Raw genomic sequence first — 54,085 nt, 5'->3', positions numbered from 1 at the left:
CGCGGCGGCGGAGTTCCTCCGCTCGGCCTGGACCGAGCTGCGCGAGGTCTCGTTCGAGATCGGGATCATGCCTCCGGCGGCAACCGACGGCATCCCCCGCTGGACGGTGTTGCGCGCGGAGAAGCGCATCATCCTCTACCGGATCCCCATCGAGCGGCTCGGCCACCCGCACCACGACGACGACCTGCACCGCCGCATGATGATCGAGGGCGCCGTCTTCCGCGCGGCGGCCGAGTACCTCGACCGCGACCCGTGGGACCTCGGTCCCGAACGCTTCCGCTATTTCTGAGCCGGAGGACGTCTGAGCCGGAGCGCTGCTCTCAGGGCAGCACCGTCACCGCGGACTCCGCGGTGTTCGCCGGCCACAGCGGGTACCCGGCCACGGCTCCGGTCGACGCGTAGGTGACCGCCGCCCGCACCGGGGCGCTCGGATCGAGCGTGTACGCACCTGCGGCGACCGCCGTCGAGACGCTGCCTCCGTCCGGCACGGCGACGGTGAACGGCGCACCGCCGTCCGCGGGAGTGAGCGTGACCGTGGCCTCCCCCGCCCCCTGGTCGGCGGTCAGCACGAGAGCGGCGCCGGCGCCCGATGCCACCGCGACGGCGCTGGAGACGGCGATCTTCGGTGCGGGGCTGTACCAGGCGAAGTCCGCGCCCTGGCCGAAGCCTGTCGTCGACCAGGCGCCGGCGACGACGGGCTGATCGGCGGTGACGTCGACCGTGTAGGCGCCGAGGACGACACCGGAGAGGTCGAGAGAGGTCGGCTTTCCCGCCTCGAGGGGAACCTGTCGAGGCTCTCCCGGGGCGGCGGTGCCGACCGGGGTGAGGGTCACCGTCGCGGTGGCGGCGGCACCGGGGGCCAGCAGACGCAGGACCGTTCCCGCGTCGCTCCCGCCCGAGGTCAGAACCTGCACGCCCGGGATCACGACGTGGGTGTCGGCCTGCGCCGACGGGGCGACCTGATCGACGCCGCCCGGCAGGAGCAGACGAGTCAGACTCGCCTGAAGCGATGCGTGCACGGGAGCGCCGGTGGAGGTGACGCGCACGACCGGGCTCTCCTCGCCGAGCAGTAGACCCGCGAGCGGCACCACGCGCTGCTCACCGGCGGGCACGACGAGGTTGCTCCCGCCCGGGGGCGTCGACACGCCCTGCGCCCCGTAGACCGACAGCTGAACGGTGGCGGGCACGTCGCCGGGGTTGCCGAGAACGACGAGATCGTTCGCGCCGGTGGTCGTCGCGCCGGCCACGAGCCAGGACTCCGCCAGCGGAGGACGACACGCGGATGCCGCGAAGCCGATCAGATCGTCCGAGGTCGCCGTCGCCGATCCCGCCGCGGCGAGGGGAACCGCCGCGCCGTCGCGCGGCTGAGCGCGCAGCGCCGTGGCGTTGCCGGAGCCGTCGCCGGTCGACCCGGTCAGCGTGGTCTCGCCCGCGGCGCTGTCGGCCGGACCGCTCACGAGCTGCTGCGCGGCGGCGGCGCTGAGCGCTCCGGCCTGCTCGGCGCTGCGGCCGAGGGCCAGGAGAGGTCCGTCGCAGGCCAGCACGGTGTCGGAAGCCGCCGGGGTCGCCTCGATGCGGACCGGGGTCGCGGTGAGGGTCGGCCAGGGTGCCGCGATGCCCGCCACCGTGCCCACCACGACGGCGGTGGCGACGACGGACCCGGCGACCACGCGGGCGCTGGTCGTCGCCCAGCGGACGAGTCGGCGGTCGCTGCTCATCGGCTTCCTCCCGGGTTCGGGCCCACGATGCGGGGCGTGCGACGCGCGACGCGGCGCGAGGCGGTGGTGGGCACGGCCAGCAGGAGCGCGACGAGGAGGACGCCCAGGGAGCCCAGCGCCACGAGGTTGCGCAGGTGCACCTGGGTCTCGGTGAGCGGCGGTCGCGGCTGGACGTCGGCGGTCACCCGCCACAGATCGCCGCGGGACGTGGTGCCGACGCCGTCGAGGGCGTCACGCTGGTCGAGCGAGGTCGCCGCGGCCAGACGAGCCCCGCGGATGACATCGTTCTCGCCCGCCGGGGCGGACTGCAGAAGCACGAACCCGATCCCCCGCTCCGCCAGACGCGCCACGACGTCGTCCGACGAGGGGGTGGTGAGATCCGCGGCGAGAGCGGCGAGCTCGCGATCGGCCGGCCGTGCCTGGGTCCGGGTGGCCTGGACGGTGCTCTGACCGCCCACCGTGGCGCTTCCGCCCCACACGACGTCGACACGCAGACCGTCGGCGCGGGGGTCGAGCACGATGGTGCCGATCGCGGTCGAGCCCCGCCCCTCCGCCGCGACGAAGGCGGGGAGGGTCGAGGTCGGCCCGTTGGTGAGGACCGAGCGCGGGTGGGACTGGTCTAGGGAGGCCGTGAGCGCCGGCCCCACGGCCACGACGAGAGCGATGAGGGTCACCAGGGCGCCGATCGGCCGGAGCACGTGCACGCGTTCGACGATCCCGGCATCCAGAGCCACCATCGCGCTGCCCACGACACCGAGCCAGGCGAGGCTGAGGCCCGCGCCCGGCCACAGCGGAACGGGCGTGCCGTGGTCGAACGACACGGAGACCCCCACCGCGGCGAAGGCCGTCGCGAGGCCGACGGCCGCGACGATGAGGAGAGCGGACGCCGTCACCCACCGCGGCGTGAGGACCGCGAGCACCGCGAGCACGGCGAGGGGGGCGATCAGCACCCCCACCCACCACACCGGGCCGTTCAGCACCGAGGCCCAGCCGCCGGGGTCCGAGCTCGGGAATCCGGCGGCGAGGAGCGCGCGGCCGAGCGGGTTGGCCGCCACCTCGTCACCGGCGTACGGCACGCCAGGGTCGGCGAGCAGTCCCCAGGGGTTTCCCGTGCGAACCTGCGTCCACACCAGCGGTGCGAACACGACGATCGATGGCACCACGAGCCACACCACGCGCGCGACTCCGCGCCCGGCCACGAGGGCGACCACGACGAGGGCCGCGGACCACAGCACGACAGCGGCCGGCGCGAGAGAGGGGGCGCAGGCGAGGACCAGCACGAGGAGAATGGATGCCGCTCCCGCCGGCGCCCAGGCCCGGTGCGCGACGCTCGCCGCGTAGAACAGCCACGGCAGCAACAGGTGGGCGAGCAGGGCGGCGGGACGACCCTCGACGAGCGCGGCGAGGAAGGTGGGAGCGAGCGCCCAGGCCACGGCCGCGGTGATGCGCAACAACGACGACTCGGTGACACGGGTCGCGGCGAACCACCCGCCGAGGACGGCGAGCGGCAGGGCCAGCACCCACAGCACGACGAGCGCCCGCGAGGGATCGCCCGGCGACAGGGTGCCGATGATCGCGATGATCGCCGAGAACGGATCGGCGGGTCCGATGGAATCCAGTCCCAGCGGGCGCGCGCCCCACGCCGCGTCCTGCCACAGCTGGGTGACCGTCGCACGCAGGGGGGCGAGAGCCCCTCCCCCCAGGACGGGCCAGGCCAACAGGGGGAAGAACAGTGCCGCCGAGACGGCGAGGGCACCGAGCACGGCCCACGCGCCTCCGCCGACGAAGAAGTGCAGTTCGGAGCGGACGGGGGCGTCGACGACGGCTCCGTCCCCCTCCCACCGCAGCCTCATCTCGGCTCGCGAGACGCGCAGCGGGGCGATGCGCGACCACCCGACCGCGCGAACGGCCCGGATGCGGCGTCGGGCGCGCGCCACCGCGGCGATGCGGGCCATGACCAGGATCGTCGCCCCCCACTCGGGGAGGACGCGGTACGGCACCTTGCCGACGAGGTGGACGATGGTGCGCCACAGGGCGAGCGGCAAGAGCGACAGCCAGTGCAGCGGGACGGCCGCCGCCGGGGCGTACGCCAGACGCCGGTGCAACTGCGCGGTGCGCTCGGCGAAGGCGCGACGCCGCGCGCGACGGCGTCCTCGGGCCATCGCCGCCACGCCGTCGCCGGCGACGGCGATGCGGGCCGCGGGAACGAGCGAGACCCGATCGCCCGCGAGACGCGCGCGCACCCCGAGGTCGACGCCTTCGTCCGCCCCGCCGAGGGCGGGATCGAGACCGCCGAGCGCGACCCACGATTCACGCCGGATCAGCAGGCCCCGCACGTCCGCGCCGAGCACGTCGGCGTCACCGTCGTGCTGCCCCTGATCGAACTCCCCGGCCGCCAGCTCGACGGTGCGGCCGTAACGGTTGAGGCTGATGCCGAGCGAGACGATCTCCTCGGGCTCGTCCCAGCGGACGAGCTTCGGCGCCGCCACCGCGAGCGAGGGAGAGAGCTCGAGCGCCCCGGCGAGGCGCACGAGGGCGTCGGGCTCGGGGGCGGTGTCCTGGGCGAGCAGCCAGACCGCGTCCCCCGTGAGCCGGGGGGTGGCCAGCGCCGTCGCGGCGGCGAACGGCGTTCCGGCGGAGGCCGTGATGACGCCCTCGGCCCCCGAGGACGCGGCCAGTTGCGTGAGCGCCGGGTCGGCTCCGCACAGGACGATGGTGAGCGCATCGACGGGTCGGCTCTGCGCGGCGATCGCCGCGAGCGTGCGCGTCAGATGGTGCGCGGCGGGAGTCCGTCCCTCGGGGCGGACGACGAGGATGGCGTGAACACGGGCGGGCATGGCGCAGTCAGCCTAAGCGCGCTCCTGCTCGTTCGCGGACGCCGCGCCGGGAGGAGGGCGATCGCTCGGATTCCGCCGGCGGGTCGCCGAACGCGTCAGGCGCGACGCTTGAGCTTGCGGCGCTCGCGCTCGCTGAGACCGCCCCAGATACCGAAGCGCTCGTCGTTCTGGAGGGCGTACTCGAGGCACTCCGACTTGACGTCGCATGAGGTGCAGATCCGCTTCGCGTCGCGCGTGGATCCGCCCTTCTCGGGGAAGAACGCCTCGGGGTCGGTCTGTGCGCACAGCGCGTCGGTCTGCCACGCGAGCGTGTTCTCTTCGACAGCGTCGATGTCACGACGGACACCGGGAACACCGAGGTCGACCGGGTCGACGAACCAGTTGTCCGGAACACCGGACCGGTACTGCGACGTCATGTCGTCCTCCGCCTCACTCGAGCCCCCGCACGCGATTTCGCGTACGAGTAATTACACCCGTGTCATTCGGATTGGTCAAGTCGCAGATCGTAAACCCTCAAGGCAGACGTGAACCTTCACCGGGGCTATCGGCGTGTCGCGACTCCCTCCCCGGGCATGGCGACGAAGACCTCGCCGCCGCTCACCACGAGGGGGCTCTCCTCGGCCGTGGCGAGGGCCGCCTGACCGGGCGCGAGACGCAGGCTCGTCCCCGATGCGCCCGTGACGGCGGCCTCCCCCGCGACACCCACGGCGATCGAGACCCCGCGCAGCTCGACACGCGACGCCTCCGCCGACGTCGCGACGTGGGCCAGGGCGAAATCGGCGATGCCCGGCGCAAACAGCTCGACCCCGTCCCCGTCCGCGCGCGGGGCGAGTCGCGGCGCGGCCGCGGGGTGGAAGTCCACGAGTCCGAGCAGTTCGGGTACGTCGATGTGCTTGGGGGTGAGGCCTCCGCGCAGCACGTTGTCGCTCGCGGCCATGATCTCCACGCCGAGACCCGCCACGTAGGCGTGCAGGACCCCGGCGGGCACGAAGATCGCCTCGCCGCGGCGCAGCTCGACGAGGTTCATGAGCAGGGCGACGACGATGCCCGCATCGCCCGGGTACTCCTCGCGCAGGTGGCGCACGAGAGCCGCCTCCGCGGCGAACTCCGGGGAGGACGCGGATGCCGCGCCCTCGACGATCTGCTCGATCTCCGCCGCGGTCGCCTCCGCCAGCGCCCAGCCGATCGCGTCGCGCAGGGCCGCGTCCGGCTCGGCGGCGGCCAGGCGATCCCGCAGTGCGGTGACGCCCGCCGCATCGCCCAGGCCGGCGACGAGCCGTCGCGTCTGGTCGAGGTCCCGCAGCCCTGCCAGAGCGGTGAAGGTCTCGCTCAGGGCGACGATCACCTCGGGCTTGTGGTTGTCGTCCTTGTAGTTGCGCGAAGCCGCATCGCGAGGGACACCCGCGGCCTCCTCGTCCGCGAAGCCCCGGACGGCCTGCTCTTTCGAGGGGTGGACCTGGATCGACAGCGGGGAGCCGGCGGCGAGCAGCTTCAAGAGGTAGGGCAGGCGCTCGGGTGCGCCGTCCACCGCGGGCAGCCACTCGTCGAGGGTGCGCTGCGACCCGTCGAGGACCCGAGCGGGCGACCCGGGGTGATCGCCGAACCACACCTCCGCCTCGGGTGCGCCCGTGGGGACACGCCCCTCGAGCTCGGCGAGAAGGGTCGGGCTTCCCCAGGCGTAGTCGCGGGGCGTGTTCGAGAGGGCAACCAGCACGGGCGAAAGCCTAGCGTTCCGGCCCGTCGCCGCGCGGACCCGGACGGTAGCCTGAGTGCACCATGGCCCTGCACACGAATCACCCGGTCTCGGCGCCGCCGTCGGCTCCCGTGCGCGAGACCACCGGCCACCTGCTCCTGCGCGCGTGGTGCGTGTTCGTGATCGTCCTCGCCCTGGGGGGCGTCGGCCTGGTCAACGCGGTCGGTCCGACGCTCAGCGCCGTGATCGTCGTCGCGACCGCGGTGGTCTCGGCGGTCGTCTGGATCGTCGTGCGCCCGCCCGTGGCCTGGCGCCGCCTGCCGTGGCTCGCCTTCGGATACGTGGGGTGGGCGTTCCTCTCCCTCCTCTGGAGCGCCTGGCCCGCGGCATCCGTCCTCACCCTTCTTCTCCTGGGTGTCACGACCTTCCAAGGGCTGTTCATCGGTGCGGTCCTCACGTGGCGCGACGTCGTGCGTGCCGTGGCCTCGGCGGCGAAGTGGATCGTCGGCCTCTCGCTGCTGTTCGAGCTCGCGGTGTCCGCCTTCGTCCGCGGGCCGCTCCTGCCCGGCTTCGTCGTCCCGACCTCGCGCATGGACCCGATCGTGTACTGGTCGCGCGACAACCTCTTCGACGGGGGACGCATCCAGGGCATCTTCGGAAACGCCAACCTGCTGGCATCCGTCATGCTCGTGGCGATCATCGTCTTCGCGATCCGGTTCGCCGCGGGCGCTCCCCGACGCCTCTGGCTGCTCGGGTGGATCGTCGTCGCGGCGTTCCTCTTCGTCCGCGCCGGATCGGCCACCGCCGTGATCTCCGCGGCGTTCGTCGCGCTGGTGCTCGGGACGGTCCTGGTGATGTGCACCGCGAGCCGACCGGGCGAGCGGACCCGATGGTATGCGCTGTACGCCGTCGTCGGCCTCGGTGGCGCGGCCACGCTGTGGTTCGGGCGCGACGCGATCTTCGGCCTGCTCGGTCGTGGTGCCGACCTCACCGGACGCGAGGGGATCTGGGCGGATGTCCTCGCCCGGGCGGCGGAGCGGCCGTGGACCGGCTGGGGCTTCTCGACGCCGTGGATCTCATCCGAGCCGCTCATCGACGGGTGGATCATCGACCACGGCCAGACCGTCGTGCAGTCGCACAGCGTCTGGATCGACGTGTTCTTCCAGCTCGGCGGCATCGGGGTCCTGCTCTTCGCCCTCGTGTACCTCGCGTACATCTGGCGATCCTGGTTCTTCGCGGTCGACCGGCCGCGATGGGATCTGCGCGCCGACCGGCCCTACTCCCCGCTGACCCTCCTGCCCACCCTCATCGGTGCGCTGCTCGTGGTCCAGGGCCTCACCGAGTCCGGTCCGCTGCTGCTGTGGGGCTGGATGTTCGTCGTCCTGTTCGGGGCGAAGATCAAACAGGCCCCGCTGGTCGGGGTCGGTCCCGCCGAACAGAGCATCGCGATCGAGCGCGGCGAACCGCAGAGCACCGGATCGTGAACTCCGCGCTGCTCGCTTCGGCGGGCTTCGCACGCGCCTTCACCCTCCTCGTCTTCGCGACGGTGTTCGCAGCGTCCGCCATCCGCGGCGTCGCCGGCGACGTGACCCTCGCCGCGATCGTCCTCGGACTCTGCGTCCTCGGCGTGGGTGTCCTCGCCGCTCGGCGGCGCGAGATCGAGCTCGTGCGCCTCGCCCCCACCACCCTCGTGCTCTTCGTCGCCTGGGCGGGTGCGAGCGTGCTCTGGAGCGCCGACCCCGCGTCGAGCCTCGGCGGCTGGGCGGAGCTGCTGGCGGTGTCCTTCCTCGCCGTGGTCATCGGACACGTGCGCGATGCCTTGCAGACCGTGCGGGCCCTGGGCGATGTGCTCCGGTGGGTGCTCGGCGCGTCGCTCGCGCTCGAGATCCTCAGCGGCATCCTGCTCGACCTCCCCATCCCGTTCCTCGGCATCCAGGGCGACATCGCCGCGCTCGGTCCGGTCCAGGGGCTGTTCGGCACGCGCAACGTGCTGGGTTTCGTCACGGTCATCGCCCTCATCACCTTCCTCGTCGAATACCGGACGCAGTCGGTGCGCGCGGGCACGGCGATCGCCTCCGTCGTCCTCGCCGGCTCCCTCGCCGCTCTCAGCGGGTCGCCCACCGTGATCGCGGTCGTGGTCACCACCGGCGCCGCGGCCGTCGCCCTCGCGCTCGTTCGTCGACTGCCCGCACCGCGCCGTTCCCTCGCCCAGCTGATCCTCGGCGTCGGGGGGATCGCGGCGGTCGCGACGGGATACGGCACGAGAGACGCTCTGGTCGCGATGGTCGACGCCCGCGCCGACTTCTCCCTCCGTATCGACCTCTGGTCGCAACTGCTGACGTACGTGACCTACCGCCCGGTCGAGGGCTTCGGCTGGTACGGCCCGTGGGCACCGGATTCGTTCCCCTTCGCGACCCTCAACTTCACCCTCGGCGAGACGCACACCTCGGCGCTGGACGCCTACCTCGATGTCCTCCTGCAGGTCGGCTGGGCGGGGCTCATCCTCTTCCTCACCCTCGGGGCGCTGGCCCTCGCGCGCGGCTGGCTCGTCGCCAGCGAGCGACGCTCCGTCGTGCACGCGTGGGCGCCGCTCACCCTGGTCGCCCTCCTCACCTTCTCGCTGTTCGAGAGCTTCCCCCTCTCGGGCGCCGGCCTGCTCCTGCTGGTCGTCTGCGCCGTGCGGGCAGGACAGTCCCGTTCCTGGCGCGAGAGCCTCGGACTCCGGATGCCGCCGGCAGCCCCGGCCGACACCGGAACGGGCGTTCAGGGCCCGCCCACCGCTGCCGGGTAGACTCCGGGCTGGCCGCCCGACGGCCTGCGCCTTCGACGAAAGACCCTTCGTGACGTACACCCTGCAGAACGCCGTGCTCCCGCTCGACCGCGATCCCGACCTTCTCCCGCTCTACGTCGACCCCGAGACGTGGTCGACGATCGACGAAGAACCGGTCCGCGTGACCAGCGTCGCCCAACTGAGCAACATCCTGGACCGCCATCGCGCGCGCATCGTCGCGGGCCGCCGTGTGTCGTTCGGCACCTACTTCAACGCCTTTCCCGCCTCGTACTGGCAGCACTGGACCGCGGTCCGCCGTGTGCGCCTGACGGTTCGCACCTCGGGCGATCTGACGATCCTCGTGTACCGCTCGAACGGTGCCGGCACGAAGCAGCGCATCGAGACGCGCGAGGTGCGCGGCGAATCGTCCGAGACCTCCTTCGACCTCGCCCTCGACCAGTACAGCGACGGCGGCTGGATCTGGTTCGATGTCGCCGCCGACCGCTCGGACGCGATGTTCGAGGGCGCCGCCTGGACGACCGAGGACGAGCCGGTCCGCCCGGGCAAGGCCAGCATCGGCATCACCACGTACAACAAGCCCGACTACTGCGTGAACACTCTCCAGGCGCTCGCCGATTCGCCCGACGTGCTCGACGTCGTGGACCGCGTCTTCCTCATCGACCAGGGCACCGATCTCGTCGCCGACCAGGCGACCTACCCCGAGGTGGCATCGCGCCTGGGCGAGACCCTCGAGGTCATCCGTCAGCCGAACCTCGGCGGATCGGGCGGTTTCGCCCGGGCCATGACCGAGACCCTGCAGCGTCCCGAGAGCGATTTCGTGCAGCTCCTCGACGACGACGTCCGCATCGAACCGGAATCGATCCGCCGTTCCGTCGTCTTCGGGCGCTACGCCTCGGTCCCCACGATCGTGGGCGCGCACATGTTCGATCTTCTCGACCGTCCGAAGCTCCACGCCTGGGCCGAAGTCGTCGACGACGCCCCGTTCATGTGGCGGGCGCTCTACCAGGAGCGCCTCCCCCACGACTTCAGCGTCGCGAATCTCCGCCAGAGCCCGATGCTGCACATGCGTCTCGACGCGGACTACAACGGCTGGTGGATGTGCCTCATCCCCACCAGCATCCTGCGCGAGATCGGGCTGTCGCTCCCCGCCTTCATCAAATGGGACGACGCGGAGTTCTGTCTGCGTGCACGGGATGCCGGTTACCCGACCGTCTCCATGCCCGGGGTCGCCCTGTGGCACGTCTCGTGGGTCGGCAAGGACGACTCGATCGACTGGCAGGCCTACTTCCACGCCCGCAACCGCATCGTCGCGGCGCTCCTGCACTCCCGCTCACCGCAGGGCGGCACACTCATCCGGCACAGTCGACGTCTCGACCTGAAGCACCTCATGATGATGCAGTACTACCCCGTGGAACTCCGCCACCGGGCCCTGCGCGACGTGCTCTCGGGCCCCGCGCACATGCGTCGGACCCTGTCGACCGCGATGCCCGAGGCACGCGCCATCGCCCGGAAGCACCCCGAGACGATCGTGCACAAGGACTCCGGTGTGCCGTTGCGTTCCCGCCGTGGGCGCCAGGTGTTCCGTCGCCTGAAGCAGCATCAGTTCGACAGCCCCTCCGGCCTGAGTCTGCGGATCTTCACGCTGCGCACCCTGCTGTCGCACTGGTTCCACACCCCGCGACCCGAGAACGTCGCGCAGCCCGAAGTCGAGTTCGGCAAGGCCGACGCCCACTGGTGGCGCGTACCGGCCTTCGACAGCGCCCTCGTCAGCGCCGCCGACGGGTCGGGTCAGAACATCTACACGCGCGATCGCGCGCAGTACCGCCGCATGCTGCGCGAGAGCCTGCGCCTGCACCGTCGCCTGCAGCGCGAGTGGCCCCGCCTGTCCGACCAGTACCGCCGCGCTCTTCCCGACCTCGTCTCCGAGGCCCGGTGGCGCGCCACCTTCGAGGAGCAGTCGTGACCGCGTTCGATCCGGCCACCGCGACCATCGTCGTCGTCACGTACAACCGCACGCATCTGCTGACGCGTCTGCTCGAAAGCATCGAGCGGATGGACCCGGCGCCCGGGCACCTCGTCGTCATCGACAACGCGTCCACCGACGACACGACCGAGGTCGTCGAATCGTTCCGCGATCGCCTCCCCACCGAGCTGGTCTACCGCCGCCTCGAGACGAACACGGGCGGCTCCGGAGGTTTCAGTGAGGGGATGCGCGTCGCGTACGAGCTCGGATCCGAGTGGATCTGGCTCATGGACGACGACGTCGAGGTGGTCTCCGACGGCCTCGCGCGCATGGGGCACTGGACGCCCCGTTTCCGCAGCATCCAGGGCCGCCGGTACGACTACGACGGCAGCGAGTTCTACTGGCAGTACCGGGTCGCCGAGTCGATGGCGATCCCCATCCCCTTCGCTCCCGCCGGCTTCGACGATTCCGGGTTCAAGCCGATGAACTCGGGCTGCTTCGAGGGCATGTTCATCCACCGCGACATCGTCTCGAAGATCGGTCTGCCCGACCCGCGCTTCTTCATCTACTGGGACGACCAGCTCTACGGGTGGCTCGCCTCCCGCCAGACGCCCTCCGTCATCGTGAACGAGTTCGTGCTGCGTCGTACGCGCGAGATCAAGCAGTGGGACATGGGCATCCGCCACATGAACGCCTCCAGCGACGCGTATCGGTACTACATCATGCGCAACCGCGCGTACCTGCAGAAGTACTATCGCGAGCTCGGGGTCTACCGGACGCTGCCCTTCTCGGCCGGCACGGCGTTGACGTTCGTCAAGGAGCTCATCCGCCTCGTCGTCGTCGAGCGCAAACTGCGCGGCACGAGCCACCTCTTCCGCGGCCTCCGCGACGGTCGACGCATCCTGCGCGACGCGTCGTGGACGCCGATGCCGCCCCTGGAGCGCGCTCAGCCCGTCGGCTGACGCCGCGTGCGCGGCGGCGCGGGCTCACCGCGTCGCGTAGTCCTCGTTGTAGCGCTCGAGCACCTCGGCGATCGGCGCGTCCATCTCGAGCCGTCCGCCGTCGAGGTACAGCCCGCGCGTGCAGAACCGGCGGAGGTCCTTCTCGTTGTGGCTGACGAAGAAAAGCGTGCGCCCCTCGGCGAGCAGTTCGTCGATGCGGCGATAGCACTTCTCCCGGAACGCGCGATCTCCGACGGCGAGGACCTCGTCGACGAGGAGGATCGGCTCATCGAGCTGCGACACGACCGAGAACGCCAGGCGCACCTTCATGCCGTTCGACAGATGCTTGTACGGGGTGTCGACGAAGTCGCCGATCTCGGCGAAGGCGATCATGTCGTCGAAGCGGCGCGCGACCTCGGCGCGCGGCATCCCGTGCAGCCCCGCCGTCAGCCGGACGTTCTCGCGCACCGTCAGGTCGCCGACGAAGCCGCCCGTGATCTCGATGAGCGGGGCCACCCCTCCCTCGACGGCGACATCGCCCTCGTCGGGGAGCAGAACCCCCGCGACGAGCTTGAGCAGCGTCGACTTCCCCTGGCCGTTGCGGCCGACGACGCCGATCGCCTCTCCCGGGCGGACGCGAAACGACACGTCGCGCAGTGCCCAGAACTCGTCCGGACGCGAGCGGCGCGAGCGGCCGCCGAAGAGGTCCTTCAGGCTGCGGGACCCACGGCGGTTGCGGCGGAACCGCACGCCGAGCCCGTGCACCTCGATCGCGGGGCCGGTCATCACAGCTCCTTCAGCACGGGGCGCTCGAGTCGCGGGAACAGCAGCAGACCGAGACCCAGGATGCCGAGACTCACCGCCGCGCCCACGACCACGGTGAGGGTGTCCCACTGGTCGGGGAAGAAACCGACGCGATACAGGGTGAAGATGCCCGCGAGCGGATTGAACGCCGCGATGTCGGCGAAGACGCCCGGGAGGTTGCCGACGCCGTAGATGATCGGCGAGGCGTAGAACAGCGCGCGCAGCACGAGCCGCGTCGTCCGCTCCAGGTCGCCGAACATCACGCACAGCGGGGCGACGATCAGACCGAGCCCGACGAGGAGGACCGTCTGCAGGATCACCGCGAGGGGGAAGGCGAGGAGCGCCCACGACACCTGGGCACCGCCGAACACCGCGAACAGCACGAGCACGGGAAGGGAGAGGAGGAACTCGACGCCCTTGCTCACCACGATGCGATCGACCCAGATCCAGCGCGGGATCGACGTCGAGCGCACGAGGCGGGCGTCCTTCTTGAAGGCCTTGGTGAAGTCCGTCACCGCGGAGTTGAACCACACCCACGGCAGCAGGGCCGTGATGAGGAAGACGATGTACGGGTCCTCCCCCACCGATCGGTGGAAGACCTGGGTGAAGACGAACCAGTAGATACCGCTCATCACGAGCGGATCGAGCACCGACCACAGGTACCCCAGGGCGCTGGTGGAGTAGCGCACGCGCAGGTCTCGCGACGACAGCAACCACAGCGAGTGGAGGGAGCGCCTCACCGAACCGGGGGCGCCGACGGTCGCGGGAGTCACCAGGGGATCCTCTGCACGGCGATCATCCCAGGCTGGGCGGGAGCTGTTCGACGAGCGAGGGGGCGAGAGTCCGGGCGTAGGTGCGCGAGAGATGGTTGTCGTCGCGGTAGAGCGCCACGTTGCCGACCACGCCGACGCAGACGTCGTCGGGGCAGATCCACGGCGTCAGGTCGACCAGCTGCACCCCCGCGCGGTCCAGGACCGCCGCGGGATTGTCGTCGGCGAGCGATCCTGCGCGCGGAACGGCGCAGTCCACGGGGTCGGACGAATCCGCCACGCAGCTGTACATGTCGAAGGGGAACCGGGGGTTGTCCCGCACGCCGATGACCTCGATCCCGGCGTCGCCCATGCGATCGAGGAAGCGGTCGATGCCCGGGCGGATCGCCTCGTCGAGCTCGCCCCAGTCGGAGCGGGTCACCACGGTCAGGACGGCATCCGGTCGGATCCGTTCCACATGCTCGATCGCGGCCTCTCGCCACTGGTCACACTGGTCGTCCATCCCCGGCTCGTCCAGCCCCATCGAGCACCCGCCCTTGGCGAGCATGACCAGACCCCACCCGTTCTCTTCGGCGACGGGCAGGAGGGCGGCCGTCATCTGCTGCGAGTGCGAGTCACCCACCACCACGACCGTGCGCGTGGCCCGCGCGGTGTGCGGGGTCTCCCAGCACGAGACGTTCAGGATGCCGTTCTCGGGGACGCGATCACCGGAGCAAGGCCGGTCGAGTTGCATCCACTCCTCTTCGAGTGCGGTCGGCAGCGGAAGAAGCGCGGCGTCGGCGGGAGGCTCCGGGAGAGTGGGGTCGCGCAGGACCGCCGCCCCGGGGTTGGTGACGGCGGCGCGGGCGGCGATGCTGCGGGCCTGTACCTCGTTCGAGACCTGCCACGCGCTCAGCGGGAGCACGACCACTGCTGTCGCCGCGACGAGGACGGCGACGGGAACCAGCCGCGAGGGGTCGCTCTTCCGCCACGCGCGCACAGGCGTGTCGACGACCGCCGTGAGGGCGCGCGCGAGAGCCAAGGACAGCACGATGATGAGCGTCCCGCCGACGAAGCCGGCGCCGTCACTGCCGGTCACGACGAGGAACGTGATCAGCAGCGGCCAGTGCACCAGATAGAGCGCGTAAGCGTCGCGACCGAGCAGTTGGAGGGGCCGGGATGCCAAGAACCGAGCGGGTCCGCGAACCTCCGCGCCGCTGCCGGAGACGACCACGGCCGCCGCACACAGCACCGGCCAGAGCGCGAGATATCCCGGGAACCCTCCCTGCACGTCCAGGACAAGACCGAGGATGAGCAGCCCACCGAGCCCGGCCCATCCGAGGAGGGCGCGGAGTCGAGGGCGGAGGCGAAGATGCGGAAGGGCGATGACCAGGAGCGAACCCGCCGCGAACTCCCACAGCCGCGCGCCCGTGTCGAAGTACGCGCTCTGCTGCGCCGCGTCCGTGCGCACGATCGAGTACCACAGGGACAGGACGAACACCGCCCCGAACACCACACCGGCGACGCGATCGGGAGAAAGGCGGAAGCGTCGGACGACGGCCTGGCAGATCGCCAGCAGCACGACCCACAGCACGAAAGCCTGCCCCTGGACGGACATCGACCAGAAGTGCTGAAGAGGGCTCGGGGTCTCGACACGCGCGTAGTAATTGACGGAGTCCGCGGCCAGCACCCAGTTCTGCACGTACAGCAGAGACGCCCAGGTCTGCTCCCACGTCGCGCGCCAGGTGGACGGCGGGAAGAAGGTCCAGGCGAGCGCGAGGACACCCACCAGGGTGACGGCGGCTGCGGGGAGCAGCCGCCGGAAGATGCCGATGAGGTGCAGGACGGGCCGCACCGGGGAGGGCCCGTCCATGCGCCGCAGGAATCCCCGGGTGAGGAAGAACGCCGACAGCATGAGGAAGACGTCGACGCCGCCGGAGACCCGACCGATCCACACGTGGTACGTGACGACCAGCAAGATGGCCACGGCGCGCAAACCGTCGATGTCGGAGCGATACGCCCAGCGCCCCTCGTCCGCCCGTCCGGCGACAGCCGGACGGCCCACAGGGGCCTGGGTCACACGCACGGAGACCTCACGCGAGCTGGTTGTTCCACATCGACAGAGCGGAACCGATCGCCATGTGCATGTCGAGGTACTGGTAGGTGCCGAGGCGGCCGCCGAAGTGCACGTCGCGCTCGCCCTTGGCGAGGTCGCGGTACGCCAGCAGACCCGTGCGGTCGTCGGCGGTGTTCACCGGGTAGTACGGCTCGTCCGCGCGGGTCGCGAAGCGGGAGTACTCGCGCACCACCACGGTCTTGTCGCTCGGGTAGCGGTCGGCGCGCTCCGGGTGGAAGTGCTTGAACTCGTGGATGCGCGTGTACGGCACGTCGGCGTCGGCGTAGTTCATCACGCTCGTGCCCTGGAAGTCGCCGATCGGCAGCACTTCCTGCTCGAAGTCGAGCGTGCGCCACGACAGCTCACCCTCGGCGTAATCGAAGTACCGGTCCACCGCTCCGGTGTAGACGACGGGCACCTGACCGACGGTGGCCTTCTTGTTCAGCGGCTGCGACTCGTCGAAGTAGTCGGTCGACAGCTTCACCTCGATGTTCGGGTGATCCGCCATGCGCTCCAGCCACGCGGTGTACCCGTCGACGGGGAGCCCCTCCCACGTGTCATTGAAGTACCGGTTGTCGTACGTGTACCGCACAGGCAGGCGGGAGATGACCTCGGCGGGCAGATCCTTCGGGTCGGTCTGCCACTGCTTCGCGGTGTAATCGCGGATGAAGGCCTCGTACAGGGGCCGGCCGATCAGGGCGATGCCCTTCTCCTCGAGGTTCGCGGCATCCTTCGCATCGAACTCCCCCGCCAGCTCCTGCACCAACGCCTTCGCCTGGTCGGGCGTATACGCCGCCTGGAAGAACTGGTTGATCGTGCCGAGGTTGATCGGCAACGGGAACACCACGCCCTTATGGGTCGTGTACACGCGGTGGACGTACGAGGTGAAATCCGTGAAGCGGTTGACGTACTCCCACACCGTCGGATTCGACGTGTGGAACAGGTGCGCGCCGTACCGGTGCACCTCGATGCCCGTCTCGGGCTCATCCTCGGAATAGGCGTTGCCACCGATGTGAGGGCGGCGATCGATCACCGTCACGCGACGCCCGGCCGCAGCCGCCCGCTCCGCGATCGTGAGACCGAAGAAGCCCGAACCGACTACCAGAAGATCCATGTACGCGAACAACTCTCGTTTCGGGGAAGAACGCCGACCATCCTACCGGCGGGCCTCTGGACGCTCGCACGGAACGGCTCAGCGGGCGCGCAGAGACCGTCCGATACGATGGCGTGTCGAAAACGGAACTGACGGAGACGGATCGTATGGGTGACTGGATCAGCGCCGTTCCGTCGTTCCTGGTCGCCGTTCTGGTCCTGATCCTCCCCGGTGCCGCGGTGATCGCGGCCGGGTGGGGCGTCCGCAGCCCGCAGCGCCTTCTGCTGGCACCGGCGATCTCGGTGACGCTGGCGGCTGCTGCCTCCACGATCGCCCACTTCGTCGGGCTGCGATGGAACCTGCTGCCGCTGGCCCTGCTGACCCTCGTGGTGGTCGGTATCGGCCTCCTGCTCCGGCGCGGGACGGGAGCCGATCCGGCACCGACCGGACCCCGCACGGTGCTGACCGCAGGACTCGCCCTCGTCGCGACCGCGGCGATCACGACCGTGATGTTCGCGCGCGCGTTCGGCTCGCCCGACAACATCGCGCAGCGCTTCGACAACATCGTCCACCTCAACGCCATCGCTCTCGCCGTGCACAACGGCGACGCCTCGGGGTTCCAGATCGGGGCGACCTCCGACATCGGGTTCTACCCGAACGGGTGGCACGCGATCACCACCCTCGTCGTCGAGCTGACCGGCGCATCCATCCCGGTCGCCGTCAACGGCGCGAACCTCGCGTTCGTCTCCGTGCTGTGGCCGGCGTCGATCATGGCGCTGGTGGGGGCGCTGTTCGCCCAGCGACGCACCGCGTACATCACCGCCGCGGCGCTCTCGGCCGGCTTCGGCGCCTTCCCCGCGCTCTTCTTCAACTGGGGCGTGCTCTACCCGAACCTCGTCGGGTACGCGATGGTGCCCGCAGCTCTCTCCACCGTCGTCACGGCCCTCGACGATCGCGGCAGGCCCGCCCTCACCCGTGCCCTGTTGCTGGTGGCGCTCCTCGCGGGAGGCGTCTTCCTCGGCCACCCGAATGCGTTCCTGGCGCTGCTCGCCTTCGCGGCGGCGTCCGTCATCGGCATCCTGTCCGTCCGGGCCTTCGAGGCCCGCACCCGCGCATCGGTGATCGGTGTCGGCGTCGCCGTCGTCGGCTTCGGCCTCGTGATGGCGGTCGTGTGGTCGATCTTCCGCACGGGTGCCGAGCACTCGGGCTGGGCGCCCTGGCAGAACCTGGCCCAGTCCGCCGGCGAGGGCCTGCTCGCCTCACCTCGAGGCTTCACCCCGACGATCGTCGCCGTCGTCCTCCTCGCGGCGGGCGCGGTGGCCGTCGCCCGACGCCCGCGGTGGATCCCCGTCCTCGCGGTGTTCGGCGTCGCGGTGGTGCTGTTCATGGTGGTGTCGGGTCTGCGCATCGACTCCCCCGTGCGGCAGGCGCTGACGAACCCCTGGTACAACGACGCGAACCGTCTGGCCGCACTGCTCCCCCTCGCGGCGATCCCCGTGGCCACGCTCGGCGCGCTCGCGATCGTCGATGTCGCCCGCGGGTGGGCGACCCGGTGGTCGTTCCCCCGGTGGGCTCGCCGAACCGCCTCCGCGGTCGCGATCCTCGTCGTGTTCTCGGTCGTGCTCGGCCCCAACGTCCGCATCGCCCTCTCCCAGGTGCACGAGGCCTACGCCTACACCGACGACGCGCTCATCCTCTCCGGCGACGAACACGCCCTGCTCGAGCGCCTCGACGACGAGACGCCGGACGACGCGCTCATCATCGGCAGTCCGCGGACGGGGACGTCTCTCGCGCTCGCCCTCGCCGATCGTGAGGTGACGCAGAGGCACGTCTTCGGTTCCCCGTCCCCCGAGCTCCTCTTCCTCAACACCCACCTGCGCGACATCGACACAGATCCCGCGGTGTGCTCGACGGTCGATCGTCTCGGGATCGACTACGTGCTCGACTTCGGCCGTCGCGACGTGATCGACGACCCGAACGGAGCGACCGCGTACGACGGCATCCAGGATCTCGTCCCCTCCGCGCATCTCGTCCTCGTCGACTCCCAGGGACCCGAGGCTCGACTGTTCCGAATCGAGGGGTGCTGACGATGGCGCGTGAGACGACGGTCGCGGTCGCCTACGACTGCCTGTTCCCGTATTCGACCGGCGGGGGCGAGCGGCAGTACCGCGCGCAGGCCGACGAGCTCGGACGGCGCGGACTCGAGGTCGACTACCTCACGGCCGTGCAGTGGGACGGTCCGACGCCGATCGAGGAGCACTTCCGCATCCGTCCGATCACCGGCCGGCTGAGCCTGTACTCCCCCGGGGGCGTGCGCCGCATCCCGGCGGCCCTGCGCTACGCCGCCGCGCTGTTCCGCGCGCTCGTTCGTCGCCGTCGCCGTTACACCGCTCTCATCGTGAGCGGCCTGCCGATCTTCAACGTCTTCGCCGCACGCTTGGCCCTGCTCGGATCGGGCACGAGGGTGGTCGTGGACTATCTCGAGGTGTGGCACCGGCGCCAGTGGGTGGAGTACTCGGGCCTGGTCACCGGAACGATCGCGTGGCTCCTGCAGCGCGTGGCGATCGCGCTCACCCCGCTCGCCACCTGCCATTCCCAGCTCACCGCGACGCGTCTGCGCACCGAGGGCCTTCGTCGCCCGCCCTTGGTCAGCCCGGGGCTCATCGACGACGCCGCCGAGGTCGAGACGCCCGGTCCGGCGGCCGAACCGCCCTACGTCCTCTACGTCGGCCGTCATATCCCCGACAAGCAGGTCGAGGTCATCCCCGCCGCCGTCGCCGCCGCTCGCGAGAGCCTCCCGGACCTCCGACTGGTGATCCTCGGCACCGGGCCCAGCTCCGAGGCGGTGCGCGCAGAGGTCGAGCGCGTGGGCGGCTCCGACTGGACGGAGTTCCCCGGATTCGTCTCGGATGCCGAGCTCGACACGCTCCTGCACGGGGCCCTCGCGCTCGTGCACCCCTCGCGCCGTGAGGGCTTCGGCCTCGTGGTCGTCGAAGCCAACGCCCACGGCACTCCGGTCGTCCTCGTCGCGCACGAGGGCAACGCCGCCACCGAACTCATCGACGAGGGCGTCAACGGCGTCGTCGCTCCCACCACCCGCCCCGACGACCTCGCCCGGGCCATCCGCACCGTCGCCGACGGCGGTGACGACCTGCGCCGCACCGCGCGCGCCTGGTACGACACCGCCGTCCGCACCCGTACCATCCGCCGCACCGTGGAGGGCATCGCGTCGGCACTGGCGCTGCCGACCCGCTCTTCGGTGAAGACGAAAGAAGACACCCCGTGACCACTCCCGCCCGTACCGATCCCGCCCCCACCGATGAGGTCGAGCTGACGATCCTCATGCCCTGCCTCAACGAGGCGGAGACGCTGGAGGTCTGCATCCGCAAGGCGCAGGGCTTCCTGTCGCGCACCGGGATCCGCGGTGAGGTCCTGATCTCCGACAACGGCAGCACCGACGGATCGCAGGCGATCGCCGAGGGCCTCGGCGCGCGCGTCTCGCACGCCCCCCGACGCGGTTACGGGGCCGCGCTCATCAACGGCATCGAGACCGCGCGAGGCCGGTTCGTCATCATGGCCGACGCCGACGACAGCTACGACTTCGAGAACCTCGAGCCCTTTGTCGAGCGCCTGCGCGCCGGCGCCGACCTCGTGATGGGCAACCGCTTCCGCGGCGGCATCGCCCCCGGTGCCATGCCGCCGCTGCACAAGTACCTCGGAAACCCCGTGCTGTCGTTCATCGGCGAGCTGTTCTTCCGCCCCGGCATCCGCGACTTCCACTGCGGCCTGCGCGGGTTCAACCGGGCCCGTATCCGCGAACTGGACCTGCAGACCACGGGCATGGAGTTCGCCTCCGAGATGGTCGTGCGCGCCTCCCTCGCCCGATACCGCATAGAAGAGGTGCCGACCACCCTCAAGAAGGACGGTCGCTCGCGGCCTCCGCACCTGCGCAGCTGGCACGACGGCTGGCGGCACCTCCGCTTCCTGCTGCTCTTCGCTCCGCGCTGGCTGTTCGTCTACCCGGGTCTCGTCGCGTTCTTCCTGGGCGCGATCGCCGTCGGCGTCCTGTCGTTCGGGGGGATCGAGATCGCCGGGGTCGGCTTCGACGTCACCACGATGGTCTACGCCAGCGCGCTGTGCGTGATCGGATTCCAATCCCTGCTGTTCTTCTGGTTGACGAAGCTGTACGCCACGCAAGAGGGGTTCCTCCCCACGAGCGAGCGATATCGACGCATCGTCGCGAAGTGGTCGGCTGAGCGCGGCCTGCTGATCGGCCTCGCCCTCTTCGTGCTGGGCATCGTCATCGGCATCGTCCAAGTGGCGCTGTGGGGCAGCCTCGACTTCGGCCAACAGAACGCGGCGCAGGCGGTGCGCATCGCGGTTCCGAGCGCGCTGACGATCATCCTCGGCTTCCAGACCGTGATGATGAGCTTCTTCTCCGGCGTGCTCACCACCCCGCGACGCGAGCAGCGGCCCGAAGCCGTCATCGAGAGCTGATGGCCGCGCGCCGCATCCTCGTCGACCTGCTGGGCTTCACCGGCTCGCGCGGCGGGACCGAGACCTACGTGCGGGAGCTCCTTCCCCGCCTGGAGGAGCGGATTCCGCACGCGCGCTTCGCCGCCCTCACCGGCCGCGCGGGACAGACGCGCGTGACGACCTTCTTCCCCGGATCGGTGCAGATCGTGCCCTGGGTCGGCGCCGACCCGGCCACCTGGGCGCTCGGCGCCGTCGCCGCCACCGACGTGCTCGCCCGTCGCCACCGGGCCGACCTGGTGTGGGCGCCGGCGAATTTCGGGCCGATCTTCCGCGGGGTTCCGCGCGTGGTCACCGTCCACGACGCGATCTACGACGAGGTGCCCGGCGGACTCGCCGAGCGCGCGCAGCGCGGTGCCACCTCGCTCCTCATGCGGCGGTCGGCCCGGACGGCCGACCAGGTGCTCACGGTGTCGCACGCGGCCGCGGAGAGCATCCGCGCCCGCCTCGGGGTCGCCTCCGACCGCATCTCGGTGGTGCACAACGGCAGCACCGAGCCGCGCCCGCAGGACGACCCGGCCGCCACGCTCGCCCCGCTCGGCCTCCCGCAGGGGCGACGGGTCGTGTTGAGCGTCGGTAACCGGATGCCGCACAAGAACTTCCCCGGCCTGCTGGAGGCCCTGGCCGCTCTGCCCCGGGCGGAACGGCCCGTCACGGTCATCGCCGGCAGCCGCCTGCCCGACCCGCTCAGCGCCCACGTCGAGCGTCTGGGGCTGGATCGCGACGTCGTCCTCCCCGGCTGGGTGAGCGACGCCCAGCTCGAGGCGCTGTTCCAGGTGGCCGACCTGTATGTCTGCCCGTCCCTCGTCGAGGGATTCGGTCTTCCCGTCGTCGACGCGTTGCGGCGAGCCGTCCCGGTCCTTGCCCATGACGTCCCCGTGCTCCGCGAGGTGGGCGGCGCCGCCGCCCGCTACGCCGATGCGACGGATGCCGCCGCCTTCGGCGCCGCGATCCGTTCCGTCCTCGCCGACCCCCCGGACGCAGCGACCCGCGAAGCCGCGCAGGAGTGGGCCTCGCGCTTCACCTGGGATGATGCGGCCGACGGCGTCGCCGAGGTCCTTGACCGCGCGCTCCGGGAGCGTCGATGACCGACACGGCGGGACCGGCACCGCTGCGCGGACGTCTCCTGGGCTTCATGGTGGTCCCGGCCATCGCCGCCATCTCGCCCCTGCTGGTCCTGCCGCTCATCTCGCGCCTCGCCGGCGACGGCGGGTGGGCCAGCGCGATCGCGGGAGAGGCGATCGGCACCTTCGCGGCGATCGCGATCGGCTACGGATGGACGGCGGTCGGCCCGGCCCTCATCTCTATCGCCCCCGACGACGACCGGCGCGCACGGCTGTACCGCGACTCGATCGTGGTGCGACTCCTGCTCGCCGTGATCGTGCTGCCCGTCCTCGCGGTGGTGTGCTGGTTCGTCGCCTCGCCGGGATCCGAACTGCTGACGGTGCTGATGGGCGTGCAGGGGGCCCTGATCGCCCTGACGTTCACCTGGTACTGCGCGGGCGTCGGGGATCCCCGCACGATCATCGTCTACGACGCGGTCCCGCGCGTGATGGCCACCGCTCTCGCCGCGGGGGCGATCCTGCTGACCGGCGTCGTCGAGCTCTACCCGGTCGCGGGCATTCTCGTGACGCTGGGCGGCACGACGCTCTTCAGCGCGCGCCTGCTGCGCCGGCATCCCGGTCCCTGGCCCCCAGCCCGGGAGATTCCCGGACTGCTGCGCGCGGGACTCCCCGTCGCCGTCAACGATGCCGCTCTGAGCGCGTACTCGAGCGTGCCCGCTCCCCTCGTGAACGTCACGGCGCTCCCCTCCGCGGCCGCCGGCTACGCCTCGGCCGACAAGATGTTCAAGCTCGGCAGCGTCCTTCCCTTCACCCTCGCGAGCGCCTTCCAGAGCTGGGTTAGCGAAGGCGATGCCCTCGATCGTCGTCGACGGCTGCGGGTGGCCCTCGCCACGCACGGGGCCTTCGGCCTTCTCGGCGCCCTCGTGCTCACCGCGCTCGGTCCCTGGGTGAGTCTGGTCATGTTCGGGGAGTCGGCCGCGGCCGGAGTCGATCTGGTCGCCGCGATGGGCCTCGTGTTCCTCTTCCTCTCCCTCCGCACCTCGATGACGCGTCACGTGCTCTTCCCCGCGGGCAAGGCCCGCCTGGTCATGCGCGCTACGCTCGTGGCGACGGCGATCGGCGTCCCCGCCATGGTCGCGATGGCCATCGTGATCGGCCCCCTCGGCGCCGCTCTCGGCTACGCCCTCACCGAGGGCCTGGCCACCCTCCTGCTGTGGCGGCCGTGCGCCGTCGCGATGCGCGACATCGCGTCCCCTCCGGCCCGAGAAGAACAGGACCGCACCGTATGACTCCCTCCCCCCATGACGCGGGCGCGCGCGTCGGCGCCGTCGTGCTCACGTGGCGCGATCGCGTGCAGACCGTCGAGTGCGTGACGGGCCTTCTCGCCTCGCCCGCCATCACCCGCGTCGTGGTCGTCGACAACGAGGCAGATGGGACGATCCGGGATGCCTTCGCGCCCGACGACCGCATCGAGTTCGTCGAGCTGAGCGCCAACACCGGATTCGCGGTCGGCGTGAACGCCGGGATGAAGGTCCTCCTCGCCGACGACGAGATCGACCTCCTCCTTGTCATGAACAACGACGCGACCCTCCCCGTCGACGACATCGACCGGCTACGTGACGCGTTGGCGACGGATGCGTCCCTCGGGGTCGTCGGTCCGCGCATCGTCACGCCCGACGGCCAGCGTTTCTCCGCCGGCGGGATCGTGAATCGCCTGACCTGGGGCATCAGGCAACCGCGGCCGGCGGAGCAGCCCGACTTCCTGACCTGGGCGTGCGTCCTCGTGCGACGCTCGACGCTGGAGACCGCGGGACTTCTCGACGAGCGCTTCTTCATGTACTGGGAGGACGTCGAGTACGGGTTCCGCCTTCGCGCCCGCGGTATCGGCTTCGCCGAGGTGGCGGACGCCGTCCTGACCCACGCGGTCTCGTCGTCGCACTCGCGGGCGGGTTCGCGGATCCTCGCCTACTCCAGCCAGGCGTTCCGTCACTTCCTCACCCTGCACGGCGGAGCCACGACCGTGACGGGCCTCGCCCGCCTCAGCGCCAAGGTCCTGCTCACCGCGGCGCGCGGCGATCGCCGCGGTGCTGCCTACGTCCGGGCCGGCTGGCGCCTCGGCTCGCCCGCTCCCGATCCGGCCTACCCGGCCGTGAACGCCCTGCCTTGACCCGAGAGGACGCCCCATGACCATCGGCTTCGTCGTGACGACGCTGGGACGGCTCGAGCCGCTCCGCGCGCTTCTGACCTCCCTCGAGGATCAACTCCGTCAGGGCGATCATGTCGTCCTCGTGGCCCAGGGCGCCCAGGACGATGTGGCCGCCCTCGCTGCGGAGTTCTCCGCACGCGGGGTCCCGGTGACCGCGACCACCTCCGCTCGGGGTGCCTCCCTCGGGCGCAACACGGGCGTCGCGGCCCTGCCCGCCGGAGACGCCGTGGTCACCTTCCCCAACGACAACACGACGTACCCCGACGGCACCGTGGCCGCGCTGCACGCCGCCGTCGACGACCCCGGCTTCCTCGCGGGCGGCTTCACCTCGTGGGATGAGCGCGGCCCGAAGACCACCCTCCCCTCCGCGGGCACACCGCTGGACAAGTACAACGTGTGGTCGGTGATCGAGATGGGCATCCTGATCCGCCGCTCGCTCTTCGACGCCGTCGGAGGGTTCGACGAGAACATGGGTCCGGGTTCGGCGTCGCCGTGGCAGGTGGCGGAGGGCACCGATCTGCTCCTGCGGGCGATGACGCACGAACCCCGGCTTCTGAAGGAGTTCCGGTGGCTCCCCGCTGATGTCCACGTCGACGGCATCTCGACGGGCTTCGGCCTCAGCACAGCGGAACGCCGACGCAAGCTGCGCGCCTACGGCCGCGGCACCGGGCGCGCCTTCGCCGTCCACGGCTACCCGCTCTGGTGGCGCCTCGCCTTCACCGCCGCGGGCTTGCTCTACGGCATCCGCAACCCCCGGCCGATCACAGTCGGCGACGGGTGGCCGATGTTCCTCGGACGGCTCGAGGGCACCCTCGGGCGCACGTTCGGTCAGGCGCGCATGGTGTCCGCCACCCGCTGAGCGCCCCGGACCCCGCTGTTACGCTGAGGACGTGTCATCCAGAGTTCTCATCACCGGCGGTGCCGGCTTCATCGGGTCCCACCTCTCCGAGCGACTGCTCGCCGAGGGCAACGAGGTCATCTGCGTCGACAACTTCTTCACGGGATCCCGCCGCAACGTCGAGCACCTGTTCGACAACCCGCGGTTCGAGCTCATGCGACACGACGTCACCTTCCCGCTCTACGTGGAAGTCGACCAGATCTACAACCTCGCGTGCCCCGCCTCTCCGGTGCACTACCAGCACGACCCCGTGCAGACCACCAAGACCAGCGTCATGGGCGCGATCAACATGCTGGGCCTCGCGAAGCGCCTGCGGGTGCCGATCCTGCAGGCCTCGACGTCCGAGGTCTACGGCGACCCGGCGGTGCACCCCCAGACCGAGGACTACTGGGGCAACGTCAACCCCATCGGCACGCGCTCCTGCTACGACGAGGGCAAGCGCGCCGCCGAGACCCTGTTCTTCGACTACCGCCGCCAGCACGACCTGTCGATCAAGGTCATCCGCATCTTCAACACCTACGGCCCGCGCATGCACCCGAACGACGGACGCGTGGTCTCGAACTTCATCGTGCAGGCCCTCCGCGGTGAGCCGATCACCATCTACGGAGACGGCTCGCAGACCCGCTCCTTCTGCTTCGTCGACGACCTCGTCGACGGCATGGTCCGTCTCATGAACACCGGCCACGACGTCACCGGCCCCATCAACGTCGGCAACCCGGGCGAGTTCACCATGCTCGAGCTCGCGAACGCCGTCCTCGAGATCACCGGGAGCTCGTCGACGATCGAGCACCGCCCCCTGCCGCAGGACGACCCCAAGCAGCGCCAGCCCCACATCGACCTCGCGCGCCGGGAACTCGGGTGGGAGCCGACGGTCGCCCTGCGCCCCGGCCTCGAGCGCACGATCGAGTACTTCCGCTCGGTACTGGCGGACTGACGCCGTGGCTCACGTCCTCATCACCGGCGGCGCAGGCTTCATCGGAAGCCGCCTGGCGTCGCGGCTCGCTGCTGCCGGTCATCGGGTCCGGGTGCTCGACGCGCTCCTCGCCCAGGTGCACGGCTCGGATCCCGACACGACCTCGCCGTTGCTGCGCGCCGTCGCGGGCGTGGCCGAGGTGCACCGCGGGACGGTGACGTCGGTGGACGACCTGCGTGCGGCCCTCGTCGACGTCGAGATCGTGATCCATCTCGCCGCCGAGACCGGCACCGGCCAGTCGATGTACGAGATCGACCGCTACGTCGAAGCCAACATCGGCGGCACGGCGAAGCTCATGGATCTGCTGACCAACGAGCCTCACTCGGTGCGACGCATGGTCGTCGCCTCCTCGCGATCGATCTACGGCGAGGGCGCGTACCGCACCGGCGCCGGCACCGTCGTCTACCCGCCGCACCGGACCGATGCCGCGATGGCGAGCGGTGACTTCGCCGTCCGCGGCGACGACGGCGAAGAGCTCGAGCTGATCCCCACGTCCGAGGACGCGGTGCTGCACCCCTCGTCGGTGTACGGGATCACCAAGCAGGTGCAGGAATCGTTGATCATGACGGTCGCTCCGACCATCGGCGTCGAAGCCGTGTCCCTGCGCTATCAGAACGTGTACGGGCCGGGGCAATCGCTGACCAACCCGTACACCGGGATCCTTTCGATCTTCTCCACCCTCATCCGCCAGGGGCAGGGCATCGATATCTTCGAGGACGGACAGGAGAGCCGCGACTTCGTCTACATCGACGATGTGGTCGAGGCCACGTTCCTGGCCGCCACGATCCCCGAAGCGGCGGGTGGGGTCTTCAACGTCGGGTCGGGCACCGCGACGACCGTCCTCGACGTGGTCGAGGCGCTGTCCGCCGCCTTCGGCGTCCCTGTGCAGACCTCGATCACGGGCCGCTACCGACTCGGCGACATCCGCCACAACGTCGCGGACACCCGCCGCCTGAGTTCGGTGCTCGGCTTCCACCCCGAGGTCCCCTTCGCCGAGGGGGTGCGGCGCTTCGTCGAGTGGGTCGTCGACGAGCCCGTGGGCGGCGACACCTACCGTCAGTCCCTCGAAGAGATGGCTGCTCGGCGGCTGCTGAAGTAGCCCCGTCGGCTGGCCGCCGCTCGGCTCGCGCGCCTCTTCTCCCGCCGGGTGTCCGGGCCGTCACGTTCGGGGCCGTGCCGCGAACTGTGACACGATGAAGGCGTGAAGGGCATCATTCTCGCCGGTGGTTCGGGCACACGACTGCATCCGATCACGCTCGGCGTCTCGAAGCAGCTGATTCCGGTCTACGACAAGCCGATGGTGTACTACCCGCTGTCGACGCTCATGCTCGCGGGCATCCGCGACGTGCTGATCATCACGACCCCGCACGACGCGCCGTTCTTCGAACGGCTCCTCGGCGACGGGTCGCAGTTCGGCATCAACCTGTCCTTCGCGCAGCAGCCGTCGCCCGACGGCCTCGCCCAGGCGTTCACGATCGGGGCGGATTTCATCGGCGACGACAAGGTCGCCCTCGTCCTCGGCGACAACCTCCTGTACGGCCCCGGACTGGGTACGCAGCTCAAGCGCTTCACCGACGTCGACGGCGCCGCCGTGTTCGCCTACTGGGTCGGGGAGCCGACCGCGTACGGCGTGGTGGAGTTCGACGCCGACGGCCGCGCGGTCTCCCTCGAAGAGAAGCCCACCCACCCGAAGAGCAACTACGCGGTGCCCGGCCTGTACTTCTACGACAACGACGTGGTCGAGATCGCCCGCGGGCTCGAGCCCTCCCCTCGCGGCGAGTACGAGATCACCGACATCAACCGCGCGTACCTCGAGGCCGGCAAGCTCCAGGTCGAGGTCCTCCCGCGCGGGACCGCGTGGCTCGACACCGGCACTTTCGACCAGATGACCGACGCCGCCGACTACGTGCGCACGATCGAGCGTCGCACCGGCTTGCGCATCGGGGTCCCCGAAGAGGTGGGCTGGCGGCAGGGCTTCCTGTCCGACGAGGCGTTGCGCGAACGCGCGAAGACTCTCGTGAAGTCCGGCTACGGCGCATACCTCCTCGAAATCCTGGAAAGAGGCCACTGATGGCACGCCTTCTCGTCACCGGCGGCGCCGGCTTCATCGGTTCCAACTTCGTCCATCACGTCATCGCGCACACGGATCACACCGTGACGGTGCTCGACAAGCTCACCTATGCCGGCAATCGCGCTTCGCTGGCCGGGCTCCCCGAGGACCGCGTGCGGCTGGTCGTGGGCGACATCGCGGATGCCGCGGTCGTCGATCCTCTCGTCGCCGAGGCCGACGCCGTGGTGCACTATGCCGCCGAGTCGCACAACGACAACTCCCTCCACGACCCGCGGCCGTTCCTCGACACGAACATCATCGGCACGTACACGCTGCTCGAGGCCGCGCGCCGCCACGACGTGCGTTTCCACCACATCTCCACCGACGAGGTGTACGGCGACCTCGAGCTCGACGACCCGGCACGCTTCACGGAGAGCACCCCGTACAACCCGTCCTCGCCGTATTCGTCGACCAAGGCCGGGTCCGACCTCCTCGTCCGCGCGTGGGTGCGATCCTTCGGGGTCCGCGCGACGATCAGCAACTGCTCGAACAACTACGGGCCGTACCAGCACGTCGAGAAGTTCATCCCGCGCCAGATCACCAACGTGCTCCGCGGCATCCGTCCCAAGCTTTACGGCACGGGCGAGAACGTCCGGGATTGGATCCACGCCGACGACCACTCGTCGGCCGTCCTCACGATCCTCGACAAGGGCGAGATCGGTCAGACCTACCTGATCGGCGCCGACGGCGAGAAGGACAACAAGACGGTCGTCGAGTTGATCCTGCAGTTGAGCGGCCAGCCCACCGACGCCTACGACCTGGTCACCGACCGACCCGGCCACGACCTGCGATACGCCATCGACTCCACGAAGCTCCGCACCGAGCTCGGGTGGGTGCCGACCTACGGCGACTTCGAGTCGGGCCTCGCCGCGACGATGGACTGGTACCGCGACAACGAGTCCTGGTGGGCACCCACCAAGGACGGCGTAGAAGCCTTCTACGCCAGCAAGGGGCAGTGACGCGGTGACCATCGAGTTCGGTAAAGCCCTCTCGGCCCGGACGACCCCCATCCCGGGGCTGGTCCTCCTCGATCTCCCTGTGCACGGCGACACCCGGGGATGGTTCAAGGAGAACTGGCAGCGCGAGAAGATGCTCGCTGCGGGGATCGATCTGCCGGACTTCGGTCCGGTGCAGAACAACATCTCGTTCAACGATGCGGTCGGCACCACCCGTGGCATCCATGCCGAGCCCTGGGACAAGTACGTCTCGGTCGCGACGGGCCGGATCTTCGGGGCCTGGGTCGACCTGCGCGAGGGCGACACCTTCGGGGCGGTCTTCACCGCCGAACTCGACGCGTCGACGGCGATCTTCGTGCCGCGCGGCGTCGGCAACTCGTACCAGACGCTCGAGCCCGACACCGCGTACACGTACCTCGTCAACGACCACTGGTCGCCGGACGCGACGTACACCTTCCTCAATCTCGCCGATGAGACGGCGTCGATCGCCTGGCCCATCCCGCTCGATTCGGTCGAGATCAGTGCGAAGGACCTCCAGCATCCGCGACTGGCCGAGGTCGTGCCGATGCCTCCTGCAAAGATCCTCGTCACGGGAGCAGACGGCCAGCTCGGGCGTGCGTTGCGCGCAGAATTCGGCGATCACCCGTGGATCGAGTACGCCTCCCGCGCGGATCTCGACCTCTCGTCTGCCGACCTGGGTGCCGCGCGCCGGTGGCGCGACTACCGCACCATCATCAACGCCGCCGCTTACACGAAGGTCGACGCCGCGGAGACGCCGGAGGGTCGTGTCGAGGCGTGGAGCGCCAATGTCACCGCGGTCGCCGCGCTGAGCCGCGTGGCCACCGCCCACGGCATCACCCTCGTCCACATCTCGAGCGACTACGTGTTCGACGGCACGAAGGACGCGCCCTACACCGCATCCGATCCCCTCTCCCCCCTCGGCGTCTACGCGCAGACGAAGGCGGCCGGTGACGCGATCGTGTCCGTGGTGCCGCGGCACTACATCATCCGTACCAGCTGGGTGATCGGCGAGGGGAACAACTTCGTCCGCACGATGGTCGACCTCGCCGAGCGCGGGATCGATCCGCGAGTGGTCAACGACCAGATCGGTCGACTGACGTTCGCCTCCGACGTCGCCGCGAGCATCCGCCACCTCGTGGAGTCCGGCGCCCCGTACGGCGTGCACAACGTCACGAGCGTCGGCGAGCCGGCAGCATGGCACGAGGTCGCCCGCGAGGTGTTCCGCCTGACGGGGCACGATCCGGACCGCGTCACGGGCGTCACGACAGAGGAGTATCACGCCTCGTCGACCGTTCGGATCTCGCCGCGACCGCGCAACAGCGTGCTCGAGACGACCGTGCTCGACATCACGTGGCAGGAACGCCTGCAGCAGTACCTCGCTTCGACCCGGGGGTGATCCTCGGCTGTCGAGCCGCTCCGGTCTCGCCTCCGGCGGCTCTCAGGTAGGCGCACGGTAGGATCGAAGGCGATGTCACGCGCAAATGAAGAGGCTACGCTTCGCCTGCAGCGGCTCGCGGCGACCCCGCTGAAGCCGGTCGGCGCCGTCAGCGGCTCCGGGGCGTGGTGGGGAGCGATCCGAGCGATCTTCTCCCACCGCGAAATGCTGGGCCTCCTCGTCCGCCGCGACCTGAAGGCCCGGTACAAGGATTCGACCCTCGGCTTCTTCTGGTCGCTCATCCGCCCGCTGATCCAGCTGGCGGTGTATTTCGTCGTCATGGGTCAGTTCCTCGGTGCGGCCAAGAGCATCCCCGATTTCGCGGTCTACGTTTTCGCGGGACTGTCCGCGATCGGTCTGTTCACCGAGATCGTCGTCGGCGGAACAGGTTCGGTGCTCACCAACGCCGGGCTGGTCAAGAAGGTCTACCTTCCGCGCGAGGTGTTCCCTCTCTCGAGCGTGGGTTCCGCGCTGTTCAACTTCTGCATCCAGCTCATCGTCCTGATCGGTGCGACGTTCCTCGTCGCGAAGCCGCCGTTCCATCTTCAGCTGGTCTATGCGGTCCCGTCCGTGATGCTGATCGTGATCTACGGCACCGCGTTCGCCCTGCTGTTCAGCGCCGTCAACGTGTACCTGCGCGACGTCCAGTACCTCGTCGAGGTCATCACGATGCTGCTGTTCTGGGCCAGCCCGATCGTCTATTCGTGGCAGATGGCCAAGACGTTGATCCCGTCGCCGACCGTGCTCGAGGTGTACACGAACAATCCGCTCACTCTCGCCGTTCTCGGCTTCCAGCGCGCATTCTGGGTCGCCGGCGACACCGCGGAATGGCCCGCCGACCTTCTCTTGCGCATGGGCATCGCCGGCGTCGTCGGCGTCGTGCTGCTGCTCGTCTGCCACCGCGTCTTCATCCGCCTGCAGGGCAACTTCGCCCAGGAGCTGTGACCCCCATGCCCACTCCCCCCGTCTCACACCCGGAGAACGCTCCTCGACCCGAGGTGGCCCGCATCCGCGGCGTCTCGAAGAAGTTCACGATCCGCAAAGACTCCTCGATCAAAGAGCGCGTCGTCACCCTGGGTCGCGCCGGGCGCCGTCACAAGAAGGAGTTCTGGGCGCTGCGCGACGTCGACCTCGACATCTACGCCGGCGAGACGATCGGCCTGATCGGTCACAACGGCTCCGGTAAGAGCACGCTGCTCAAGGTGATCGGCGGCATCGTCGACCCGACCTCGGGAACCGTCGAAGAGCGCGGCCGCCTCGCGGCGCTGCTCGAGCTGGGCGCGGGCTTCCACCCCGATCTCACGGGCCGAGAGAACGTCTTCCTCAATGCGTCGGTCCTCGGGCTCAGCCGCGAAGAGACCGAGGCGCAGTTCGACGACATCGTCGCTTTCGCCTCGATCGGCGACTTCATCGACACGCAGGTGAAGTTCTACTCCTCGGGCATGTACGTGCGGCTCGCGTTCGCGGTGGCGGTGCACACCGATCCCGACGTCCTCTTGGTGGACGAGGTGCTCGCGGTCGGTGACGAGGCGTTCCAACGCAAGTGCATGGACCGTATCCGCGACTTCCAGAAAGAGGGGCGCACGATCATCCTCGTGACGCACTCGCTCGACCAGGTGGTCGAGCTGTGCGGGCGCGCGGTGCTCCTGCACCAGGGAGAGGTGCTCTTCGACGGTGCGCCGTCCACGGCGGTCGCCCGCTTCCGCGACTTGCTCGAAGAACGACGGGTGGCCGAGCGCGACGCCGCTGACCCGGGTGCACCACGTCCCCAGGGTTCGGTCGACAGCGTGCGCGCCGTCGTCGTCGGACGCGGCCCCGGTGAGCCTCTCCAGCCCGGCGACGACCTCGAGATCCAGCTGACGCTCTCGTCCACGCATCTCGACAAGTGGGGATGCCGCGTCCAGATCGACGATCACATGGGCCACAAGATGTTCGTCACCGGCACCGACTGGCTGAAGACACCGGTCGACCCGATGACCGGGTCGGCGGATGTCTCGTTCGTCCTGAAGGATCCGCCCCTCGCGGGCGGCAAGTACTTCATCAACGCGACGCTGATCGACGCTCATGGAAACGACCTGCACAACATCATGCAGGCGACCTCGTTCAACGTCGAGTTCGACCCCCGTGCCACGGGCTACATGCGCATCGATGTGGAGGGCTCGGCGACCTCAGGGCGCTGAGCGCGGGATTCTCCGTCCCGGCCCGCACGGCTCGACGGGCCCCTCACGGAGCGGCGCGGATGCCGTCGGTGGCCGCACGCGGTGTCGCGGCCGGGCGGGTCATCCATGCCCGCAGGCCGCCGTACGACGGGACGCGCTCGCGCGGGGTGGCGTCAGTCTCGCCGCGCGAACGGCGACCGAGCCATCAGCTCGGTGATCGTCGCCGCGTCCCCCCAGATGCCGGGTGAGTCGTAGGGGCGATCGGGGAAGGCTCCGTACTCCAACGCGATGTCGAGCTCGTTCTCGCTGATGAACCGCTCGACGCGGTTCGCGAGCGACTCCGGCTCGCCGGATGCGACGTTCACGATGCCGGTCAGGCCCTCCGCCGTGGCCGCAACGGCGATCTGACGGCCGAGCTCGGCGACGTCGATGAAGTCGTAGAGGGTTCGCCCCGTCGTGAAGGGGAAGACTGTCTCGCCCCGATCCGCGGCTTCCAGAAGCTTCGCGAAGATCGACCGGTTACGGCGGTCATCCCCGAGGATGTAGTAGGCGCGGAGCCACACGAACTCCGCACGGTTCCCGATGGTGAGGGTCGCAGAGCGCCGCAGGGCGTCTTTCGCGATGCCGTACAGGGTCACGGGGTTCGTGGGCGTCTCCGCCGTGACAGCGCCCTCCCAGTAGCCGATCTCGTGCATCGACCCGAGGGCCGCAATCCGGGACACTCCGGCCTCGACGAGAGCGGCCAGGAAACGATAGTGATCCGACAGCCGTTCGAGGTGCGACGGGGCGTTGTGTACGAAACCGTCCTGCCAGGCCAGATGGATGACCGCGGCGATCCGCTTCACGGGCGCCACCGCGGAGATGTCGAACGACGAGTCGAGCACATCGGCCTCGACGACGCGTGCTTCCGCGGCGAGGTCGCCGTCGCGTCGCTGACGAACGACCGCGACGGCCTCGTAACCCAACTCCGCCACCGCGCGGGTGACGTGCCGGCCCACGTAGCCACCGGCACCGGTGATGACGACGATCTTGTTCACGACGACCTCCTGGGCTTTACCGTACGACGCCGATGACGACGAGAGCCGTCGTCGCGATCAGCAAGAGCACGAGGGGAACGAAGCGGGCCCGCACCAACAGACCCGCGCCGCCCCCGCTCGGTGCCACGGGATCGACTCCTCGGATACGCGCCAGCCATCGTGGCATCCAGTTCTTCAGATCCAACGCGGGCTTCTCGATCAGCATGTAGCTGAGGTAGGCGTAGACGTGCACGACCACGATCACCACGAGCAGATAGCCGAAGGCTCCCACCCGCTCGGGGAGCCCGTACTCGGCGGCGAGGAACATGACGGGCCAACCGGCGATGTAGATGCCGTAAGAGAGGTCGGCATGGCGGTCCCAGCGCGACAGCGCGGTCACCCGGGTGCCGAACCAGATCAGTCCGTAAGCGAACGCGTACTGGCCGAAGAGGAACCACCCTCCGCGCCACCAGCACAGCGCAGCGATGACCAGCATCGCGATACCGAGTCGGTCGTCGAACGGGACCTTCTCGATGTAGAGCTGCACCAAAGTGCCGAAGGCGAAAGGGGCCACGAGTTGCAGGACCTGCGGGTTGGAGAACGTCTGGACGACAGAACCGAGATCGCCGATGTGCAGCGCCTGGAAGGTGCTGAGCAAGAGGAGTCCCCCCGCCACGAGCGCACCGACGATTCGCGCGCGCAGCGCCCCGATGATTCCCAGGGCGAGGATGCCGAGATAGCACGCGAACTCGTACATCAGGGTCCAGGCGGAGCCGTTCCACGTGTTGTAACCGACCTGGACCGCGTGCGTGCTCCCCCCGGTACCCGCGATCGCCCACTGGTTCAAGACCAGGGTGAAGTTGTTCGCAACGTAGTCCCACGGGGAGTTGTCCGGGAACGAGAGGAAACCCTGGAAGGTGCCCTGGGAGTGGTGCCAGGCAAGAGGAGCCAGAAGGAACGCCGTCACGACCAGGATGAGGAACCACGCAGGATAGATGCGCGCGACGCGGTGCCAGAGGTATCGGAACGGGGAGCGCGAACGGACCATGCTCCGTGTGATGAGCATTCCGGAGAGGAAGAAGAAGCCCGTGACCGCAACGCCACCGAGCGAGGTCTCGGCTCCCCATTGCGCGCCGATGTCGACGCCGCCGAAGATACCCGCGACGGGTCCCGCGTGGCTGAAGATGACCATGAAGGCCATCGCCCACCGGAGGAACCCGATGGAGTTGTGACGCGGATCGAACGCCTCTCCCAGACTGCGCACCGCGATCACACGCCGAGGGGATAGCCGAATTCCTCGGCACCCTCCCACGTCGCGGCCGGAATGTTCGTGTAGATGGGCTCCGCGCCGGAGAAGAAGTTGCGGATGGAGGCGAGCACGTCGAGGGAGTCGGTGTCGATCTCGACCGTGAAGCCGTTCCAGTGCGCCATGCACATCTCGTACGCCTGCGATCGAATGGTCACGGTGACGACGCTGGGGTCTTGATCGTCCCAGTCGATCGTCGGATCGATGACCGCGTATCCGCCCCGCACGGCGGCGGCGAGGATCAACGCCGCGACCGCGCGGACCTGGGCCTTCTCGAGCACGCCCGAACGCAGGAACCCGTCGACGCTCCATCGGAACATCGGGGACCGGTGGTTGACGATGTGCTGGTTGCTCCAGTCCGCGATGTCACTCTGCGAGATCACCCCGGCCGCGAGCGTCGACCCACGGCCCGCGTGGTACACGAACGCCCCCTGGGCGAGAAGGTGCTGGTATCCGGCGCTCGTCGCTCGCGCGGACCAGTCCGACTCTTCGCCGTACCCGCGGCCGAAGACCGGATCCATCAGCCCCACCGTGGGAAGGACCGACACGGGGACGATCATGGCGAACGAGATCCCCGCGGGGATCTCCAACGCCTCGGATGCGAACTCGTCGGAGAGCGCCTCGCCGATGAGATCGGCGACCTCGGGCGTCTCGACGTACAGCTCCGTGCCGTTGGGGAGAGAGTACGGATCGACGTTGGTGGACCACGCGGTCACCGAGGCGGCCGCGGGGGACGCCGACACCACGTCGAGAAGCACTCGCACCGAGTTACGCGAATAGATGACGTCGGAGTTGGAGATGATCACGTAGTCGTACCCGAGCCGCTGCGCGGTAGCGAGGCCGAGGTTGACGTTGCGCGGAATACCCTGGTTGCGAGGAGAGCGGTAGAACACGGCACCGAACTCGGTGGCGAGTTCGGCGAGGTACTCGCTGAAACCCGGCTCGGGGCTGCAGTCGTCGAGGACGAGCACGTCGAGCTCGAAACCGTCGCGATCGAGGTGCGCGATCGACTCGAAGGTGCGGCGCGCGAAGTCCCGACCGTTGTAGAAGGTGACGGCGAGCAGGACCCGGGGCGTCGCCGCGGTCACTGCCCCATCATCCTTCGCGCCCGGCGCGCCACGACGTAGAGGGCGTGGTTCTTGCGAAACACGTGCTCCATCTTGCGACGGGGGTCGAGGAGCTGCTTCAGGGACACGATCTCCAGCTGCAGCTTGGTGATCTGTTCCTCGCGTTCGAGCAGACCACGGGTCAACTCGATCACGCGCCGATTGGCGATCTCGGCGTCCTGAAGGGCACGCTCGAGCGACACCGCATCAACGGCCTCGGAGGTCAGCTCCTGGTTCTTCCCCATCGCCAACACCTCTTTCTGATTCTCTGGGCACAACCCCGGAGCGGCACGGGGCCACGGTGAGGGGTGTGCTGACTCGGTGGCCGGGAACACTTGCGGTGGGCCTGCCGGACAACGGCGGTGGAGGGGAGAAGCTCCGTCTTCCACATCGCGTCGTAGATTAGCATCCCCACGTAAGCGCACCCTGGCGCTGACGTCGCCGCCGGACAGACTTCACCCGGCGACCGAGACCGTACCCCGTTCGAAGTTCTGCGTGACCTTGCCGCCGCTCTTCGCCGCCGGGGCGAGAGGAAGACCGTAGCGACCCGTCACGCCTCCCGCGGCATCCCACGTCGCGAAGACGGGCGGCGCGATCGCCAGGGCCCCCGCGGACTGACGCCAGATGATGGTCCCGCGTTCGAAGGGCAGTCGGCAGTACGAGCCGAAGCAGGACTCCGCTCGGGTCGGAAGACCGAGCGTTCCCGCCGGGCCGCCGGCGTTCATCCACACATCGCGGTACGCGCCGTAGACGGGCAGGATGCCCGCCGAAGGCGACCCGGTCAGGGTTCCCCCTTGGAAGGCCTGGTAGCAGGTGACGGGAAGACAGACCATCGCGGCCGTCGGGGCGCCCAGACGGCCGTTCTCGGATCCCGCGGCCTGCCACGGAGCCAGGAACCAGCCGGACACGATCACTGCTCGCGAACCGGGCGTCCACACGACCACGCCGTTCTGGAACACCTGCGAGCAGCTGCGACCGTTGCACGACTCGTCGCTCAGCGGTCGTCCCAGCTGCCCCGTGGCTCCGCCGGCGCGATTCCACAGGCTCTGGTACTCCCCTGCCACGGCGACGAGGGCACCCGAGGGTGCGGTGGTGAGCACGCCGGTCTGGAAGGCCTGGGTGCAGATGCTCGCGGAGCACGACGGGGCCGAGCGCGGTCCGCCCAAGCGGCCGTCTCCCGCGCCTTGCGCCTGCCAGGCTGCGAGATACCGCCCGGTCACGGCGACCGCACCGTACTTCGGGGTCCAGCCGATGACGCCCTTCTCGAAGGTCTGCGCGCAGTTGACGCCGTTGCAGGACTCGGAGCTGGTCGGAAGCCCGAGCGACCCCCCGGCACCGCCCGTCTTCGACCAGAGATCGCGGTAGGCGCCGTACACGGCCACCACACCACCGGACGGAGAACCCGAAAGAGTGCCACCGGAGAACCGCTGGTAGCAGGTGGCAGGGATGCAGGACATGTCGGCGAGAGGTCGACCGAGACGCCCCTTCTCGAATCCGGCGGCCGACCAGGCGTCGAAGAACCACTTCATCGTGATGAAGGTCCCCTTCGACGAGGTGTCGATCCGGGCGGAGCCGAAGCGCTGGCTGCAGGCGCCGGAGGAATCGCAGGCCTGCGGACCCGCAGGGCCGCCGACACCGGCGGGGCCGCCCGCGCGGAGGTACTTGGTCGCGATGGGCTCCGGCACGACCTGAGCACTGGCGCGACCCGATGAGGCGATGAGTCCGCCTCCGAAACGCTGGGTGCATCCGGCCGATACGCACGACGCGTCGCTGAGGGGGAAGCCGAGTGACCCGCCACTGGCTCCGGCCTGGACCCAGGCGCTGAAGAGCGGCTCGACCACCGCCGTCGCGGAACCGCCCGAGAAGAGGGCGCCGTGGGCGAACATCTGCGCGCACTGCGACCCGTTGGAGCACACCTCCGGACCTCGCGCGGCCCCCAGGCCGATTCCCCCGGACGACGACCAGACGTTCTCGACGTGTCTGCCGACCAGGTTGCCGCCGGTCGGATCGGCGGCCATGACACCGCCGTCGAAGGATTGCGTGCAGGTCATGTCGCTCTGGCACACCACGACACCGGTCGGCTTACCGACCGCGCCGTCGATGAAGCCCAGGTTGCGCCACATCGACTCGATGACCGTGGGCACGCCGAAGACTCCCCGGCCCGGGAACCAGAAGATGGTGCCGTTGCGGAACGACTGCTGGCAGTAGGTGCCGAAGCACTGCTCGGTGGACGTGGGCGAGCCGAGCAGACCGCCGGCACCGCCCAGCGAGGCCCAGACGCGCGCATACTCGCCGGAGACGGGAGACGCCGTCGGGCTGCCGAACCAGTCCGTGTAGAGACGCCAGAAGTTGCGGTTTCCGTACGCCGAGCAGAAGTCACCGGTGCCGTAGAGGTTGTCGAGCGCCGCCTGGTTGGGCGTGTACGGCGTGTAGATGTACAGCGCGCGCGTGGCGTCGTTCTTGATGTTCACGCGCTTCGTGCCGCAGACCCTGTCGTTGTCGGGCGGGGTCGCCTGGTAGAGGATGTTGTTCCACCCCAGCTGGTAGCTGTACCAGCGCGGGTTCTTCACGTAGATCTGGAACTGCCGTGCGGCACCGTACACCTGGTAGAAGAATCCGGCGAAATTCGGGTCGCACGCTGCGCCGTCAGGACATCCCTGGCCGAGCGCCGCGCGGTACTGATAGGGCGAGGGGGCGGGATCGGTGATCAGCGCCTGCTCCTTCTGGAGCATGACGAGGATCACCTTCGGGCTGATGCCGCACGCCTGCGACACGGCGGCGATCAGCTGGGCGGCGCTCATCGTGCCCCCGCCGAACGCCCGGCAGTACGAATCCGCGCCGAGCGACGGCGTCGATTGGGCGACGTAGTCCTTCAGGCACGGCATCCCCTCGTCTCCCCGGCACGACGTGACCTTGCCGTTGAGGAAGTTCTGGATGTCGGATGCCGTCAGGGAGCCGGCGTCGAAGAAGTTGTCGTCCGAGATCAGAAAGCCGTCTTGGAAGTCGCTCGCGTTCGCCGCCGTCGCCGCCGGGGCCACGGCGGGCGCAAGCACCGGCAGGATCCCGAGCACCAACGCGAAAGAGGCCAGCGCCGCCAGCACCCAGGAGAACCGCGCGCGGGCGGGGGCGAAGGTCACGGCTGGGAGACCGTGACGGCCTCGGACGCCGCCGACGTCCCGGCGGAGCGATACTCGAGCACCAGCTTCCACTCCCCCGCGGGCGCCGGGATGTCGATGATGCCGCAGTTCACGGCCGCGGGCGTGGCCACCGCATCGATGGATCCGGTCAAGATCGCACCGCTCGCCGACGTCGCGGTCAGCGTGCACACACCGCCTTCTTCGATGGGTCCGGAGACGAGACCGGACGCCGAGATGTTCTGACCGTCTGCCCCGTAGTTGACGATCGTGACCAGCGCCGGCCCCGAACTGGTCGCCACGGGTTCAGGCTGCACCTCGTCCGTCGCCTCGGGCGAGGGGGTCGCGGAGGGCGACGGGGATGCCGAGGCGGTGGGCGCGGGCTCGACGGTCGGGGTCGCGGTGGTGGACGCGCCGGGGCGCGACGCGCACGCGGTCAGCGTCGCGACGAGGGCGACCGCCACGAGGGCGCCCTGCAGGACGCGCGTGCGGTGCCGGGCACGCCCGGAGATCCTCGGCGATCGGCCGGAACGTTCATTCACCCCTCCAGTATCACTGTTAACAGGGAAAATGCCCCCCGGACACGGATTTTTCCTCGGGGAAGGCGCCCGGTCAGCGCGCGGGAGCCATCACCGGGTGCGTGCGCCGCCACTCGTCGGCCTCATCCCCGAAGAGGGTGCGGACGTCCGTCCCGGGTTGCCAGACCATCAAGCCCCGCTGGAACGGCACCTGGCAGAACGAACCGGAGCAGACCTCGGGCCCGGTGAGCAGACCGAGCTGTCCATCTGGACCGCCCCAGCCGATCCACCTCGACACGTACGCCGACGAAAGCGAGAGGATGCCGGACGTCGACGAGGTCAGCGTGCCCTTCCGGAAGACCTGGTAGCACGCGGCGGACTGGCATTTCATGGCGTCCGAGGGCAGGCCCAGGGAACCGGTGGCGCCCCCGCGCGCCATCCACGCGGGATAGAACCACTTCTTCGCCACGGGGTAGACGCCGCTGTTCGGCACCCAGACGATGACTCCCCCGACGAACGACGCCTGGCAGTACGTTCCGAAACAGGACTCGCCTCCGGCCACGAGCCCGAGATCACCGTCGGGTCCGCCCCAGGCGGTCCAGGTCGAGACGTACGCCGAGGAGAGCCGGACGATCTGGCGACCGTCAGACGTCAGGACGCCGCCGGTGAATTGCTGCCAGCACGCCGAGGACTGGCATCGCATCCCCTCGGTGGGCGTTCCGATCGACCCGGTGATCCCACCGAGCTCTTTCCACTTCGCCTGGAACCAGGGGTGCACGGGCACGGCGGTGACCCCCTGCCCCGGCACCCAGGTGATGACCCCTCCGGTGAAGGGCGTCGCGCAAGAGGTCCCGAAGCACGACTCGGGTCCTGCGACCAGACCGAGGGCGCCGTCCGGGCCGCCGTTGGCCAACCACGTGGTCACGTAGGCGGTGGACAGCATCACGATCTGGGTACCGTCCGAGGTCAGCACGCCCCCGGCGAACTCCTGCCAGCACGCGGAGGACTGGCAGACCATGGGGGCGATCGGCTTGCCGAGCGGGCCGGAGGCGCCGCCCAGTTCTTTGTACTTGGCCTGGAACCACGGATGGACTCCGTCGGGGCTGGTCCCGCACGCGGGTGCCTTGTCACCGGTGCGGACGGTCACGGTCGCCGACGTGGGGCGACCGGCACCGTCCATCGACATGTCGTCGACGGACAGCCAGATGTCGCAGGTCGTCCCCTCCGACGATGAGAACCAATCGCCCTTCACGAGCGCATACCCGTCGCCGTCATCCTGCGCGCTCGCCACCGCGTACGACGTCGTGCCGGCGGACTGCTGTTGGGTGATGCGAACCCCGTAGTCCCGGGTGCACACCCACGTGATCTCGCACTCCCGGCCGCGGGCGTAGTACGCGCCGCTCTCGAAGGAGCCACGGCCGTTGCGGAGGTCGAGGTAGTAGTCCCACCCGTTGGAATCACGCACCTTGATCGCGAGAGTGCCGTTCGCTGAGGAGGCGGGACGAAGGGTCACGGAGGTCGAGGCATCCTGCTCGACCGTCACGAGACTGCCCTCCGGGTATCCGCCGAGCGCGTCGCGGTGCGCCGCATTGAACAACGGGGAGTCGTAGTCGCCGTCCACGACGATCCCCATCGGGTCGTAGACGTCGGCGTACTCCGCGAAGCCGCACCCCTCGTTCCCTTCCCAGTGCTTCTGCAGCGGGAGACAGGCGTAGTTGTTCGCGTGCCGGAGGCTCAGGTTGTGGCCGAACTCGTGGAGGAAAGCCTGGCGCTGCCCCCGGCCCAGATCGAGCAGAGCGATGTTGCCCCCGTACGAGAGGCCACCGCCGACGTTCGCGATCCCGACGGAGCCTTGCCAGGCATCCGCGCACTCGGCCGGGAACACCACGAGGAGGTGGCGTCCTCCGCTGTTCTCGTAGCTCGCCGCGTTTCGTCCGGGTGAGATGGCCCGGGCCGCCTCGTTCCAGACGGTCAGGTCGCCGGACGAGCCTGCGAGGTCGAGCTGGCACGTCCCTGCCGTGGTGATCTCGGCGCGCGCTCCGAGAGCGAGAGAGGCCACCCGACTGTTGCTGGCCTGGCGCAGGTGATCCGAGGCGTACGAGATCCACGAGGTGACGGTGTCCACCGACGCGGAGGGACGGGCGTCGTACGCGGGTCGGCCATCGGCGGCGGGCATGCGCACGGTCACCAGCACGACGTCCACGGTGTGGGCCAGCCCGGGCGCCGCCTCCTCGATCGGCGAGACCACGGAGAGCTCGCCGTCGGCGATCTCGACCTTGTCTCCGGCGACGGCTCCGATCTCCTGGACGGCGTCCGCACCGACGGCGGTGGTGTCGCCGGACTCGCCCCGCACGAAGAACGTCGACCCGGTCGAACCCGGCAGGTCGGAGAGCTCCACGAGCTCGCCGATCGCGGAAGCGTCCGTCGCCGTCGGCGCCGCCTTCACCGGCGCGGATTCGTTCGGAAGCGGTTCGAGGGCGACCGCCCCCGTCGCGCTGGTCAGCGACATCACAACGACGGCGAGGGCTGCGATACCCGTGGAAACCCGAGAGGTCATGCGGTCAACGTAGCGGTACACCCCGGTCCGCGTCGCGCGCCACTGCTAGCGTCGTCGGGTGAATTCTCGTCTCTCCCCTCTCGTCGACGAACGGGTCGGTCGCTCCTGGACTCTTTTCCTCGACCGCGACGGTGTCGTGAACACCCGCATCATGGGCGGTTATGTCCGTACCTGGGACGAGTTCCACTTCGAACCGGGTGTCCTGGATGCGTTGCCCGTCCTCGCGCGGTGGGCGCCGCGCATCGTCCTGGTCACGAACCAGCAGGGCATCGGCAAGGGCCTGATGACGGAGGACGAGCTCGCCGAGCTTCACGAACGGATGCGGCACCACATCGTCGCGGCCGGCGGTCGCCTGGACGGCATCCGGTACTGCCCACATCTCGACGCCGACGACTGCCCGTGTCGAAAGCCCCGTCCGGGCATGGCGCAGGACGATCTCGCGCAGCACCCGGAGATCGACGGCGCGCTTTCCGTGATGGTCGGCGACACACCCGGCGATGTGGAGATGGGGCGTCGCCTCGCCGCGGCGAACGGCGGCGGAGCCGTCGTGCGGATCTCGTCCCAGATCGACCCGGCGGCCGACCTCACCTACCCGAGTCTGGCGACCTTCGCCGCAGCTCTCGCTCCCCTCGTGGCAGCGCGCGCGACTCACTCCGCGGAGTAGCCGAACCCGTCCTCGATCGCCTGCATGAGCGAGTGGATGACGACGAGCTCCGACTCCTGAACCCGGTCTGCCCAGCGACTCCCGCCGAGCGCGATCGTGACGTCCGCCATCTGTCCGAGGGCCGACTCAGCCGTTGCCGACGATGCCACGACGATGCCGCCCGCGGCCTTCATCGCCTCCGCGGCGCGCAGGACGTTCGGGGATTTCCCGCTCGTGGAGAGCGCGAGAAGCACGTCGCCGGGGCGGGCGAAGGCCTCCACGAACTTCGAGAACACGAACTCGTAGCCGTAGTCGTTCGCCACGCACGTGAGGTGCGAGGGATCCGAGATCGCCATGGCCCGTAGGGGCGGGCGATTGCCCCGGAAGCGACCGGTCAGCTCTTCGGCGAAGTGCTGGGCGTTCGTCATCGACCCGCCGTTGCCGCAGGCGAGGAGCGTGCCCCCCTGTCGCAGCGACGTGATCATGGCATCCGCGGCCCGATCGAAGGCGGCACCGAAGGCGGCGTCTTCGGCGAGCGCCGCCATGCGCTGCGCGTTCTCGAGCAGGTTCTCCTGAAGAACACCCATTTTGTTCCCTTCCTCCGATCCGTCGCGGTTCAGCCGCGGCGGACCTGCTGACCCTGCGACAGGCGCGTGGTCGAGACGCCGTCGAGCAGATTGACGATGTGGACGCGTCCGCCCCAGGCCTTGGCATCCTCTCCGCCGACGACCTGGTCGGGGCGGTAGTCCGAGCCCTTGACGATGACGTCGGGGCGGATGGCGCGGATCAGCTCGCGCGGAGTGTCCTCGCCGAAGACGGTGACGAAGTCCACGTAGCGCACCGCCTCGAGAACGCTCATGCGGTCCGCTTGGGGCTGAAGGGGGCGCGTCGGGCCCTTCAGCCGCGCGGTGGACTCGTCGGAGTTCACGCCCACGACCAGGACGTCGCCGAGAGAGCGCGCCTCCCGCAGAAGCGCCACGTGTCCCGCGTGCAGCAGGTCGAACACGCCGTTGGCGAAGACGACGGACTTCCCGGCGTCTTTCTCGACGGCGACGAGCTGAGCGAGTTCGTCCCAGTCCTCGATCGTGCCCGGACGGTCCTCGGGCGAGGACTCCACGAGCAGCTCGTTCAGCAGGTCGGCGCTCGAGACGACGGCGGTGCCCGGCCGGCCGCAGGCGATGCCGGCTGCCATGTTGCCGATCTGAACGGCCTGCAACGTGGTGAGGCCGGCGGCGAGCCCCGCGGCGATCCCGGCGATCATCGAGTCCCCCGCACCCGAGACGTCTGCCACGAGACGAGCGCGCGTCGGGATGCGCGTGCGGGCGGTCGCCTCGACGACCTCCACGCCGACTGCGGAGAGGGAGATCGCCAGCGACTCGATGCCGTCGACGAGCAGCCGCTCGGCGATGGTGTCGAGGGTCTCCTCGTCGGGGGCGTCGGCACGCAGACCGGACATCTGCAGGGCCTCGGCGAAGTTGGGCTTCACGATCGTCGCCCCGCGGTACTTGCGGATGTCGGTGGACTTCGGGTCGACGACGACCGGGGTGCCGAGGCTCTTGCCCAGTTCGATCACCCGCGTGACGAGGTCGTCGCCCAGCATGCCCTTCGCGTAGTCGGACACGACGATGGCCGTGCGCGACGGAGATTCACCCACGGCCGCACGGACAGCCTCGAAGGCGGCGTCGATGCCATCGGCATCCAGGGGAGTGAGGTCCTCGCGGTCCACGCGGACGATCTGCTGCATTCCCGCCACGACGCGCAGCTTCTCGATGGTCGGGGCGCTGCCGCGCCGGATGGGCGAGGTGGCGACGCCCGTCCCGGAGAGCAGACGTTCGAGCTCGCGCCCGGCCTCGTCGTCGGCCCATGCGGCCACGAGCGTGGTCTGGATGCCGAGAGCCGCGATGTTCATCGCGGCATTGGCTGCACCGCCCGCGACGCTGCGGTCCTGCCGCACGCGAAGGACCGGGATGGGCGCTTCCGGCGAGATGCGGTCGACGGCACCCGCGACGTAGCGGTCGAGCATGGCGTCGCCGATCACGACCACCCGGGCGCCCTCGAAGCCGAGGACGTGCTGCGGAGTGATCGGGGGCAGTGCGGACATGTGACTTCCAGACGTGGGGCGAGCGAACCGGCGGTCGGCCGGACCGAACGAGCGTAACGGACGGAGCCGGTGGGTTACCGGAGGAGCCCCTCGACGGCCGCGGCGACCTCGTCGGGACGCACCGCGCGGATGCAGTGGGGCTCGCGTGCGACGCACTCGTCGACGCACCCCTCCGCCGGGTGCGAGGGCTGGAGCATCGCGCTGCGGGCCGACCACGGACCGAAGCGCTCCGGAGCGTTGTCGCTCCAGGGCGAACCCGTCGCGGGGTGACAGGTCACGACGGCCGTCGGCACCTCCAGGCTGCTCGAGATGTGCTGCAGGCCCGAGTCGTTGCCCAGGAACACATCGCACCGCGAGATGGCGGCGGCGCTCTCGCTCAGGCTGAGCTTCCCGGCCAGATCGACGGCACGGATGCCGCGGGCCTCCAGCAACGCGACGAGTTCTCGGGCGCGGGCGGTGTCGACGCCCCCGCCCAGGATCTGGACCGCGACGGGACGCTCGGCGGAGAGCGTCTGCATCACGTCGGCGAGATCCTCGACGGGCCACTGACGCTTCGCATCGCGAGCACCGATGCCCAGGCCGACCACGATTCCTTCGGTGTCTCCGAGGCCCGCCTTCGCGGTCGCCGCGCGCAGGTCGGCGTCATCGAAGAGACCCCGACCGACGGGCGGGAGACGGTGATCCTCCCAGGGGAGGCCGAGGTACTCGGCGACGCGTCGCAGCTGCCCGACCGTGAGGCGCGGCGTCGTGCCGCGCGAGATGACGTCGGTGAGCAGCTTGTCCTGCGGGCCGAACCACTCCGGCTCGCGCTCGGGGACCGGAGCGAAGCCGACGACCGAGCGCGCGCGCGACGCGACCGCCAGATACCGGACCGGGGTGTCGTCGAAGTCCCACCGCGGCAGGATCGCGAGGTCGTACCCCCGGAGGCCGAAGCGGCGGAGCCCCTGCCGTGCCGTGAGGATCTGGCGCTTGAGCGCCGACCCCTCCGTCACCGGCGTCCATTCGATGACGCGATCGACGGTCGGCGTCGCGTGGAACATCGTTGCCGGTCCGGGCTTGAGCACGAAGTGGACCGTTGCCTCGGGCCAGTGGGCGCGGATGGCAGCGAACAGAGCCAGGGTTGTGCTGGTGTCGCCGATCTCGTCGCTGCGCAGGACGACGATGCGACGCGGGCGGACCGTCGGGTCCCAGGGGCGCCGACGACGGGCTCCGAACAGGCGAGCGAAGACGGCCGGAGAGAGCGGGTCGCGGTGACGGATCGCGTTGATCTGCCAGACGGCCCGGCGGAGGAGTGAACGCACGGGATCGAGCTTAGAGGGCCGCATCGCGCACTCCCTGTGTGCCGCTCACCGCAGCGGTCGCGCGGGCCGGCGCGCGCGAGCGCTGCGGGCCGCCGCGTCGAGCACCGCGGCGCGAGCGTCGAAGGAGTGCTCGGCGCGGACCCGGGCCGCGATCTGCGCCAAGTGCTCGGCATCGGGGAAGATCTCATCGGGATCCGTCCGGAGGAGCTCGACGAGGTGCGCCTCATCGCGGTAGACGACCACGGCCCCACCGAAGATTTCCTCGATCCCGTCGACCTCTTCGGAGATCACTCGACCCCCCATCGCCACCACGTCGAACGGGCGGATCGCGATGAACCCCTCGCGCCGCATCGACGGGAACTGGTCGTTGAGGACGACGGATGCCGACTCGTACCGTCGCGGCAGGTCGGCGTGGGGCATGCTCGCAGCGGCGATGGCCGCGTGGGGGATGAAGGTCCGCCAATCGGGGCCGTAGACGCGGACAGGGACACCGGCGCGGAGGGGGGCGACGACGCTCGGCCGCGCCACCCCGCGCGCTTTGCCGACGAAGACGATCTCGTCGGTGCGCTCGACGCCCTGCGGGCGGAACACGTCGGTGTCGGTGGCCTCGAGCAACGGCTGCACGTCGATGCCCCAGCGCGCCGTCGTCCTGCGCGACCAGCCCGCCGAGGCGGCGAAGACCCTGTCGAAGGCGGCGAGCTCGTCGCGCGTGATCTGCTCGGGGTGACTGATGATCCAGAGGAGGTTGACCCCGGGCTCGACGGCGTCGATGCGATCCATCCCGCGGACGGCGACGTTGACGTCGTCGAGGTACGTCGTGGAGCGGGACCGCGCGGCGTAGGCATCGATCACGACCGAGTGGCCCCGACGCCGCAGCGCCGCGGCGAGACCACGGGCGAAGTGCACGTCTCCCCAGATGGCGCCCTGCTGTCCCGCCGGCGCGCAGGTCTTGATCGCCCAGCGCTGCGCGTCGGGATGCGGTCGGCGCCACCGGAGGTGAGGCGCGATCATGCCCGTGGCCGAGCCGCGCCATTCGACCACGTCGAACCCCGCGGCCTCGATCAGTGCGGTGGCGGCCTCGCGGTCGCGGGGATCCGTTCCCCCCGACGGCCGAGGCTCGTCGAAGACCAGCAGGGGCTCCTCGAGGACCGGCCGCACGGCCGTCAACACTCGAACGCCCATCCGCGCGCGCAGGGCATCGGCGAACGACGCCGCCGAGCGCACCCCCGTGCGCTCGAGCAGCGCGCGCAGCTCGGCTCGAGGAGCGGCCACGCTGAGACTGCGCAGCAGCGGGACCGAGACGATCTCATCGAGGGGGTCGAGGTCCTCCGACGGGTGCCCGGAGAGGATCGGCCACGCCACCGCGCCGCCGGTTTGCGCTGCGCCGAGACCGTCGATCGTTCCGTCCTGAGCGAGATGGGCGGGCACGGCTGCGACGTCGTCGCCGGCGGCCGCGACGAGCGCGTCGATCTCGTCATCGCCGAACTCCGCGCGCGGGTCGAGGGTGACGACGACCTCGACGTCGAGAGGCGCGATGGCACCCTTCAGCATGTGCGTCCACGCCACGCGACGAGACTCGCCCCGGAGGGTCAGATCGGGCACGATGTGGGCCAGCAGGTGCGCGGAGACCCACTGCGCCGCGTCGACTCCGACGAGCGGGACGACGACGCGATCGACGGTGGCGCGAGCCGCCGCCTGCCGGAGCTTGGCGTCGTAGCGGCGGTCCCGCGCCTGCAGAGGGCGGACCAACCCGACCGCGGCGGGCGACCCGGCGGGCGACGGGTGGTGCCGGTGGCGTCGCCAGGTGCTCGCGGCGCGAAGAGCGCGCCGACGCACCTCGGCGACGGGCATGCGCATCGTCCAGCCGGCGGCCGTCAGCTCGATCTCGGTGTCGCGCCGCGCCCAGGCGTGTTCGAGACCGGGCGCGCCGTGCTCGCGCCCATACTCCTCGGCATCCCACCACGGGTGCACGCGAACCGTCTCACGCTCGCTCACGAGGTACGCGTACAGCGCCGGGACGCGCAGGACCTCGGGCAGCTCTCCCCCGGCGACGATGTCGTCGAAGAGGGGGTTCAGGCTCATCCCCCGGCGGAAGCCCCACGCGACGTAGTGCGCGATCGCGAGAGCGCGGGGTACGCGCGGGAATCCGAGCTGGGTGCCGTAGTACTCGGCATCCACCAGCTCCGAACGGCCGATCGTCCGTGCCCACCAGATGCGATCCGCGGCCCGGACCACCGGTCCGACGACGGGGAGTTCGCGAGAACGGCGGACACTCTCCCGAAGGCGACCGAGGCGCATCCCTCGATTCTACGGGCGAGCCGTCACCGTCTCAGTCGACTCCGCAGCCGCCGCACCCGCGAGAGCAGCGGCTGGTGGGCGTCGATCTCACGCCGGACATCGTCGCGCAGCTCGGCCCGGAGCCGGTCGACGGCGTAGTCGACGTGGGCGGCGAGCTGGGTCTGCAGCGAGGCCAGGTACAACGGGAGCCCGGGCCCTTCGCGCTGCACCCATTCGGCGAGCGCGCGATCGCGCACCACCGCGTCGTCGCGCGCGTGCTCGGCCGCGAGACCGAACATGCTGTTGGCATCGAGGCCCACCGAGTCGGGACGCTGCGTCCAGAACGCGAGCGGCTCCCCCGCGAGAAAACCGATCTCGTGGCCACGCAGCATCCGCAGGTAGAGGTCCCAGTCCTCGACGGCGTCGAGCGTCTCGTCGTACCAGCCGATCTCGTCGTGCAGGCGGCGTCGATAGACGACCGAGATCGGGACGGCGCGGTTCACGCTCATCATCTCGCCGAGCGAGATCCGGCTCATGCCCGCCCAGAACGGCGCACGGCCGACCTCGACCCAGGTTCCCCCGTGGTTCTCCTCGTAGACGATCTCGGTCGCCGCCGACACCGCCGCGTGGGCGGCGTGCGCGTCGAGCCACGCGACCGTGCGCTCGAGGAACGCGGGGTGCCACCGGTCGTCGTCGTCGTGCAGCACCACGTACTCGGTGTCGAGAGCGCGCACCCCCGTGTTGGCCGCGATGCACCGCCCCCCATCCCCGGGGGCGATGTGGACGACGCGCACACGGTCGCCGAACCCGGCCTCCTCGACGAGGGCGTCGACCTCGGCCGCGTCTCCGCCGTCGTTGACCACGACCACCCGCCAGTCGCCGAACCGCTGCGCGGCGATGTCACCCAGCGCCCGACGCAGGAACGCCGGGCGTTGGCGGGTACGGACGACGATCCCGGCGCGTGCAGGCATGCGTCCGAGCATAGGGGCGGACCCGACGGCGTGTGCGCCGCGGGGTCCGCCTAGAGCTCGGCGTGCAGGGCCCAGATGCGATCGGCGCACGGCTCCCAGGCGAAGCCCTTGGCGCGGTCGCCGGCGAGCACCCGCAGGCGGGCGCCGTCCTCGCCCAGAGCCCGCGTCAGCGCCGCGCCGAGATCGTCGGCGGGCGCGAGGGCCACGGCATCCGCCAGGACCTCGCGATGGACGGGCGTGTCGACCGCCACGATCGGGATGCCGACGGCCAGCGCATCGACCGCCCGCCAGGGCCAGTCGGTCCGGGCGCATCCGGTCACGAAGGCTTCCGCGTGCGAGAGGACCGCCGCCCGATCCCACTGGTCCAGCGAACCGCGGGCGTGCACGCGTGCCTCCGGGACACCGGCGGCGACGGCGAGCTCGACCACCGCGGGCTCGTCGCCCTCGGGCACGTCGAGGACGACCACGTCACCGTCCCACTCCGCGGCCGTCACTGCGGCGAAGGCGTCCGCGAGGCCGTCGGAGGGCGCACTGCCGCCCGCGACCGCGAGGAACGTCGCGGGGAGATCGAGGGCGCGAAGACGACCGACCGCGTCCGAGGGCACGCGCATCCCCGCCGCCGGTGCGCCGCCGATCACGCGGACCTTCGACACGAGCTTCGACTTGGCCAGTTCCCCGAGCCGCTCGGCCATCGCGTGCGTGGGCACCACGACCGCGTCGGCGTGCTTCGCGACCCGCGACAGCAGGGCCCGCGAGGCGAGCGCCTCGGCGCGGGGCAGTTCGTCGGGCGCCTCCCACGCGCGCAGGTCCCAGAGGGTGACGACGATCTGGTGCGTCTCGTTGACGCGGTCGTGCCGGACGAGCGGGGCGAGTGCCGTCGGCGAGTGGATCAGTCCCTTGCCGACGCCGGGAGCCACACCGAGCTGCCACGAGGCCGCGAGCTCGCGCCGGCGCATCTGCAGGCGCGTCTCGGCGGACAGCCCGGTGACGCCGGCGTCGTCGGGCAGACCCGGTGACGGGACGATGCTGGCGACGTCGCAGCCGCGCGGAGCGGTGTCGATCAACGCCTGGGCGAGCGAGGCCGAGGCCTCGGCGAGATCACGGGAGGTGGGAGCGACGAGCTGGTCCAGCACGACGCGCAGGGTGACGGTCACGGGGCGGGCGCCTCTGTCTCGGTGGGGGGATGCAGCTTGTCGTGGACGATCTGCTGGACCTGCGCGTAGTCCGGGTCGAACTCGTCGACCCCGCCGTCGGGAGTGAGCTCGATGGTCGAGACGGGCTGGTCCTTCGCCTTCAGCGCGAGGTCGACCAGCGTCGGAGCGATGAGCCCCTGGGGAAGGTCGGTCTCGACGATGTTCGTCCCGGCCGCGGCCACCTCCTGGAAGTGGGTGAGGACGTTCTGCGGGGTGAACTGCGCGAGGATCGCCTCCTGCAGCTGGCGCTGACGCCGCATCCGATCGAAGTCGCTCGTGGTGTACCGCGAGCGGGCGTACCACTGCGCCGTGTCGCCGTTCATGTGCTGCGCGCCCGGCTCGATCCATCCGAAGGCCCAGTCGTCGACGGGCTGGCCGTCGTAGGCGGGTCCGCCCTTGGGCAGACGCTCGTCGACCGTGATGTCGACCCCGCCGAGGGCGTCCACGAGATTCGCGAACCCCTTCATGTCGAGGAGCACGTAGTACGGGATCTGGATGCCGAGGATGCCCTCGGCCGCGTCTTTGGTCGCCTCGATGCCGGGCTCGGAACCGTGGGCCTCGGCATCCGGATACAGGGTCTTGCCGTCCTGGCAGACCTCGACCTCGGTGCGCAGCTGATTGATTCCGCTGCCCCACCCGCAGGTCGGATCGAATTTGCCCTCGTGCCCGTTGGGGTACTTGTCCTGCATGGGTCCCGGCGCGAAGGGGAAGTTCGGCATGTCGCGCGGGATGCCGGTGATGGTCACCGCACCCGAGGCGGCGTTGATCGAGACCACCGAGATGCTGTCGAAACGCATGGAGTCGCGCCCCTCGCCCGAGTCGGCTCCGAGCAGAAGGATGTTGTAGTACCCGTCGGACGGGGGGACGACGGGGGCGGACTGGGCGAAGATCTCCGCGAACGCGTCACGCGTCGTGCCGGCCGTCTGCACCGCCCAGCCGGCGCCCGCAACGAGGGCGCCGGTGAGGCCGATCGAGACGATCGCGATACCGAAGCGCGCGAGCGGGCCCGTCCGCACGAGGCGGACCAGTCGCAGCGTGTCGATCGTCAGCACGATCCAGAGCACCGCGTATCCGATGAGCACGCCCTGGACGAGGGTGAGCGGGAGCCACCGGAACCACGAGAGGAAGTCGGGGATGGACGAGCCGGTGGCCAGGGCGAACAGAGTGCTGGGCGCGAGGAGGGCGCAGAGCGCGATGAGCACGATCATCACCCACAGGGCGACGGTCGCGCCGAGACCGAACCGACCGAGACGTCGGTCGCCCGCCAGCACCTGGGCGGACCCGGGGATGAGCAGGTTCGCGACGATCAGCCACCACCCGCGGCGCGTCATGACCTCGGTCGAGCCGAGGTCCGGATTGCGCAGGGGACGCTGCTCGACCAGCGAGGAGCGCGCGGGCACGCGCGGCGGCGCGAGCGTCATAGAGACTCCTTGAGCCGGCGGTTCTTCTCTTCGACCTGGATCTCCAGATCGCGCGCGTAGGCCTCGACGCGGTCGGCGACCTCGGGGTCGGCCGCACCGAGGAGACGAGCGGCCAGGAGCCCCGCGTTCTTCGCCCCGTTGATCGACACGGTGGCCACGGGGATTCCCGCCGGCATCTGCACGATGCTCAGGAGCGAGTCCAGCCCGTCGAGGGTGGCGAGTTGGACGGGGACGCCGATCACGGGGAGGGCGGTGACGGATGCCAGCATCCCGGGCAGGTGCGCGGCACCCCCGGCCCCGGCGATGATGGCGCGGAGTCCGCGCGCGCGCGCCTCGCGTCCGTATCGCACGAGTTTGTCGGGCGTGCGGTGCGCCGAGACGACCTCGACCTCGTGGGGGATCCCGAACTCGGTGAGCACCTCGGAGGCGGCGTTCATCACCCGCCAGTCGGAGTCGGAGCCCATGACGACGCCGACCACGGGCGTCTCGGAAGAATGCAGCGGCCGGGTCACCGGTCCAGGCTAGGGCGGCTCGCTGGAAGAACTCGCAACGGCACGCTCAGAGGCTCACCTCAATCGAAGAACGCCGCCGCCGCGCGGGCCTCGTACACGACGTCGTCGAGGTCTCCGCCCGTCACGTTGACGTGCCCGACCTTTCGGCCGGGGCGCGGGGCCTTGCCGTAGGTGTGGATCTTCGCGGTCGGGTGGGCCTCCATCGCGGCCGGGAAGCGCTCCTCGAGCGTGCCCTCCTCGGGACCGCCGAGGACGTTGATCATGACCGCCCAGGGCGCGATGGCCGCCGTCGATCCGAGCGGCAGGTCGAGGACCGCTCGCAGGTGCTGTTCGAACTGGCTCGTGACCGCGCCGTCCTGCGTCCAGTGGCCGCTGTTGTGCGGGCGCATCGCGAGCTCGTTGATGAGGATGCGCTCATCGCTGGTCTCGAAGAGCTCGACGGCGAGCATTCCGGTGACGCCGAGACCCTCCGCGACGGCGACGCCGATCTCGGCGGCGACCCGCTGGGCACGGGCGTCGGCGCGGGGCGCGGGGGCGACGACTTCAGCGCAGACCCCGCCACGCTGCACGGTCTCGACGACGGGGTACACCCGGACCTCTCCCGACGGACGGCGCGCGACCTGCTGGGCCAGTTCACGGGTGAAGTCGACGAGCTCTTCGGCGAGGAGGGCACCACCGTTGCCGTCCTCGGCGAGCGCCGTGAACCAGTCGTCGGCCTCGGTGGCTGCGGACACCACGCGCACGCCCTTGCCGTCGTACCCGCCCCGAGGCGTCTTGACCACGGCCCGACCGCCGTGCGCGTCGAGGAAGGACTGGAGCTCGGCCGCGTCGGCGACGGCGGCCCAGTCGGGCTGCGGAAGTCCCAGCTCAGCCATGCGGGTGCGCATGACGAGCTTGTCCTGGGCGACCGCGAGCGGCGCGGGTCCGGGGTGGACGGAGACGCCCGCGTCGACGAGCGCCGCGAGCACG

At 70.1% G+C, this 54,085-nt stretch carries 44 protein-coding genes; 20 read left to right on the top strand and 24 right to left on the bottom strand.

Features of this window, described 5'->3' with window-relative positions:
• Positions 1–289, top strand: a 289-nt coding sequence (locus NS220_RS12060; RefSeq protein ID WP_058624297.1) for a hypothetical protein, incomplete at its 5' end; no start/stop codon positions are given.
• 31 nt (positions 290–320) lie between these two features.
• Here NS220_RS12060 and NS220_RS12055 read toward each other — a convergent pair.
• From NS220_RS12055 to manA, 4 genes are all read right to left on the bottom strand, one after another.
• On the bottom strand, positions 321–1,718 hold the full coding sequence (locus NS220_RS12055; RefSeq protein ID WP_058624296.1) for a DUF5719 family protein: 1,398 nt from the start codon (positions 1,716–1,718) through the stop codon (positions 321–323).
• A complete protein-coding gene (locus NS220_RS12050; protein ID WP_058624295.1) occupies positions 1,715–4,555 on the bottom strand; it encodes a glycosyltransferase in 2,841 nt (946 codons plus the stop codon). Before NS220_RS12050 ends, NS220_RS12055 begins: the two co-directional genes overlap by 4 nt.
• A 95-nt stretch (positions 4,556–4,650) precedes the next feature.
• Positions 4,651–4,971: a WhiB family transcriptional regulator gene (locus NS220_RS12045; RefSeq protein ID WP_013583637.1), complete on the bottom strand. Its 321-nt coding sequence runs from the start codon at positions 4,969–4,971 to the stop codon at positions 4,651–4,653.
• Between the two features lie 125 nt (positions 4,972–5,096).
• Entirely contained in the window at positions 5,097–6,269 is a 1,173-nt protein-coding gene (manA, locus tag NS220_RS12040; RefSeq protein ID WP_058624294.1) for a mannose-6-phosphate isomerase, class I, read from the bottom strand.
• A gap of 62 nt (positions 6,270–6,331) precedes the next feature.
• On the opposite strand from manA, the gene NS220_RS12035 reads away from it, so the two are divergent.
• The 4 genes from NS220_RS12035 to NS220_RS12020 are packed head-to-tail and all read left to right on the top strand — an operon-like array spanning position 6,332 to position 11,964.
• Entirely contained in the window at positions 6,332–7,732 is a 1,401-nt protein-coding gene (locus tag NS220_RS12035; RefSeq protein WP_058624293.1) for an O-antigen ligase family protein, read from the top strand.
• Positions 7,729–9,039 carry an O-antigen ligase family protein gene (locus NS220_RS12030; protein ID WP_058624292.1) on the top strand — a complete coding sequence of 437 codons (1,311 nt, stop codon included), beginning with the start codon at positions 7,729–7,731 and terminating at the stop codon, positions 9,037–9,039. The genes NS220_RS12035 and NS220_RS12030 overlap by 4 nt, the downstream gene beginning before the upstream one ends.
• Positions 9,040–9,088: 49 nt before the next feature.
• Complete coding sequence (locus NS220_RS12025; RefSeq protein WP_058624291.1) at positions 9,089–11,002, top strand: glycosyltransferase; 1,914 nt, start codon at positions 9,089–9,091, stop codon at positions 11,000–11,002.
• Positions 10,999–11,964 carry a glycosyltransferase family 2 protein gene (locus NS220_RS12020; RefSeq protein WP_058624290.1) on the top strand — a complete coding sequence of 322 codons (966 nt, stop codon included), beginning with the start codon at positions 10,999–11,001 and terminating at the stop codon, positions 11,962–11,964. Before NS220_RS12025 ends, NS220_RS12020 begins: the two co-directional genes overlap by 4 nt.
• Before the next feature lie 24 nt (positions 11,965–11,988).
• Here NS220_RS12020 and NS220_RS12015 read toward each other — a convergent pair whose 3' ends face one another.
• The 4 genes from NS220_RS12015 to glf are packed head-to-tail and all read right to left on the bottom strand — an operon-like array spanning position 11,989 to position 16,726.
• Positions 11,989–12,729: an ABC transporter ATP-binding protein gene (locus tag NS220_RS12015; RefSeq protein ID WP_058624289.1), complete on the bottom strand. Its 741-nt coding sequence runs from the start codon at positions 12,727–12,729 to the stop codon at positions 11,989–11,991.
• Positions 12,729–13,520 carry an ABC transporter permease gene (locus NS220_RS12010; RefSeq protein ID WP_058624288.1) on the bottom strand — a complete coding sequence of 264 codons (792 nt, stop codon included), beginning with the start codon at positions 13,518–13,520 and terminating at the stop codon, positions 12,729–12,731. Before NS220_RS12010 ends, NS220_RS12015 begins: the two co-directional genes overlap by 1 nt.
• A 22-nt stretch (positions 13,521–13,542) precedes the next feature.
• Positions 13,543–15,576 (bottom strand): acyltransferase family protein, encoded by a 2,034-nt coding sequence (locus NS220_RS12005; protein ID WP_193755355.1) that lies wholly within the window; start codon positions 15,574–15,576, stop codon positions 13,543–13,545.
• 13 nt (positions 15,577–15,589) lie between these two features.
• Positions 15,590–16,726, bottom strand: a complete 1,137-nt coding sequence (glf, locus tag NS220_RS12000; RefSeq protein WP_058624286.1) for a UDP-galactopyranose mutase — start codon at positions 16,724–16,726, stop codon at positions 15,590–15,592.
• Between the two features lie 146 nt (positions 16,727–16,872).
• Here glf and NS220_RS11995 point away from each other — a divergent pair, with 146 nt between their 5' ends.
• From NS220_RS11995 to NS220_RS11930, 14 genes are all read left to right on the top strand, one after another.
• Positions 16,873–18,792, top strand: coding sequence for a DUF6541 family protein (locus NS220_RS11995; protein WP_058624285.1), 1,920 nt, complete (start codon positions 16,873–16,875; stop codon positions 18,790–18,792).
• Positions 18,793–18,794: 2 nt separating this feature from the next.
• Positions 18,795–19,991 carry a glycosyltransferase family 4 protein gene (locus NS220_RS11990; protein WP_058624284.1) on the top strand — a complete coding sequence of 399 codons (1,197 nt, stop codon included), beginning with the start codon at positions 18,795–18,797 and terminating at the stop codon, positions 19,989–19,991.
• The gene (locus NS220_RS11985; RefSeq protein WP_081323147.1) at positions 19,988–21,202 is read left to right on the top strand and encodes a glycosyltransferase family 2 protein; all 1,215 of its coding nucleotides are present in this window, start codon (positions 19,988–19,990) and stop codon (positions 21,200–21,202) included. Before NS220_RS11990 ends, NS220_RS11985 begins: the two co-directional genes overlap by 4 nt.
• Positions 21,202–22,326 (top strand): glycosyltransferase family 4 protein, encoded by a 1,125-nt coding sequence (locus tag NS220_RS11980; protein ID WP_058624283.1) that lies wholly within the window; start codon positions 21,202–21,204, stop codon positions 22,324–22,326. The genes NS220_RS11985 and NS220_RS11980 overlap by 1 nt, the downstream gene beginning before the upstream one ends.
• Complete coding sequence (locus NS220_RS11975) at positions 22,323–23,591, top strand: lipopolysaccharide biosynthesis protein (RefSeq protein ID WP_058624282.1); 1,269 nt, start codon at positions 22,323–22,325, stop codon at positions 23,589–23,591. Before NS220_RS11980 ends, NS220_RS11975 begins: the two co-directional genes overlap by 4 nt.
• Positions 23,588–24,469: a glycosyltransferase gene (locus NS220_RS11970; protein ID WP_058624281.1), complete on the top strand. Its 882-nt coding sequence runs from the start codon at positions 23,588–23,590 to the stop codon at positions 24,467–24,469. The genes NS220_RS11975 and NS220_RS11970 overlap by 4 nt, the downstream gene beginning before the upstream one ends.
• A 16-nt stretch (positions 24,470–24,485) precedes the next feature.
• Entirely contained in the window at positions 24,486–25,367 is an 882-nt protein-coding gene (locus NS220_RS11965) for a glycosyltransferase family 2 protein (RefSeq protein WP_058624280.1), read from the top strand.
• 31 nt (positions 25,368–25,398) lie between these two features.
• A complete protein-coding gene (locus NS220_RS11960; protein WP_058624279.1) occupies positions 25,399–26,340 on the top strand; it encodes a UDP-glucuronic acid decarboxylase family protein in 942 nt (313 codons plus the stop codon).
• Between the two features lie 4 nt (positions 26,341–26,344).
• Positions 26,345–27,478 carry an NAD-dependent epimerase/dehydratase family protein gene (locus tag NS220_RS11955; RefSeq protein ID WP_058624278.1) on the top strand — a complete coding sequence of 378 codons (1,134 nt, stop codon included), beginning with the start codon at positions 26,345–26,347 and terminating at the stop codon, positions 27,476–27,478.
• 102 nt (positions 27,479–27,580) lie between these two features.
• Entirely contained in the window at positions 27,581–28,450 is an 870-nt protein-coding gene (gene rfbA / locus NS220_RS11950) for a glucose-1-phosphate thymidylyltransferase RfbA (RefSeq protein WP_058624277.1), read from the top strand.
• Positions 28,450–29,448: a dTDP-glucose 4,6-dehydratase gene (gene rfbB / locus NS220_RS11945; protein ID WP_058624276.1), complete on the top strand. Its 999-nt coding sequence runs from the start codon at positions 28,450–28,452 to the stop codon at positions 29,446–29,448. Before rfbA ends, rfbB begins: the two co-directional genes overlap by 1 nt.
• Before the next feature lie 4 nt (positions 29,449–29,452).
• On the top strand, positions 29,453–30,862 hold the full coding sequence (locus NS220_RS11940) for a sugar nucleotide-binding protein (protein ID WP_058624275.1): 1,410 nt from the start codon (positions 29,453–29,455) through the stop codon (positions 30,860–30,862).
• A 72-nt stretch (positions 30,863–30,934) separates the two neighbouring features.
• Positions 30,935–31,846, top strand: coding sequence for an ABC transporter permease (locus NS220_RS11935; protein ID WP_058624274.1), 912 nt, complete (start codon positions 30,935–30,937; stop codon positions 31,844–31,846).
• A gap of 5 nt (positions 31,847–31,851) precedes the next feature.
• The gene (locus NS220_RS11930) at positions 31,852–33,081 is read left to right on the top strand and encodes an ABC transporter ATP-binding protein (RefSeq protein WP_058624273.1); all 1,230 of its coding nucleotides are present in this window, start codon (positions 31,852–31,854) and stop codon (positions 33,079–33,081) included.
• Positions 33,082–33,233: 152 nt separating this feature from the next.
• Here NS220_RS11930 and NS220_RS11925 read toward each other — a convergent pair whose 3' ends face one another.
• The 7 genes from NS220_RS11925 to NS220_RS11895 all read right to left on the bottom strand — a co-directional run bounded on the left by NS220_RS11925 (position 33,234) and on the right by NS220_RS11895 (position 42,697).
• Positions 33,234–34,097, bottom strand: a complete 864-nt coding sequence (locus tag NS220_RS11925) for an NAD-dependent epimerase/dehydratase family protein (protein ID WP_058624272.1) — start codon at positions 34,095–34,097, stop codon at positions 33,234–33,236.
• Between the two features lie 16 nt (positions 34,098–34,113).
• On the bottom strand, positions 34,114–35,349 hold the full coding sequence (locus NS220_RS11920; RefSeq protein WP_058624271.1) for an acyltransferase family protein: 1,236 nt from the start codon (positions 35,347–35,349) through the stop codon (positions 34,114–34,116).
• Positions 35,346–36,470 carry a glycosyltransferase family 2 protein gene (locus tag NS220_RS11915; RefSeq protein ID WP_058624270.1) on the bottom strand — a complete coding sequence of 375 codons (1,125 nt, stop codon included), beginning with the start codon at positions 36,468–36,470 and terminating at the stop codon, positions 35,346–35,348. The genes NS220_RS11920 and NS220_RS11915 overlap by 4 nt, the downstream gene beginning before the upstream one ends.
• Complete coding sequence (locus NS220_RS11910) at positions 36,467–36,733, bottom strand: hypothetical protein (RefSeq protein WP_058624269.1); 267 nt, start codon at positions 36,731–36,733, stop codon at positions 36,467–36,469. The genes NS220_RS11915 and NS220_RS11910 overlap by 4 nt, the downstream gene beginning before the upstream one ends.
• A gap of 210 nt (positions 36,734–36,943) precedes the next feature.
• Positions 36,944–39,625 (bottom strand): hypothetical protein, encoded by a 2,682-nt coding sequence (locus NS220_RS11905; protein WP_058624268.1) that lies wholly within the window; start codon positions 39,623–39,625, stop codon positions 36,944–36,946.
• The gene (locus tag NS220_RS11900) at positions 39,622–40,164 is read right to left on the bottom strand and encodes a hypothetical protein (protein WP_058624267.1); all 543 of its coding nucleotides are present in this window, start codon (positions 40,162–40,164) and stop codon (positions 39,622–39,624) included. Before NS220_RS11900 ends, NS220_RS11905 begins: the two co-directional genes overlap by 4 nt.
• 70 nt (positions 40,165–40,234) lie before the next feature.
• Positions 40,235–42,697, bottom strand: a complete 2,463-nt coding sequence (locus tag NS220_RS11895; RefSeq protein WP_153004268.1) for an LGFP repeat-containing protein — start codon at positions 42,695–42,697, stop codon at positions 40,235–40,237.
• Positions 42,698–42,755: 58 nt separating this feature from the next.
• On the opposite strand from NS220_RS11895, the gene NS220_RS11890 reads away from it, so the two are divergent.
• Positions 42,756–43,361 carry a D-glycero-alpha-D-manno-heptose-1,7-bisphosphate 7-phosphatase gene (locus NS220_RS11890; protein WP_058624265.1) on the top strand — a complete coding sequence of 202 codons (606 nt, stop codon included), beginning with the start codon at positions 42,756–42,758 and terminating at the stop codon, positions 43,359–43,361.
• Here NS220_RS11890 and NS220_RS11885 read toward each other — a convergent pair.
• The 9 genes from NS220_RS11885 to NS220_RS11845 form a co-directional block, all read right to left on the bottom strand.
• Positions 43,346–43,927 carry a D-sedoheptulose-7-phosphate isomerase gene (locus NS220_RS11885; protein WP_058624264.1) on the bottom strand — a complete coding sequence of 194 codons (582 nt, stop codon included), beginning with the start codon at positions 43,925–43,927 and terminating at the stop codon, positions 43,346–43,348. The two genes, NS220_RS11890 and NS220_RS11885, sit on opposite strands and share 16 nt — an antisense overlap.
• A gap of 29 nt (positions 43,928–43,956) precedes the next feature.
• Positions 43,957–45,441 (bottom strand): PfkB family carbohydrate kinase, encoded by a 1,485-nt coding sequence (locus tag NS220_RS11880; RefSeq protein WP_058624263.1) that lies wholly within the window; start codon positions 45,439–45,441, stop codon positions 43,957–43,959.
• A 74-nt stretch (positions 45,442–45,515) separates the two neighbouring features.
• Positions 45,516–46,742 carry a glycosyltransferase family 9 protein gene (locus NS220_RS11875; RefSeq protein ID WP_058624262.1) on the bottom strand — a complete coding sequence of 409 codons (1,227 nt, stop codon included), beginning with the start codon at positions 46,740–46,742 and terminating at the stop codon, positions 45,516–45,518.
• 45 nt (positions 46,743–46,787) lie between these two features.
• The gene (locus NS220_RS11870) at positions 46,788–49,040 is read right to left on the bottom strand and encodes a glycosyltransferase (RefSeq protein WP_058624261.1); all 2,253 of its coding nucleotides are present in this window, start codon (positions 49,038–49,040) and stop codon (positions 46,788–46,790) included.
• 23 nt (positions 49,041–49,063) lie between these two features.
• Positions 49,064–49,990, bottom strand: coding sequence for a glycosyltransferase family 2 protein (locus NS220_RS11865; RefSeq protein ID WP_081323149.1), 927 nt, complete (start codon positions 49,988–49,990; stop codon positions 49,064–49,066).
• Positions 49,991–50,040: 50 nt separating this feature from the next.
• Positions 50,041–51,144 (bottom strand): glycosyltransferase, encoded by a 1,104-nt coding sequence (locus NS220_RS11860; protein ID WP_058624260.1) that lies wholly within the window; start codon positions 51,142–51,144, stop codon positions 50,041–50,043.
• Complete coding sequence (locus tag NS220_RS11855; RefSeq protein WP_058624259.1) at positions 51,141–52,604, bottom strand: LCP family glycopolymer transferase; 1,464 nt, start codon at positions 52,602–52,604, stop codon at positions 51,141–51,143. The genes NS220_RS11860 and NS220_RS11855 overlap by 4 nt, the downstream gene beginning before the upstream one ends.
• A complete protein-coding gene (purE, locus tag NS220_RS11850; protein ID WP_058624298.1) occupies positions 52,601–53,068 on the bottom strand; it encodes a 5-(carboxyamino)imidazole ribonucleotide mutase in 468 nt (155 codons plus the stop codon). The genes NS220_RS11855 and purE overlap by 4 nt, the downstream gene beginning before the upstream one ends.
• Positions 53,069–53,175: 107 nt before the next feature.
• Positions 53,176–54,085 (bottom strand): 5-(carboxyamino)imidazole ribonucleotide synthase (locus tag NS220_RS11845; RefSeq protein ID WP_058624258.1); only part of this gene is annotated, 910 nt, incomplete at its 5' end.

The organism is Microbacterium testaceum (genome assembly GCF_001476655.1).
Lineage (GTDB): Bacteria > Actinomycetota > Actinomycetes > Actinomycetales > Microbacteriaceae > Microbacterium > Microbacterium testaceum_C.
The sequence above is the reverse complement of the archived record's forward strand: the minus strand, read 5'-3'. Positions and strand labels throughout refer to the sequence as shown.

Bases quoted from the DNA above. Each gene is read 5' to 3' on its own strand.
- NS220_RS11910 (WP_058624269.1), bottom strand. From the start codon at position 36,733: ATGGGGAAGAACCAGGAGCTGACCTCCGAGGCCGTTGATGCGGTGTCG.
- NS220_RS11990 (WP_058624284.1), top strand. From the start codon at position 18,795: ATGGCGCGTGAGACGACGGTCGCGGTCGCCTACGACTGCCTGTTCCCG.
- NS220_RS12015 (WP_058624289.1), bottom strand. From the start codon at position 12,729: ATGACCGGCCCCGCGATCGAGGTGCACGGGCTCGGCGTGCGGTTCCGC.
- NS220_RS11880 (WP_058624263.1), bottom strand. From the start codon at position 45,441: ATGTCCGCACTGCCCCCGATCACTCCGCAGCACGTCCTCGGCTTCGAG.
- NS220_RS11975 (WP_058624282.1), top strand. From the start codon at position 22,323: ATGACCGACACGGCGGGACCGGCACCGCTGCGCGGACGTCTCCTGGGC.
- NS220_RS12050 (WP_058624295.1), bottom strand. From the start codon at position 4,555: ATGCCCGCCCGTGTTCACGCCATCCTCGTCGTCCGCCCCGAGGGACGG.
- NS220_RS12035 (WP_058624293.1), top strand. From the start codon at position 6,332: ATGGCCCTGCACACGAATCACCCGGTCTCGGCGCCGCCGTCGGCTCCC.
- rfbB (WP_058624276.1), top strand. From the start codon at position 28,450: ATGGCACGCCTTCTCGTCACCGGCGGCGCCGGCTTCATCGGTTCCAAC.
- NS220_RS12055 (WP_058624296.1), bottom strand. From the start codon at position 1,718: ATGAGCAGCGACCGCCGACTCGTCCGCTGGGCGACGACCAGCGCCCGC.
- NS220_RS12045 (WP_013583637.1), bottom strand. From the start codon at position 4,971: ATGACGTCGCAGTACCGGTCCGGTGTTCCGGACAACTGGTTCGTCGAC.
- NS220_RS11930 (WP_058624273.1), top strand. From the start codon at position 31,852: ATGCCCACTCCCCCCGTCTCACACCCGGAGAACGCTCCTCGACCCGAG.
- NS220_RS11855 (WP_058624259.1), bottom strand. From the start codon at position 52,604: ATGACGCTCGCGCCGCCGCGCGTGCCCGCGCGCTCCTCGCTGGTCGAG.
- NS220_RS11865 (WP_081323149.1), bottom strand. From the start codon at position 49,990: ATGCCTGCACGCGCCGGGATCGTCGTCCGTACCCGCCAACGCCCGGCG.
- NS220_RS11895 (WP_153004268.1), bottom strand. From the start codon at position 42,697: ATGACCTCTCGGGTTTCCACGGGTATCGCAGCCCTCGCCGTCGTTGTG.
- NS220_RS11885 (WP_058624264.1), bottom strand. From the start codon at position 43,927: ATGGGTGTTCTTCAGGAGAACCTGCTCGAGAACGCGCAGCGCATGGCG.
- NS220_RS11980 (WP_058624283.1), top strand. From the start codon at position 21,202: ATGGCCGCGCGCCGCATCCTCGTCGACCTGCTGGGCTTCACCGGCTCG.
- NS220_RS11870 (WP_058624261.1), bottom strand. From the start codon at position 49,040: ATGCGCCTCGGTCGCCTTCGGGAGAGTGTCCGCCGTTCTCGCGAACTC.
- purE (WP_058624298.1), bottom strand. From the start codon at position 53,068: ATGGGCTCCGACTCCGACTGGCGGGTGATGAACGCCGCCTCCGAGGTG.
- NS220_RS11935 (WP_058624274.1), top strand. From the start codon at position 30,935: ATGTCACGCGCAAATGAAGAGGCTACGCTTCGCCTGCAGCGGCTCGCG.
- NS220_RS11995 (WP_058624285.1), top strand. From the start codon at position 16,873: ATGGGTGACTGGATCAGCGCCGTTCCGTCGTTCCTGGTCGCCGTTCTG.
- NS220_RS11970 (WP_058624281.1), top strand. From the start codon at position 23,588: ATGACTCCCTCCCCCCATGACGCGGGCGCGCGCGTCGGCGCCGTCGTG.
- glf (WP_058624286.1), bottom strand. From the start codon at position 16,726: ATGGATCTTCTGGTAGTCGGTTCGGGCTTCTTCGGTCTCACGATCGCG.
- NS220_RS11965 (WP_058624280.1), top strand. From the start codon at position 24,486: ATGACCATCGGCTTCGTCGTGACGACGCTGGGACGGCTCGAGCCGCTC.